The following is a 48,042-nucleotide window of genomic DNA, read 5'->3' on the forward strand; positions in this document are numbered from 1 at the left end:
GCTCCACGCTTCCTCCCCACATTCGGTCGCCCTCGTGCAGTTGCGCTTCGCTTCGTTCGCTGTGATCAACTTACGGCGGGACTTGCACCCGCAAGAGTGCGCTCATGCTGAGCGCACATGAAAAAAGGGCTCCCGAAGGAGCCCTCAAAGGACGAACAGTCCGCTGTCGATCAGAACTGATACTTCAAGGTCACCTGCACGGCCCACTGCGATTCACCCTTGTTCTGCTTGAGCAAGGGGTTCTCGAAGTCGACCACGTTGTAGACGTACTTGCCGTCCTGCATGCCTGCGAAGTTCACGAAGCTGCGCGAGGCACCGCCAACGTTCGACACACCGCCCACAGTACCGGCGTTGAAGCCCGCCTCTTCGATCCGACCCCAGCGCTTGTTCAGCATGTTCCCGACGTTCAGCAGGTCGAAAGTTACCAAGCCCTTGTGCTTGTTCATCAAGCCCGGCAGTTCCTGACTCAGGCGCAGATCGAAGCTGTTGACGAACTTGGCGAAGTTGGCATTGCGGCGCGTGGTGGTTCCGCGCACGCCGTCCAGGGCAGCGGTGGCCGACACGATGGCCCAGAACTTGTCTTCGTTGGCCTTGCGCTCAGCTTCGGTCCTGCCGGCAAACAGGACTTCACCCGAGCCAGGCGCCTTCGGGATGTACATCAGGTCATTGCCCGAGAAGCCGTCGCCGTTCATGTCGTTGCGGTACGTCCAGCTGAACGGACGGCCCGAGCGGCCTTCGTAGAACAAGCCCACGCTGGTCTTGTAGGAGCCCACGAAGGCCTTGGACCAGCTCGCGTTGGCGTTGACCCGGTCGCGAATCAGGTAGGCCGAATTTTCCAGCACATCGACGTTCGGATTCACGATCGCGATGCCGTTCCAGTTGGAAATCGCGCGCGATGAGTTCAGCGAGTTCACTTCCTTCGAGGTCGTGTGCGTGTAGGCGATGCCCCAGTTCACGGCCTTGTTGAACGCCCCCGACAGCGCAACCGTCAGTGCGTTGCCACCACCTTCGCCCGTGCGCTGACCGAGCACGACGTCGCCGAACCTCTCGTTCGACTGGGCACGGCGGGTCGGGCTGACACAGTTGGCGCCAGTCACAAATGCGTCACCACCGTTCCAGCAATTCGCGCTCAGCGCAGCGGCGTTGTAGAACAGCTGGCGACCATCCGGGCCTACCGCGGTCGGAGCACCCAGATTCAGGTGGCGATAGGCGATGCCGTCCTTGGTCTTGGTGTGGATCCATTCAGCGCTGAGCAACAGGCCATGGGGGAGTTGTGCGTCCCAAGCCAGGTTCATCTTCCAGACCGAAGGCTGCTTCAGATTCGAAGAGATCAAGTCCACCCCGGCTGCCGGCGGCACGCCGGTCAACACCGGTTGCTTGGAAGGATCAGGCGAGAACACCAGATTGCCGCAAGTGGCACCGCTGCAGCTGAATTCAGCACTGGTCATGCCGGTGTTCTGGTACGGGTTGGTCAGCCAGACGCTGGCAGCCGCGCCTTGGAACAGACCGAGACCGCCACGCAGCTGTGACTTCAGCTTGGACGCGGGCGCCAAATTCAGATTGAACGCCAGACGGGGCTGCACCAGCACCTGTCCATCGATCGTCACCGTGTTGTCGAGGCCGAAGCCGCCAGTCTGGCGCCCGCGGGTGGCGGCGGTCGCAGCCACCGTCGGCAAGGCGACCGTGGGGTTGGCCGTCGGGCGGTCATCCGTGCTGCTCTGATCCACGCGCAGGCCGCCCGTGACGGTCAGGTTCTTGCTGACGGTCCAGGTGTCCTGTGCGAACAAGCCGAGGCTGTTCAGGGTCCAGTTGGCTGCGCTGTCCTTCAACTCAAAGCCAGTCAGCGGAACACGCACACGGTAGGAAGAAGGCCTGCCCGCGGCGAACAGGGCCACCGGATCAGCGTCGCGGAACTCGTAGACGCCACTGCTGGCGTTCACGAATGCGTTGAAGATCTCATTGCGCTGGACGTCCACGCCAAACTTCAGCTCATGGTCATCCTTGAACAGGGTGCCTGCGAAGTAAGCATCCGTCGTCTTGGTCGCCAGCTGGTTGAAGTGGCGGAACTCCTCGGTGCCGAAGCGCAGGTTGCGGGTCGAACCGGTGGTGCCAGCAGGCGCAGGGCCGGTGAACGTCAGCTGAACCTGTGGCTGGTTGGAAAACAGCGCGGGGATGCTTTCGTAATCGCGCTTGGACACCTTCAGCTCGGTAGAGAAGTTTTCGGTCCAGTCGCCGAACCATTGGCCGACCACAGACTTGATGGTCTTCTCTGGTGTGTACCAGTGCGAATTCAGAGACAGCGCCGTGCCAAAGATGTTCGGGAAGATCGGCTCGGCCTGCTCGGTCTTGGAGAAGCGCACATTGGCACGGTGCGAATCGCTGATGTTCCAGTCGAGCTTGAGCAAGGTGTCCTTGACCATCAGCTCATTACCAGCCGGCACATTGAAGCTGCCGATGTCGATGCCGTACTTGTCCTTGGCAACCTTGATGGCGGCGTCGATCTGCGCCTGGGTGATGCCCACATTGGTCTGCGAGCTGCCCACAGGTCCAAAAGCGGGCGCATCACGAGAGCTGCGTGTGTCCTCGGCACTGACGAAGAAGAACAGCTTGTCCTTGATGATCGGGCCGCCCAGCGTGACGCCCTTGGTGTTCTCGGTAAAGGGCGCCGGCTTGAAGTAGGCACCTGTCGTCTGGTTGAAGCGATCGCCAACGAGCTTGTCGTCGCGAAACACGTAGTACAGGCTGCCCTTGAGCGAATTGGTGCCTGACTTGGTCACCGCATTGATGTTCGCGCCGGTGTAGCCCTGCTGGGTGACGTCGTAGTTCGAGATATTGACCTGAACCGACTCGATCGCGTCGATGGAAATCGGCTGCTTGGCCGTTGGCAGACCATTGCCCTCAAGGCCGAAGGTGTCGTTGATCCGCACGCCGTCAACGGTGATGGAGTTGTAGCGTGCGTTTTGACCCAGCGCTGCAATCTCGCCGCGATCCTTGTCCGTCTGGGACAGTCGCGGGTCCTGGCGGGCGTAGTCAGACAGGCTGCGCGCGATGGATGCATAGGAGTCCAGCTCAGCACGGCCGAGGCTGGTGCCGGCGCCGGTACCACCGGCATTGAAACGACCCAGAGTCGCGCTGGAGCCGGTCACCGTCACGGTCGCCAGCTGCGAAGCGCCGAGCGTCACATCCAGAGCCAGGCTCTCAGCCAGCGCCAGGAAGATGCCGTCACGCGTTTCCTTGTCAGCACCCTTGCTGACGGTGATCGTGTAGGGGCCGCCGACGCGCAGGCCGCGTGCCGAGTAGCGCCCTTCGCCATCGGTCACGAGGTTGGTCACCGAGCCCGACTCGCGATGCAGGATCACGACCGCTGCACCCGCGACGGGCTTGCCATCGTTCGCAACGATGCGCCCGCCGACGGCGGCGGTCGTGTTCTGTGCCATGACCGGCGCTGCGGCCACGATGGCGACGGCAGCGCTCAGCGCTGTCCGTGTGAAGTTCCAACGATTGCTATTCATCCTGATGACTCCTGAAAGAGAAGGCGCATAACGCCCTGCCGAGGCTTGACTGTAAAAAATGTAGCATCAGCACCATTCGCAAACGTTTGGGATCGCAGTTTCCCCACACCGAGAAACCCCCCTCTTGCATCTCCCGAGCTCTTGTGAATGAGAAGCCAATGGCCAAAACACAGGAGTCAGTCAGAACGTTTGCGCACACCAAAGGTGCCAAGCGGCGCGCGCTCCGGATTGAGCAAGGATGGTGCCACCCTGACTCTGCTGAACAGCCGCACGCCCGCCCACTGTCGACGCGAGAGTCTCGCGGATCAATGTTTAGCGCAGATGACAAGCGGCTCTCGGCCAGCAAAGAAATTGCACGATCACCGATCAACCAGGCCCGCCAGACTGCTGCAGCCGCACGTCCTTGCGTGGGGCTCCCCGCACCATGGCGGTGCCACTGGCGCGAGCAAAGGGTTCGGTGCATAGTTGCTGACGCCAAACTGACGATCGTGAGGTGCAGCGTGACCTTGATCCAACTGACTCAGGTCAAGCAATGGATGCGGCAGCATGGGCAGCGGCATGTGGTGGAGTTGCAGATCTGGGACCTGGTCCTGTGCTGCTGGTTACTGGGCTGGGCCGCCCTGCCTGGACTGATCCTCTTGCAAGACTGGTTGATGTTGCCCGTGCTGCTGATGGGTACCCTGCTGCCGACCGCCTATGTACGCTGGCGGTGCCGCATGCACCGGGCAGGCCGCCTGCGTTGCGATTGGCTGTGCGCATTGCAGTAATCGGCTGGCTGCGCAACCCTGCATAGAAAACGCAAAAAGCCCCGGCTTGCGGGGCTTTGCTCATTGGCGGCGTCGGGTCAATGGATCAGGCCGATCCACTCACCGGCCTGCTGGTATCGATTGAACAGTTGCATGGCCAGTTGCTGCAGCGCCGGATTGGCGCTGGCATGGGCTGCGGCCAGACGCTCGAACGCGTAAAGCCGGTCGTAAAGCATGCGGGTCGGTTGCAGTCCCTGCCCTTCAGCCTGAAGCAAGCGCTGGAAATCCTGCAGATCGCTCAGCGCCACGGCGCCGGCCACCGGCATGTCAAGAACGAAGTGCTCTGCGGCAGCCTCAGGCTTCAGGAAGGTGTCTGGCAGCGCCGGAAGCTCGTGAGCAGCGGCAGGCAGGAGGTGCAGCGGGACAATCATCGGAAACCTCGTCACGGATGACTTCGATGACGGGATGATGAGCGCCCAGGCAAAAACTTAAGGCCAAAATAGGGGCGGATTCACCCCCTCATTGCGCTCAAGTCTTGGGCAAGGTGACGCCGCGCTGCCCCTGGTACTTGCCGCCGCGATCCTTGTAACTGGTCTCGCAGACCTCATCGCTCTCGAAGAACAGCACCTGCGCACAGCCTTCGCCCGCATAGATCTTGGCCGGCAGCGGCGTGGTGTTGCTGAACTCCAGCGTCACGTAGCCCTCCCACTCGGGCTCGAAGGGTGTGACGTTGACGATGATGCCGCAGCGCGCATAGGTGCTCTTGCCCAGACAGATGGTCAGCACATTGCGCGGGATGCGGAAGTACTCGACGGTGCGCGCCAGCGCAAAACTGTTGGGCGGAATGATGCAGCACTCACCCTCGAAATCCACAAAGCTCTTTTCGTCGAAGTTCTTTGGATCGACCACGGTGCTGTGCACATTGGTGAAGATCTTGAACTCCGGCGCGCAGCGGATGTCATAGCCATAGCTGCTGGTGCCATAGCTGACGATTCTGCGGCCCTCGGCATCGGCGCGAACCTGGCCCGGCTCGAAGGGTTCGATCATGCCGTGCTGCTCGGCCATGCGGCGGATCCACTTGTCGCTCTTGATGCTCATCGTGATGGAAGGTCTATTGACGCAATGGCGCGATTCTAGGCGCCCACCCTTGCCTGGACGCTGTAGCGCTGGGCTGCGGGCTGTGGGTGCCCAGCCCAAAGCCGGTCAGCCTCCTAGAATCCGCCCATGAAGCTGCAAGAGATGCTGGAGAAATCGGTCTGGGGTCGCAACCTCGGCGCGGCCGAGCTGGCACGCGTGCAGGCTGAGTGCCGCGAGCGCAATGTGCTGGCCGGCCAGGCCATGGTGCGCATGGGCGAGCCTGCTGAGCATTGGATGGGTCTCATCAGCGGTTTCGGCAAGATGAGCATCTACTCGCCTGGCGGTCGCGAGACCACGCTGCTGGGCGTTGCGCCCGGGGGCTGGTTCGGCGAAGGCACGCTGATCAAGCGCGGCTGCTGGCAGTACGACGGCGTGGCCATGCGTGACAGCCAACTGGCCCTGATGCCGCGCGAAACCTTTGAGTGGCTGCGTGCCACCAGCCTGCCCTTCAACCACTATCTGCAAGGTCTGATGAGTGCCCGCATGGGGAGCTTCATCGCCCAGCTGTGTGACGCGCGGCTGCTGGACTCCACCGAGCGTGTAGCCCGGAGCCTGGCCGCCCTGTTCAACCCGGAGCTCTATCCGCAGCCCGGCCCGTTCCTGGACCTGCGTCAATCCGAGGTCGGACAGCTCGCGGGTGTCTCCAGGCAGCGCGCCAATGCCGCCCTGCAGAGACTCGAAGCTGTCGGCCTGATCGCTGTACGCCGGCGTGGCATCGAGGTGCTGGACCTGCAGGGGCTGCGCAGCTTCGCCAGCCCGGCGCAGCGCCCCACGCCGCCAATCACGACACCAGCGCTGGCGTCGTGATTTCGCCCGGAATGCTCTTGCGAGCCAGCAGCGTGTAGACCACCGGCACCACGAAGATGGTCAGCAACGTGCCGACCGTCATGCCGCCGACGATCACCCAGCCGATCTGCTGACGGCTCTCCGCGCCAGCGCCGGTGGCCAGTGCCAGCGGCACGGCACCCAGCACCATGGCCCCGGTCGTCATCAGGATGGGCCGCAAACGCAAGGCCGAGGCCTCGATGACCGCCTCCATGACGTCCTTGCCCTGGATGCGCAGCTGATTGCTGAATTCGACAATCAGAATGCCGTGCTTGGTAATCAAGCCCACCAAGGTGATCAAGCCAATCTGCGAATAGACGTTCAGCGTTCCGCCGCTCCATTGCAAGGCGGCCAGCGCGCCGACCATCGACAGCGGCACCGCCAGCATGATCACGAAGGGATCGATGAAGCTCTCGAACTGCGCCGCCAGCACCAGGAAGATGAACAGCAGCGCCAGCACGAAGACCACGCCCAGCGCCCCGCTGGAGGCCCGGAACTCGCGCGAGACGCCGTTCAGCTCGGTGGTGTAGCCCTCGGGCAGGACTTCGCGTGCGGTCTTGTCCATGAACTGCAGCGCTTCGCCCAGCGCATAGCCCGGCGCCAGGTTGGCGGTGATCGACACCGAGCGACGCTGGTTGAAGTGGTTCAGCTCGCGCGGACTCACCGCCTCGCGCACCTTCACCAGATTCGCCAACGGAATCATGGTCTCGTTGCGCCCGCGCACGAACAACTTCTCGATGTGCTCAGGCGTCGTGCGGCCCGCCGCATCGGTCTGCACCAGCACGTCGTACTGGTCCGCATCGCGCTTGTAGCGCGTCACCGCGCGGCCACCCAACATGGTTTCGACGGTGCGAGCCACCTGATCGACGTTCACCCCGAGGTCAGCCGCGCGCTCGCGATCCACCTCGAGGAAGACCTCGGGCTTGTTCAGGCGCAGATCGTTGTCGGGGGACACGAACCCCGGATTCTTGGCCAGCGCACCCATGAAGTCTTGCGTGACGCGCGCCAGATTGGCATAGCTGTCGCTGGTGACGATCACGAAGTTGATCGGCCGCTCGCGAAAACCCTGGCCGAGGCTGGGCGGTGTGATCGGGAAAACTGTCACACCCGGCAGACCGGCCAGCTGCGGCTGCAGCTTGCGCGCCAATTCCTGGGTGCTGATATTGCGTTCCGACCAGTCCACCGTCCGCAGGATGGCAGTCGCCTGAGACACCTGCCCGCCGCCAAGGAACATGAAGCGGCGGTCGAACTCGGGGTACTGCGCCGTAATGCCGTCGATCGCATCCAGATAGCGGGCGGTGAACTCCAGCGTCGAGCCGTCAGGCGCGTTCACCGGCATGAAGATCACACCCCGGTCCTCCTGCGGCGCCAGCTCGGACTTCGAGGTCGAGAACAGCCACCAGCTGCCGGCGCCAGAGGCCAGCATCACCAGCACGACAAACCAGCGGTGGTGCAGCGCCATGCGTAGCGCGCCGGCGTAGCGATTGCTGATCCACACCAGCACCTTTTCCATGCCGGAATCGAAGCGCGTCGGATTGGCGTTATGGCGCAGCAGCTTGCTGCACAGCATGGGCGTCAGCGTCAGTGCCACAAAGCCCGACACGATCACCGCACCGGCCAGCGTCAGCGCGAACTCGGTGAACAAGCGCCCGGTGCGCCCAGGCGTGAAAGCCAGCGGCGCAAACACGGCCGCCAGCGTCAGCGTCATGGCCACAACCGCGAAGCCGATTTCCTTGGCGCCCTTGAGCGCGGCCTGGAACGGCTCAAGCCCCTCTTCGATGTGACGGAAGATGTTCTCCAGCACGACGATGGCGTCGTCCACCACCAGGCCGATGGCCAGCACCAGGGCCAGCAGCGTCAGCGTGTTGACGGTAAAGCCAGCCGCCGCCATCAGCGCAAAGCTGCCGATCAGGCTGACAGGAATCGTCACCAGCGGGATGAAGGACGCCCGCAGTGTGCGCAGAAAAACGAACACCACAAGCGCCACCAGCACCACGGCTTCAGCGATGGTTCGGTAGACCGACTTGATCGAGCGGTCGATGAAGACCGAGTTGTCGTTGGCCTGGCGCACCTCGATCGAGGCCGGCAGGTCTTCCTGGATGCGCGGCACCATCGCGCGCACGCCGGCGGCCACCTCCAGCGGATTGGCGGTGGCCTGGCGGATAACGCCGGTCGAGACCGAAGGCACGCCATTCAGGCGCACGCGGGAACGCTCGCTGGCAGCGGCCTCCTCAATGCGCGCCACGTCCTTGAGCCGCACGGTAATGCCGCCAGCCTGCTTGAGTGCCACCTCGCCGAACTGCGCCACCGTGTTCAGGTCTGTGCGCGCGGTGACGTTGAATTCGCGCTGCTGGCTCTCGATGCGGCCAGCCGGTACTTCCAGGTTCTGCTTGCGCAGCGCGTCCTCGACATCCTGCACGGTCAGCTTGTAGGCGGCCAGGCGATCGGCATCCAGCCAGATCCGCATCGCGTACTTGCGGTCGCCGCCGATCTGCACATCGGCCACGCCGGGAATGGTCTGCAGCCGCGGCTTGACCACGCGGTTGACCAGATCGGTGATCTCAAGCGGGTTCAGCGTCTCGCTGGTGAAGGCCAGCCAGATGGTCGGCGTAGCATCGGCCTCCACCTTGGACACCACCGGCTCATCCGCGGCGTCGGGCAGGCGACCGCGCACGCGCGAGACGCGATCGCGCACATCGGCGGCGGCGTCGTCGGGGTTCTTCTCAAGCTTGAAGCGTACCGTGATCTGGCTCTGTTCGGAGCGCGAGATCGAGGTCAGGATGTCCACGCCATCAATGCCGGAGATGGAGTCCTCCAGCGGCTTGGTCACCTGCGACTCGATCACCTCGGACGAAGCGCCAGCCAGACGTGTGCTCACGGTCACCACGGGCTCGTCGATGCGCGGATATTCGCGCAGGCTCAGCTTGCCGAAGGACACCAGGCCCACCAGCAGCAGCAGCAAGGACATCACCGTGGCGAAGACCGGACGGCGAATGGAAACTTCCGACATGCGCATGGCGGCGACCTCAGTTCGAAGGCTTGGTCGCCGCGGCCGAAGCCGCAGCCGGCGCGCGCGGCGCACCTGGCTTGTCGACATCCACCAGCTTGACTTGCTGCGGCCCGCCGCGCATCAAGCGCGACTGGCCTGCCGTCACGACCAGATCGCCAGCCGCGACACCCCCGAGCAACTCGACCTTGCCCGGTACGCGCATGCCCAGCTTGGCTTCGACGCGCTCAGACGTCAGGCCCTTGCCGTCCTGGCCGGGCACCAGCTTGACGACATACTGCTTGCCACCCTGCGGCACCAACGCTTCCTCCGGCACAACCAGCGCCTGCTCGCGCACCGAGAACACCACCCGAACGCGGGCGAACAAGCCGCTGCGCAGCGCAGCGGAATCTCCGGCGACGCGCGCCCGCACCAGCATCGAACGACCGTTGGCGTCGAGCTGTGTATCCAGGGCCTCGACCTTGGCCTTGAAGGCGCGACCCGGCAAGGCGTCCAGCGCCACTTCGACTTCCTGCCCCAGCTTCAGCCGGGCTACAAAGCGCTCAGACAGGCGGAAGTCCACCCACATCGAGGAGGAATCCTCGATCGCGATCAGATCGGCGCCATCCTTCACATAGTCACCCAGATTGACGGTGCGGATGCCGGCCACGCCGTCGAACGGCGCGCGCACCTGCATGCGCGCCAGCTGCGCCTTGGACAAGGCCACCTGGGCCTCGGCCACCTTCAGGGTCGCTTCGGCCTGATCGATGACGCTGGCGCTGACAAAGCCTTGCGTCAGCAGTTCGCGGTTGCGCTGCAGTTGCGTGCGCGCAATGGCAGCCTGCGCCTCGGCCTGCTGCAGCTGGGCCGCCTGCAGGCTGTCATCCAGCTGCACCAGCACCTGGCCCTGGCGCACTCGCTGGCCGTCGTTGAAACCCAACTTGACCACGCGACCGCTGACCTCGGGGCGCAGCGTCACCGCTTGACGGGCCCGCAGCGTGCCGACGGCCTGTGCATCGTCAGCCATCGCCATCAGGCTCACCTTGCCCGCCTCAACCGCTACCGGACCGCTCGGGCCTGCGCCACCGCCGCCTGGACGCGCACCCGGCGCCGTCGGTGCGGCTGACGCACCCGCGCCCGCTGGCGGTGCGCGATGCTGCCACCAATACGCCAGCCCGCTCAGCCCTACCAGGGCCACGACGGCCACAACGCCATGCAGTTTCTTGAAGCTCATGCTGTTTTTCTCCGAGCGCGCACTGTAGCGGCGAACCGCGTGGCGCGCTGCCGGGCTAGCCCGGGTTATGGCGACCAAAGAAGGCTTTCGTGCCTCCAACAGCCCAGCTTGCGCGCTCTTCGCACATTAGAGCGAGGCCACGCCCCGATTGGCCAGCGCATCCGCCCGCTCATTTCCCGGATCGCCGGCGTGACCCTTGACCCAATGCCAATCCACTTCGTGCAACTTCCGCAGCGCCTCCAGGCGCTGCCAGAGTTCGGCGTTCTTCACCGGCTTGTTGTCGGCCGTCTTCCAGCCGCGCCGCTGCCAGCCACCGATCCATTCGGTCATGCCCTTGCGGACATACTCGCTGTCGGTATAGACCGCCACCTTGCAGCTGCGCTTGAGCGACGCCAGCGCCTCGATCACGGCAGTGAGCTCCATGCGGTTGTTGGTGGTGTTGCGCTCGCCACCGAACATTTCGCGCTCATGCTCGCCCGAGCGCAGCCAGGCGCCCCAGCCGCCCGGCCCCGGATTACCCTTGCAGGCGCCGTCGGTGTAGACCACCACCTTGGGCTTGGGCATCGCGGGTCGGTCTGTCGTTGTCGTTGCTGATGTTGTCATTCGGTTCCGTATCGGGAAGGGTTGTGGTGGCGATTCAGTGCCACGGCAGCGCGGCTCTGGCGCTTGGCCTTGCCGGTCTTTGCCAGCCCGACCAGGCGCATGCCATGCACTCGCTTGACGGCCACGATGAAGTACAGCGCGCCGAGCACCGGCCACCAATAGCGGCCGATCGGCTCGATCCAGCGCCAGCGCTGCAACCAGGCGGCGCTGTGCCAGGGCGGCGCGTAGGCGCCAAAATCGGCAGCTTCTACCTCGAAGCTGAGCAGCCGCAGCCAGTCTCGCAGCCGCCAGTAGCCGATGAACTCGCCGCTGCTGGGCAGAAAGCGCGGGCCGGTGCTGCCAGGCAGATGCCCCACCAGCCGGCCGAGATTTTGCCGCAAGCCCCAGGCGCTGGCGGGATTGAGACCACAGACGATCAGCCGCCCTTCAGGCCGCAACACCCGCTCGACCTCGCGCAGCGTGCGGTGCGGGTCTGGTGCCAGTTCCAGGGTATGAGGCAACAGCACCAGATCGAGGCTCGAAGACTCGAACGGCAGCTCGTCGACTTCGCTAAGCAGAGAACCGCTGCCGGACCGCAAGTCCAGCTCCTGAGGGTGCTGAAGCGCCAGCCAGCGGTGCGGCATGCGGTTGGCACGCAAGCCTTGCAAAGCAGGCAAGCCGACTTGCAACGCATGAAAGCCGAACAGGTCGGCCACGGCGACGTCGAAGCGCTGCTGCTCCCAGGCCAGCAGATACTGGCCGGGCGGCGTCTGCAACCAGTCGGCCAACTCTACAATTGATGCTTCATCCTTCATCGGACTGCCCGACCTCGCCGCATGGCTGTTCTGACCCTGGCGCCACTGGCTGCCTTCACTGACAACTACATCTGGATGCTGCACGATGGCAGCCGGGCACTGGTGGTCGACCCCGGTGAAGCCGCTCCCGTGATCGCAGCGCTTGATGCAGCTGACCTGCGCTTGGACGGGATTCTAGTGACCCACCATCATGGGGACCATGTCGGTGGCCTGCGCGAACTGCAGCCCCGCCTGCAGGGCCAGGTCTGGGGTCCAGCCCGCGAAGTCATGCCACTGCCCTTCGTCCCCTGCCAGGCAGGCGACAGTGTCGAGTTGCTCGGCCAGCGTTTTCACGTGATCGACATCCCGGGCCATACCTCCGGCCATATCGCCTTTTATCTGGCCGAGCCAAGCGACTGCAGCTCGCCGGTGCTGTTCTGCGGCGACACCCTGTTCTCGGGCGGCTGCGGCCGGATCTTCGAGGGCACACCGGCCCAGATGTGGAGTTCACTGCAAAGCCTGGCCGCGCTGCCCGGCAGCACGCGGGTGTGCTGTGCGCATGAATACACGCTGTCGAATCTTCGCTTTGCCGAGGTCATCGAGCCTGACAATGCTGCACTGCGGGACTACCGCAGCTGGTGCGAGTTTCAAAGGGCCGGCGGCCAGCCCACTCTGCCTTCGTCGATCGCCAATGAACTGGCGATCAACCCCTTTCTGCGCTGCGAGCAGCCCGCCGTTCGGGCCGCGGCAACACAGCATCAAACCCTTGCCGCTGACGCTGACGACGTCTCGGTGTTCGCCACCCTGCGGCAATGGAAGAACGAATTCAGATGAAACCGATGATCCGAAAGCCAGCCTTGCGCCGCTTGGCACTGCCCACCCTGACCGTGCTAGGCGCGCTGCTGAGCGGCTGCGCCAGCACCAGTCTGCCCGCCGTCCAGGAGCCGGGGCTGCCGCCCCTGGAACAGCCACAGGCCCAAGCCCAGACCCAGGTCGAGCCGAAGAGCTTGCCGAAGGTGCAGAAGCCATCGGCCCCAGGCAGCTCGGTGACCGCCTCCCTGCCCCAACTTGAAGACAGCCTGCAGCCCGGCGTCAGGGTCGATCTGAACGACACCAGTGCGCGCGCCGACCTGTGGCAGCGCGTGCGTTCAGGCTTTGCGATGCCGGATCTGGACAACGCCCTGGTCGGCAAGGCCGAGCAGTGGTACTCAAGCCGCCCGGACTATGTGCAGCGCATGACCGAGCGCGGCAGCCGCTACCTTTATCACATCGTGGTCGAGGTTGAAAAACGTGGCATGCCCACCGAGCTGGCCCTACTGCCCTTCATCGAAAGTGCCTTCAATCCGCAGGCCCTGTCCAGCGCCAAGGCATCGGGCATCTGGCAGTTCATGCCCGCCACCGGGCGCGACTTCGACCTGAAGCAGAACATCTTCCGCGATGACCGCCGCAATGTGCTTGCGTCGACGCGCGCCGCGCTCGACTATCTGGGCCAGCTCTACGGCATGTTCGGCGACTGGCATCTGGCACTGGCGGCCTACAACTGGGGCCAGGGCAATGTGCAGCGGGCCATCCGCCGCAATCAGCAGGCCGGCAAGCCGACCGACTATGAGAGCCTGCGCATGCCCGACGAAACGCGCTACTACGTGCCCAAGCTGCAGGCGGTGAAGAACATCGTGCTGAGGCCGGAAGCCTTCTCGCTGGCCCTGGCGCCGGTGGCCAACCACCCCTTCTTCCTGTCCGTCAACATCGACCGCGACATCGACGTCGATCTGGCCGCCCGCCTGGCGGGCATGAGCGAAGCTGAGTTCAAGCAGTTCAACCCGCAGGTCAACAAGCCAGTGCTGCTGGCGGCCACCACGCCGCAACTGCTGCTGCCTTGGGACAATGCCGAAGCATTCAGCCGCGCCCTCGCGGCCCACCAGGGCCCGATGGCGAGCTGGACCGCCTGGGTGGTGCCGCGTACCATGACGCCGGCCGAGGCCGCCGGCAGGGCCGGCATGAGCGAGGCGGCGCTGCGAGAAGTCAACAAGATCCCGCCACGCATGCTGGTCGGCCAGGGATCGACCCTGCTGATTCCCCGCAGCACGCGGCATGAGGCGGATGTTTCCGAGCATCTGGCCGACACCGCCAGCATCAGGTTGAAGCCCGAAGTGCAGTTGCGCCGCATCACGGTCAAGGCTCGCAAGGGTGAGACCCTGGCGGCGCTGGCACAGCGCCAGAAGGTCAGCGTCGAGCAGTTGCTGCAATGGAACAAGCTCGGCGCCAAGGCCAGTCTGAAAGCCGGTCAGACCCTGGTGGTCTTCACACCGGTACAGGCGAAGACACGGGTGGCCTCCGCGAGCCCCGCCAAGCGCAACAGCGCCGCGCGCTCCGCGCCGGCCCGCAAGGTGGCTGCAGCGCGCAGCAGCAGCCAGCAAAAGCCCAGTCGCCGCTGATTGAAGCGAGGGCCGCCGCCATCGGCGGCAGTCCGACGGTCAGGCGAAGAACAGGGCCAGGCTGCAGGCCAGCCCCGCCGTCCAGGCCAGCGTGCGCAGCGCTGCCAGGTCGGCCAGATACAGGCCGATAAAGCTCAAGCGAAACATCAGGAAGGACAAGGCCAGCATGTCCACCCGTTCCTGATTGGCGCCCATCTGCTGCGCCACCAGCACACCGGCGATGAACAGCGGCAGCGCCTCGAAGCTGTTGGCCTGAGCCGCATTGGCCCGCGCCTGCCAGCCGCTCAGGTTCGCGAGCCAGGCCCGCGGGTTGTTGTTGTCGAAACCGCCATCACGGCGCCGCTTGCCAAAGCCCTTGGACTTGGCAATGCCGGCGCAAACGATCGGCATCAAACAGGCCACGATGATGCAGTAGTTGGCCACGGTCATGGCGCGCTCCTTGGCTGGAAAGAAATCGGGGTCAACGGCGGTCAACCAGGGCATGGGCAATCGTGCCCAGGTCCACGTATTCAAGCTCGCTGCCGACCGGCACGCCACGCGCCAGGCGTGTCGAGCGGATGCCGCGTGCCCGCAGCGCCTCGGCCAGCACATGCGCGGTGGCTTCGCCTTCGGCCGTGAAACTCGTGGCGAGAATCACCTCCCGCACCGGCTCCTGCGCGGCGCGTGCGATCAACTGCTCGGCGCCGATCTGGCGCGCACCCACGCCGTCCAGCGGACTGACGCGGCCCTGCAGCACGAAGTAGTAACCTCGGTACGAGGCGGTGCGCTCCAGCGCTGCTAGGTCTGCGGGCGACTCAACCACGCAGAGCAGGCTGGCATCGCGCCGCGTGTCCGCACAGATGTCGCACAGCGCGGCCTCACTAAAGGTGTGGCAGCGCTCGCAGTGGCGCACCTGCTGTGCTGCGGCAGCCAAGGCTTGCGACAAGCGCAGAGCGCCATCGCGGTCGTGCTGCAGCAGGTGGTAGGCCATCCGTTGCGCCGACTTCTGCCCAACACCGGGCAGGCGGCGCAAGGCTTCGATCAGGGCTTCTAGCGCGTTCAAGCGGCGGGCAACATCAGAACGGGAACTTCATGCCCGGCGGCAGCGGCATGCCGGCGGTCAGCTTGCCCATCTTTTCCTGGCTGACAGCCTCGGCACGACGCACCGCATCATTGAAGGCTGCGGCCACCAAGTCTTCCAGCATGTCCTTGTCATCGGCCAGCAGGCTGGGGTCGATGGTGACCCGCTTGACGTCGTGCTTGCAGGTCATGGTCACTTTGACCAGGCCCGCGCCCGACTGCCCTTCGACCTCGACGCTGCCGAGTTCGTCCTGCGCCTTCTTCAGGTTGTCCTGCATCGCCTGGGCCTGCTTCATCAGACCTGCGAGTTGACCCTTCATCATCTTGGTATCTCCTGGAGTATTCAGTGGGGTTTGATGGACCCGGGCACGATGCGTGCCGTCTTGAACTGGCTCAGCAACTGCTGCACCAGCGGGTCCTCGAGAACAATCTGTTCGGCACGGCGCTGGCGTGCCTGGGCTTCGGACTGGTCACGCAGCGCTGGCGAATCCTGGGCCATGCCGGCTTCCAGCTCCAACTGCACGGTCGTGCCGAGCAACTCGGTCATGGCCGCCTGCAGCTTGTCCTGCAGCGCCGGTTGACGCAACGATTCGCGCTCGACACGCAGGCGCCAGCGCTGCGGGCTGGCCTGCTCGTCCAGTGCAATGCATTCGGCCTGCAGCGCCAGTTCGCGCGGCAGCGCCACCAGCTTCAGCTGCTTGACCAGCGCGTACCAGCGTTCGCCGAGCGCGGTCGGACGCAGCGCGATATCCATGCCCGAGGTCGAGGCATAGGCCCCGGTCGGCTCTGGCGCTGCAGTGGCCGATGTCACATCAGCAATGAAGTCCTCCGGCACGACGCTGCCATCCTCATCGGCCGGCGGCGCATCCAGCCAGGGCGGCAGATCGTCATCGGCCGGCGCCGGCGCAGCGGCCAGCGGCCGCGGCTTGAGCCGCGCACTGTGGGCGTCAGCCGGCTTGCTGGCCAAGCTGCGCTGTACTTGGGGTGCAGCAGTCCCGGCCGGCGTCGCCGATGACTGAGCCACCGGTGCCGGTGCCGGTGCCGGTGCCGGTGCGGACGGGGCGGCCGTGCCGGCAGGCGCGGGCGCCGGGGCGGCGACCTGGACGGCGGCTGGCTTGGGTTCCTCGACACGCACAGCCGGCTTGACCGCAAGGCTGGGTGGCGCCGAGCGCAACAAGGGCGCGCTGGCCGCAGCCGGCACGGCGGCCGGCCGGGGACGCTCTGCCCCCTGGCCTGCCGCACCCTTGGGGCGAAAAGCCAGCATGCGCAGCAAGACCATCAGCAGGCCCGCGTACTCGTCCGGCGCCAGCGCCAGCTCCTGGCGCCCGTGCAAGGCCATGCTGTACATCAGCTGAATCTCGTCCGCCTGCAAGTCGCCCGCCAGCCGCAGCGCCTCGGCGCTGTCGGGTTCCTGCGGGTCAAGTGCATTCGGCGCGGCCTGGGCCACCGCCATCTGCTGCAGCAAGGAGGCCAGGTCTTCCAGCGTGCCACCGGCGGACAGGCCCAGATTGCGCAGCCCATCGGCCTGCGCCACGACCGCCTCGCCGCTGCCGGCGATCAGGGCCTCGACGATGGCGACCACATGGCCGCGATCCACCGAACCCAGCATCTGGCGCACGCCCGCTTCCTGAAGCTGGCCGGCGCCGAAGGCAATCGCCTGATCGGTCAAGGAGAGCGCATCGCGCATCGAGCCGCGCGCCGCCCGCGCCAGCAGCCGCAAGGCACCGGCTTCTGCCGGCACGCTCTCCGCAGCCAGCACCTGGGTCAGATGCGACAGCACGTTCTGCGGCGCCATCGGCCGCAGATTGAACTGCAGGCAGCGCGACAGCACAGTGACCGGCACCTTCTGCGGATCGGTGGTCGCCAGCACGAACTTCAGGTAGTCCGGCGGCTCCTCCAGCGTCTTGAGCATCGCGTTGAAGGCGGTGTTCGAGAGCATGTGCACTTCGTCGATCATGTAGACCTTGAAGCGACCGACCACCGGCTTGTAGACCGCCTGGTCGAGCAGCTGCGAGATTTCCTCGACGCCGCGATTCGAGGCCGCGTCGAGCTCCACGTAGTCGACAAAGCGCCCGGCATCGATATCGCGGCAGGCCGGACAGACGCCGCAAGGCGTGGCCGTGATGCCACCATTCCCGTCCGCCCCGGTGCAGTTCAGGCTCTTGGCAAGGATGCGCGAGACTGTGGTCTTGCCCACACCCCGCGTGCCGGTGAACAGGTAGGCGTGATGCAGGCGCTGCTGTGTCAAGGCATTGGCCAGGGCCTGGACCACATGCTCTTGGCCCACCAGTTCCTCGAAACTGTGGGGGCGATACTTGCGGGCGAGGACCTGGTAGCTCATGGGCGCCATTCTATGTAAGGAGCAGGCGCAGTCCTGTCGGCGGGGAAGCTTATATGAATGCCTCGCCGTAGATGCCGACAGCGGGCGCGGCATCGCCCACCCTCACCTGGCCGCGGTACATGCCTTCGGTGTTGAAAGGCAGGCAGACCTCGCCTTTGGCCGAAACCGCGATCAGGCCGCCGCGGCCACCGAGGCGCGGCAGCTTCTCCATCACCACGCGGCGGCAGGCCTCCTGCAGATCCAGGCCCGCATACTCGATCAACGCCGACACATCGTGCGCCGCACAGGCGCGGATGAAGGCCTCGCCTGTGCCAGTGCAGGAAATGGCCACGGTCGCATCATTGGCATAGCAACCGGCACCGACGATGGGCGAATCGCCGACCCGGCCGGGCTGCTTGTTGGTCATCCCACCGGTCGAGGTGGCGGCGGCCAGATGGCCCTGCGCGTCCAGCGCCACCGCGCCGACGGTGCCGAACTTGGTGCCCTCGTCGATCGGGCCGCTGCCATGCCCGGCCTGGGCCTGGGCCTGGCCGTCATGGTCCAGCAACTGGCCCGACTCGGTCTGCTGCGCCATGTGCAGCTGCGCCAGCCGCTCGGGCGTGCCGAACCAGTCGGGCGCCACCATCTCGAGCCCGTGCGCACGCGCCAGTTCGTCCGCCGCTGCGCCCGTGAACATCAGATGCGGGCTGTGCTGCATCACCAGGCGCGCCAGCAGCACCGGGTTGCGGGTGCAGCTCACGCCCGCCACCGCACCGGCCTGCAGGTCATGCCCGTCCATCACGCAGGCATCGAGCTCATGACGGGCCGCTGCAGTGTAGACCGCGCCCTTGCCCGCATTGAAGAGCTCGCACTCCTCCAGCCGGCGCACCGCCTCGACCACCACGTCCAGCGCCGAGTCACCGGCAACCAGCTGGGCCTGGCCATGCCGCAGGATGGTTTCGAGCGCCTGGCGATAGCGCTGTTCCTTATCGGCGCTCATCGCGCCGCGCAGCAGCGTGCCTGCGCCGCCATGGATGGCCAGCACGGGGGTCGGTCGGGCGTTCGCCTTGTCGTTCATGAAGTTCCAGGTCTCAAGTGCGCAGCAATGCGGCGGATTCTTGCACCAGAGGGGGTACCGCTGATCGATGGGACAGGATCGGTGCTGCGCTGGCGGCAGGCGTCGGACCATCGTCGATAATCCGGGCCATGAGCACGCATGCCCCCTCCTCACCCGACACCCTCAGCTATGAACAAGCGGGGGTCAACTACGACCTGATCGATCCATTGAAGATCGCGGCGCAGCGCTCTGCAGCGGCCACTGGTGCCCATCTGGGCGGTCATGGCTTCTCCGAAGTGCTGGCCTCGCGTGGCGAATCAGCCTATGTGGTGGATGTGGGCCCGTTCTACTTGGCCTCCATCGTCGAATGCCTCGGCACCAAGACCCTGGTGGCCGACGAGATGAGCAAGCTCACCGGCAAGAGCTTTTATGCCGGCATCGCGCAGGACACCATCGCGATGGCGATCAATGACCTGATCACCGTCGGCGCCACACCCCTGGTGGTGCAGGCCTACTGGGCCGCTGGTGGCTCCGACTGGTTCGGCGACAAGCTGCGCGCGCAGGCCCTGGTCGAGGGCTGGAAAAAAGCCTGCGACACCTGCCAGGTGGCCTGGGGCGGCGGGGAGACGCCGGCGCTGGCCGGCATCGTCGAAGAAGGTCGCATCGACCTGGCGGCCTCCTGCACTGGCCTGATCAACCCCAAGACGCGCCTGTCGGTGGGCGACCAGCTGGGTGCGGGCGACGCCATCGTGCTGCTGGCCTCCAGCGGCATCCACGCCAACGGCCTGTCGCTGGCGCGCAAGCTGGTCGAGCGCCTGCCGAACGGTTACCTGACCGAGATCGAGCCTGGCCTGACTTACGGCGAGGCGCTGCTGGCGCCCACCGTGCTGTATTCGCCGGTGACCGAGGCCCTGTTCAAGGCCGGCATCCAGCCGCACTACTGCGCCAACATCACCGGCCACGGCTGGCGCAAGCTGCTGCGCCATCCGGGCCAGTTCACCTACCGCATCCACACCGTGCCGCCGGTTACCCCAGTGCTGAAGTTCATGCAGGAGCATGCCAAGCAAGACGACCGCGAGGCCTACTCGACGCTGAACATGGGCGCTGGCTTCGCGATCTTCGTCAAGGCGGAAGACGCCGCTCGCACGGTCGAAGTGGCCAAGTCCTGCGGTATCGAGGCCTGGCAGGCTGGCACGCTGGAAGCCGGCTCCAAGCAGTTGCTGATCGAGCCACTGAACATCCGTTTCAGCGACGATGATCTGCAGCTGCGCTAACGCCACCTCGTTGCGCATCAGCGCCAGGATCAGTTGAGTCAAATCAGCAGAGACGCCTGATGGACTGGTTCTACTCGCAGATGCTGCAGATGCATGCACTGCTGGCCTGGTTCAGCGTGCTGTTCTTTGTTGTGCGTGGCCTGGCCGCGCTCTTCGATGCCGAATGGCACATGGACGGCCGCGTGCTGACGCTGGCATTCGGCGCCTACACGCTGCTTGCCGTCAGCGGTCTGAGCCTGTGGTCACTGCTGCAGCACAACCCGATGCGCGACAGCTGGCTGGCCGCCAAACTCATCGCGCTGGTCGTCTACGGCGTGTGCGCGCACTGGGCCGTTGGCACCGGGCGCTTCCGCGCGGTCGGCTATGCGCTGGGTCTGCTGATGCTGGCTTATGTGATGGGCCTGTCGATGACGCGTCAGGCCCTGCTCGGGCTCTGACACGGGGCGGCGAGCGCCGGCGCTGGGCTACAATCCGTCCTGACGGGCCTCCTCGCATGGAAGCGCGGCCAACCGGGTCAGGTGGGGAACCAAGCAGCCCTAGCCGTTGTGACCAGTGCCGGGGGTAAGGCTCGTCAACCCCCCTCTTCTTTGCGGCTGAACGCTCAGCCGGCTTGTCTGAAGGCCATCACGGCCTGATTGCGCAGGGTGCGCAGCAGGGACAACTCCTTCTCTCCCAGATCGATGCTGCCGGGCTTGGCCTTGTCGGCATAGATCATCGCGAACGGCGTGCCCTTCAGCAGCATCGGCAGGATCAGGAAGCTGGGCGCCTTGGGCGCCCCCATGAACCAAGCCGGCAGACGCTCCGCGATCTTGGGATCCGACGCGTCGGCAATCAAGGTGTCTACCCCCTTCTGGCAAACCGCCGCGAACAGGTCGAGCTGCATGCCGGCCGGCTGCCGCAGCGGCACTCTGAACAACGGCGTCAGGGCTTCGACGCCCTCGCCCAGCCCGAAGCGCCCGGTCAGCATCTCGGTCTTCGGGTCGCGCAGGCAGAACACCACCCGCCGAAAGCCCAGGCCGCGGTATATGGTCTCCAGGATCATGCGCATCACCTCGTTGAGCTTGAAGTCCTCAACCATGGAGTCGGTGATGTCCTGCACGCCCGCCGCCAGGGTCTGGACCGCCTGCTCGCGCGTCGGGGCCGCTTCGCTCAGGCTTTGGGTGCGCTCTGTGGCCAAGGTTGCCTGCAACTCATGCGGCGACAGGCTGTCGCCCGTGCTCGACTGCAAAGGCGCCAAAAGACGCTGCGCACGAGAGTTCTTGGCGATGTGGATATCCATGGCTTGCGCCACGTCGGCCAGTCGCTGGCGCGCCTGATCGGCTGCAGCCTCGAACTGATCGACGGGCACATCGAGCGCCCTGGAGTAGCGCTGCGCCATGGCCTTGAGCCGGGCATGCGCTTCCGACGGTTCGCTCTGCAGGATCACATCGGTCATCTCGTTGGCGGCACGCGCCAGCCAGCGTTGGCGCTCGATGGGACTGCCCAGCATGCGGGTCGGCGGCTCACCGATGGGGCGCCGCATGCTGCTTTGCAGCGCCTCTGGCAGACCCCATTGCTTGGCGACACCCAGACCCAATTGCTCGTAGCTCAGACCCAGCACCTGCACCGAGGCTGCCGGCTCACTCACCGGCGGCCTGGCGCGCTCGACATTGCGCTCGCTGCTCATCAAGCGCCGCACCTGCTGGGCCTCTTCCGGAAAGTAGAACTCGCACAGCAGGCGCCCGAGGCTCTGGAACATCGCCGCCAGGAAGCTCTCTTCGCTCTCGCGCGTGCTTGGGGACAGCTCCCGACCCAAGGCGCCCGCCATCTGCGAACGCAGAAACTCCTCACGCAGCTGCTGCGCATGCGCACGGTTCTCCATGCGCTCCAGCAAGATCAGCGACAAGGCCAGATTGCGAATGCCGGCAAAGCCGATCAGCGCCGCTGCGCGCGACACGGTGCTGATGCCGCCCCCACCCGCATGGCGGTAATGCGCGGTGTTGACCAGGCGCAGCAGCTTGTGGGTGAGCGCCACGTCCTTCAGGATTTCATTGGACAGGCTGTTCAGGCTCTCGGTATCGGACTGGGTCAAGCGCTGGATGCGCGCCACCGCGTCGGACATCGCGGGGAAGTCGCTGCGCAGCCGCATGCGGCGCAGCAGAAACTCCAGTGCCACACCATCCACCCCCTCGGCGCCGGGCTCCAGCTCCGGGTGCAGCCACTCGGCCAGCGCATCGTGAAAGGCCCTGGCGCTGGGCCAGCGCTGCTCAATATCGCGCGCCAGGCCCCGCATCACGATTGCGCGCAGCCGGTCATCAACCTCCGCGTCCAGGCCGGTCGGCAGGGTCAGGTCTCGCTCGGCCGCGCGGCGCACCGCACGCCAGGGGTCGGGGTCGTAATTGAGTCGCTGCCCGGACAGCAACTCGCCCAGCAGCACGGCCGCCGCAAACACATCCATCTGCGGGCAAGGAGTTTCCCCACGCGCTGCCTCAGGCGAGATATAGCCCGGCGTGCCGACGATGCGCCGGGCCGGCTCGCGGTTGCTGCCCGACTCGCTGATGCGGTCCGCAATGCCAAAGTCCATCACATGCGGACGGCCCTTGGCATCGAGCAGGATGTTGGAGGGCTTGAGGTCACGGTGCACCACACCCGCAGCATGGGCTGCTTGCAAGCCGTCCAGCACCCCCAGCATCAGCTCGACTGCGGCCTTGGTAGGCAGCGGCGGGCCGTCGCGCAGGCGCATGGCGAGCGTCGGCCCATCGACATACTCGAACACCATGTAGGCTTGGCCATCCTGCAGATCGGCCTCGAACACCGGCACGATGTTCGGATGCGTGAGCCGGCTCACCGCGCGCGCTTCGTGCAAGCCGGCATCGACGCGGTCTGCGTCAAGGCTGGCATGCAGCACCTTCACGGCAACCTCCCGGTCCAGGCGCGGGTCATGGGCCAACCAGACCGTCGCCTGAGCCCCTTCGCCCAGCTTGCGCAGCAGCAGGAAGCGGCCGAGTTCAGGGGTGGAGCCGGAACCGGTCTGGGAGCCTGCAAGGGTGGACATGCGCTGGCCTGGACGAGAGCGTCAGTTGCCGCGCTCTGGCACCGAACCGTCACCGGCAGCCCGGGCTCGCAGGCGCGACGGGATGGGAACGGCGGGTGCAGGCGCGGGCGCCACGGTTGCCGCAGAGGCGTCTGCCGGCTCTGCAGGGCGCCCGGCTTCAGCTTCGCTCGTTGAGGCGCCGGCTGTCGGGGCCGCTGTCGGGGCAGCGGACGGTGGCTGCAAAGCCAGATAGACCTCGCGCAATCCGATTCCCAAGACACGCGCATAGCGGCGCGTGACAAGTTCGACCCCGGCCTTGCGACGCTCCTCGGGCAAGAGCAGCGCCTCGACCAGTTCGTTGGCCAGACTGCAGCTCAGGCGCAGCAGTTCCGCATCAGTGCCGGCGCTGCGCACCGGTGCATCGCTGCCCTGGCGGCGGATCATGTGCAGCAGTTCTTCACCCAGGCTCCATTGGCGGGCCACTGCCGCACCAATCGACTCCAGGTCGCAGCCCAGTACGGCATAGGCTGCGGCCTGCTCGCTCATGCCGGCGGGATGCGGCGCATCGACTGTGGGCTCGGGCGGCTGCATCAGCTGGCGGATCTGCTGCGCGTCTTCCGGAAAGTGATATTGCAGCAGCAGCCGCCCCAGGTTCTGCAAGGTCGTGATCAGGTAGACCACTTCGGCGTCATAGCCGGCCGGCCGCAGGGCCTGTGCGATTTGGCCGGCGCGATGCACACGCTTCATCAGCGTCTGCATCCAGCCAGCTTGCTGTTCGTTGAGCGTGCCAGGCCAAATCTTCAGTGAACGGGCTGCGGCCTGCACACCGTTGAGCCCCAGCATCGCAATCGCGCGCTGCATATTGAGCACGGCGCCGCCGCCCGACTCCAGCCCTTCCTGCTTCAGGGCATTGTTGACGCGCCGCAGCAGTTCCAGGCTCAGCGCCACATCCTGAAGCACCAGGGTCGACAAAGCGCTGGCGTGCTGATTCTCGAGGCCGGAGGACTGCACGGCGCGCTGCAAGCGGGTCGAGCTAATCGGAAGATGGCCATAGCGTTGCACGCGGTCGAGCAACAGAGCGATGGCACCACCCTGGTCATTGGCCGCACTGCGCCAGCCCTCCAGCGCCCGCAGGAAGCTGCGTGCGCTGTGATAGCGCTGACGGGCCTGCCTATCGGTCGATCGATTGGCAATGGCACGCAGCGGCTCGGCAATCGGATGCGGCGTCTCCCAGCCCAGGCGCACCAGCTCCTGGCCTTTGGGCTGCATCAGTTGGATCACCTGCTGCAGATCGTTCTGCTCCAGCACCGGGCGTGCAGTCAGCCCGCGGTGCAGCAGCAGGCCCATGCGCAGCACATCTTCCTCGGCCGCCTCGCGCACGACACGCCGTGTGGCGGTGTTGAAGTCTTCGCCAGCCAGCGCAGGCTCTTGAGCCACCTCCAGGCCCAGCAGCCGAACATGCCCCGCACCATCGATCAGCAGGCTGGAGAGCTGAATGTCTCGATGCGCATGGCCGGACTCATGGGCGAAGGCCAGACCGTCCAAGGCCTGGCAGATCCAGCCCGACCACTCCATCGGCAGCACCACTCGATCTCGGGCCAGGCGCTCTTCCAGCGTTTCGCCCAAGGCGCGGTCATAGGCGATGAAAGGCCAACGCTCGACCTGGGACACCTCCACCGCATGCGCAAGGTTGGGATGCTGGATGCGCGCGCCCACGCCTGCCCGCCTGATCCAATCGGCAAGGGCTTGCGGGTCGGCCGGGGCCGTGCGGGGCATGCACAAGAGCATGTCCTGCGACGCGCGCGGGTCGAAGGCCAGCCACATCATGCTGCGCGCCGTCTTGCTCAGCAGAGCTTTCAACTCGAAGCGGCCGAAGCGCCGCATGGGCGCGCCGGAGGGTGCCGTCGAGCCGGCACGGGTCTGGCTACTTGATGAGTCTTCGTTCGGCACGTTGGGCGCTGGCAGGGCTAGGGCAAGGTAAGGTCAGTTGTATTGGATACAGATTCTGCGCTGCCCGATGGCTGGAACTGAACCGCTTTCCCGGCTCAGGCGATGGCGTTGCACGGCTCCAGCAGCAAAGCGCAGGTTCAGCCGGCCCGCTTGTATCGCGTGCCGGCCTTCGGCAGCCGACGCGACCCTTCCGGATCGCGTGTGCCGCCTCAGCTTGCAAGCTGCGCCCAGACTTTGTCCAGGCGTTTGACGCTGACGGGCTGTGGCGTGCGCAACTCCTGCGCAAACAGGCTCACGCGCAGCTCTTCCAACTGCCAGCGGAAGTCCGCCAGCCGCGCGTCGGCCGTGCCCTTGAGCTCGGCCACGCGGCGCTGCCAGCGCTGCTCCAGCGGGCGGTATTCGCTCATCAGCTTGGCGTCGCGCGCCGCATCGGCGCGCAGCTTGTCCAAGCGCACGCTGATCGCCTTCAGGTAGCGCGGCAGATGCTGCAGCTGGCTCCACGGTGTGGCCGTGACGAAGGACTTCGGACACAGGCGCTGTAGCTGTGCCGTGATGTCCTCGGCCACATCCTTGGGCGCGCGGGCATCCTTGAGCTTGCGCGTGGCGGCCTGGAGCTCCAGCAGCACGATGCCGGTCTGGCGCGCCACTTCCTGCGCAATCAGGTTCAGGCGCGCGCGGCCTTCCTCGATGCGGGCCTTGAACTTGAACTCGTCGGTGGGCAGCGGATCAGCCAGGAAGGCGCGGTCCAGCGCCACGCCGATGATCTGGTCGCGCAGCTCCTCCGACGTGCCCAGGCTCATGAAGGCCACCGCCATCTTCTGCAGATCGGGGATGTTCTTCTCCAGATACTTCAGCGGCTCCTTGAGCTGCAACGCCACCAGCCTGCGCAGGCCCAGCCGGTGCCGGGTGGCCGCGACCTCGGGCTCGTCGAAGACTTCGATCTCCACATGCGTGCCACGGTCGATCAGCGCCGGGAAGCCGATCAGCGTCTGCGGCCCCTTGTTCACCTCCATCAACTCGGGCAGCTCGCCGAAGCTCCAGGCGGTGTAACGCGCGCTGGCGTCCACGACCGGCTCGGCCTTGGCCTTCTGAACGATCTCGGCGCGCACACCGCCCTTGGCGACTGGCGCCTGCGCAGCAGCCGGCTCCGGCGCCGCCGCGGCCGGCAGCTTCAGCGCCGCCAGGGCCTGGAAGGCCGAACGCGCCTGCGAACCCAGCTCGGCCTTGAGCGCGGCCAAGTTGCGGCCCAGCCCGAGCTGGCGGCCATGCTCGTCGACGATGCGGAAGTTCATGAACAGATGGGCCGGCACCTGTTCGATCTTGAAGTCATTGCGCTGCACCGCCAGCTGGCTGCGCTCGCGCACCGCCTTGAGCAGCACCTCGATCAGGCTGCCGTGGGCAAAAGCATTGAGCTCGCAGAACTCGGCCACGAAATCCGGCAGCGGCACCAGGCGTGCGCGCGGCTTCTGGTGCAGACTCTTCAGCAGCGTGGTGACCTTGGGCGCCAGCATGCCCGGCACCAGCCATTCGCAGCGCTCCTCGCTGACTTGGTTGAGCGCATAGATGGGCACGGTGACGGTCAGGCCGTCGCGGGCATCGCCTGGCTCATGCAGATAGTCCGCCTTGCAATCGACGCCGCCCAGGCGCACGGTCTTGGGAAAGGCATTGCTGGTGACGCCCGCGGCCTCGTGGCGCATCAGCTCGTCTCGGCTGAGCATCAGCAGCTTGGGCTCGCGCTTGCTGGCCTCGCGGTACCACTTCTCCAGCGTCACGCCGGAGCAGACCTCGGCGGGCAGATGCTCGTCGTAATAGGCGTAGATCAGCTCGTCATCAATCAGCACATCCTGGCGGCGCGACTTGTGCTCCAGCTCCTCGACCTTGGCGATCTGCTTCTGGTTGTGGGACAGGAAGGGCAGCTTGCGAAACAGGTCTTCCGGCCACTCGCCGTTGACCAGGCATTCGCGGATGAAGATGTCGCGCGCCGCCACCGGATCCACCCGGCCGAAGTTCACCCGCCTGCCCGCATAGATGACGATGCCGTAGAGGGTGGCGCGCTCCAGCGCGATCACTTCCGCGGCCTTCTTCTCCCAGTGCGGCTCCATCAGCTGGGTCTTGATCAGGTGGCCGGCGATGCCCGGCAACCACTGCGGCTCGATATTCGCGATGCCCCGGCCGAACAGGCGTGTGGTGTCCACCAGCTCGGCCGCAACGATCCAGCGGCCAGGCTTCTTGCTCAGGTGCGCGCCGGGATGGCGCCAGAACTTGATGCCCCGCGCACCCAGGTACCAGTCGTCCTCATCGGCCTTGCATCCGATATTGCCCAGCAGGCCGGCCAGCATCGACAGATGCACCTGCTCGTAGGTGGCGGGTGCGCCGTTCATGCGCCAGCCGTGCTCGGCCACCACGGTGTGCAGCTGCGAATAGATGTCGCGCCACTCGCGCACGCGGCGCGGGCTGACGAAGTTGTCGCGCAGCAACTGCTCCTGCTTGCGATTGGAAAGGCGATGTTCTCCCTCGCCGCCGCGCGACTCGCCAATCCACTTCCACAGCTTCAGATAGCCCATGAACTCCGAGCGCTCGTCGTCGAACTTCTTGTGCTTCTCATCCGCCTGCTGCTGCTGCTCCATCGGGCGGTCGCGCACGTCCTGGCCGGAGAGCGCGCTGGCGATGATCAGCACCTCGGAGAGGGCCTCGCGGTTCTTGGCCTCCAGGATCATGCGGCCCACCCGCGGGTCCAGCGGCAGCTTGGAGAGCTCCTTGCCCATGGACGTGAGCTCGTTCAGCTCGTCAACGGCGCCCAGCTCGGCCAGCAGCTGGTAGCCGTCGGCCACGGCCTTGCGCGGCGGCGGCTCGATGAAGGGGAAGTCCTCAACCTGCCCCAGGTGCAGCGCCTTCATGCGCAGAATCACGCCAGCGAGCGATGAACGCAGGATCTCGGGGTCGGTGAAACGCGGCCGCTCGTTAAAGCTCTTCTCGTCGTACAGGCGGATGCAGATGCCGTTGGCCACGCGACCGCAACGGCCGGCACGCTGGTTGGCAGCGGCCTGGCTGACGGGCTCGATCTGCAGCTGCTCGACCTTGTTGCGATAGCTGTAGCGCTTCACGCGCGCCAGGCCCGGGTCGATCACATAGCGGATGCCGGGCACGGTCAGCGAGGTTTCGGCCACATTGGTGGCCAGCACGATGCGGCGCTGGCCATGCGGCTCGAAGACGCGGTCCTGCTCCTGCTGCGACAGGCGCGCGAACAAGGGCAGCACCTCGACGCCCGGCGGATGGTGCTTGCGCAGCGCCTCGGCTGCCTCGCGGATCTCGCGCTCGCCAGGCAAGAAAACCAGCACATCGCCGCCGCCCTCGCGCCATAGCTCGTCCACCGCGTCGGTGATCGCGTTGTTGAGGTCGTACTCGCGCGATTCTTCAAAAGGCCGGTAGCGCTGCTCCACCGGGAAGGTGCGGCCCGAAACCATCACCACCGGCGCCGGACCCTTGGCTCCGGCAAAGTGCTGCGCGAAACGATCAGCGTCGATGGTGGCCGAGGTGACGATCACCTTCAGGTCCGGCCGCCGCGCGAGGATCTCGCGCAGATAGCCGAGCAGGAAGTCGATGTTGAGGCTGCGCTCATGCGCCTCGTCGATGATCAGCGTGTCGTAAGCCTTGAGCAGCGGATCGGTCTGCGTCTCGGCGAGCAGGATGCCGTCGGTCATCAGCTTGACGCTGGCGCCCGGCTGCAGCCGGTCCTGGAAACGCACCTTGTAGCCGACCACCTCACCCAGCGGCGTGTTCAGCTCCTCGGCGATACGCTTGGCCACGCTGCTGGCGGCGATGCGGCGCGGCTGGGTGTGGCCGATCAGGCCGCCACCGTTGGCGCGGCCGCGCCCCATCGCCAGCGCGATCTTGGGCAGCTGCGTGGTCTTGCCCGAGCCGGTCTCGCCACAGACGATGATGACTTGGTGCTCGGCCAGCAGGCGCGCGATCTCCTCGCGCCGGCCAGAGACCGGCAGCGATTCGGGAAAGTTGATCGGCGGCAGCGGATTGGCCGGCGGCAGCGGACGCTCCTGTCGCGGCGGGCGAGGCGGACGCGGAGCCCCTGCGGACGGGGCCGGCTTGCCGGAAGGTGGGGAAGGCTTGTTCTGATTCACGAGGCGCGGATTATCTGCGCCCCGCAAAACCTCGGCGCCTGCCGCTGTATCAGGCCGGCTTGGGCTCGTAGCAGATGATGTTGATAGCCGCGCCCTGCGGGTCCTGGATACAGGCCATGCGGCCGACGGTGGGCACGTCCATCGCTGGCATCAGCACCGTGCCGCCCAGCGCGCTGCACTTGGCGATAGCTGCATCGACATCCGCCACGGTGACGTAGCAGCCCCAGGCCGGGGGCATCTGCGCAGCGGCGTCCTGACTGGCCATCATGCCGGCGATTGCCGTGTCGCCAATCTTGGCCAGGTGGTACTTGCCTGTGGGCGTGTCCATCGATTCGATGCGCCACCCGAACAGGCTGCCGTAGAACTCCGCGGCGGCAGCGGGGTCGGTGGTCATCAACTCCGACCAGCTGAAAGCACCGGATGTAGTAAAGACGTCCATGGCTTGCTCCTTGTCCATTGCAAACGGAGAACGGTTGCGGAACTTCATGCTCGCGCATCGCACAGCCGCCGGCAAGTGCCTTCCAGCACCCAGGCCGGGCCGGCAGCGCTGCGGCACAATTCCGCCCCATGAGCCTTGTCTTTCCCCACACCTTCGTCCCCTGGTTCCGCTCGGTGGCGCCTTACATCCACGCCTACCGCGGCGAGACCTTCGTGGTCGGCATGCCAGGTGAGCTGGTCGCGGCGGGCAAGCTCAATGCCTTCGTGCAGGATCTCTCCATCCTGCACGCGATGGGCATCAAGATCGTGCTGGTGCATGGCTTTCGTCCGCAGGTGAATGAGCAGCTCGCTGCCAAAGGCCAGCAGCCGCGCTATCACCAGGGCGTGCGCATCACCGACGCGATCGCCCTGGATTGCGCCCAGGAAGCTGCCGGGCAGTTGCGTTTCGAGATTGAGGCGGCCTTCTCGCAAGGCCTGCCCAACACGCCGATGGCCAATGCCACGGTGCGCGTGGTCTCCGGCAACTTCCTGACCGCCCGCCCGGTCGGCATCGTCGATGGCGTCGACTATCAGCACAGCGGACTGGTGCGCAAGGTCGATGCGGCAGCCATTCAGCGTGCCATCGATTCGGGCGCCATCGTGCTGCTCTCGCCCTTCGGCTTCTCGCCCACCGGTGAGGCCTTCAACCTGATGATGGAGGAGGTGGCCACCAATGCCGCCATTGCCCTGCAGGCTGACAAGCTGCTGTTCCTGACCGAGGTGCCCGGTGTGCGCGAGAACCCGGCCGATCTGGACAGCCCGATCGACACCGAACTCGCGCTGGCCGATGCCGAGCGCATGCTGGCCTCGCTGCCGCGCCCCACGCAGCCCACTGACGTGGCGTTCTATCTGCAGCATTGCGTCAAGGCCTGCAAGGCTGGCGTGGAGCGGACCCACATCCTGCCGCTGGCGGTGGACGGCGCGCTGCTGCAGGAGGTCTACACCCACGACGGCATCGGCACCATGGTGGTCGACGAAAAGCTGGAGAGCCTGCGCGAGGCGACCAGCGATGACGTTGGCGGCATCATCGCCCTGATCGAGCCGTTCGAGCGCGATGGCACCTTGGTCAAGCGCGACCGCACCGAGATCGAACGCGATGTGGAGCTCTACACCGTGATCGAGCATGACGGCGTGATCTTCGGCTGCGCCGCGCTCTACCCCTATGTGGAAGCACGCACGGCCGAGATGGCCGCGCTGACAGTCTCGCCCGACGTGCAGGGTCAGGGTGATGGCGACCGCATACTCAAGCGGGTCGAGCAGCGCGCGCGCGCACAGGGTTTGAGCAGCATCTTCGTGCTGACCACCCGCACCATGCATTGGTTCATCAAGCGCGGCTTCCAGCCGGTCGATCCCGAGTGGCTGCCCGAAGAACGCAAGCGCAAGTACAACTGGGACCGGCGCTCGCAGGTGCTGGTCAAGCGACTGGGCTGATTGCACCGAGAAAGCCGGCCTGCACCAGGCCAAGCGGGGCACGCTACAGTGCGCCGCAACTTCATCCACTGTTTGATATCGAGGTAGTTCTATGGCCCGCACCGTGCAATGCGTTTATCTGAAGAAAGAAGGCGAAGGCCTGGACTTCGCCCCCTATCCGGGCGAACTGGGCAAGCGCATCTATGAGGGCGTGTCCAAGGAGGCCTGGGCGGCCTGGATGAAGCACCAGACCATGCTGGTCAACGAGAACCGGCTGAATCTGGCCGACCAGCGCGCCCGCCAATACCTTGCCCGCCAGATGGAGCAGTTCTTCTTTGGTTCTGGCGCCGAGGCAGTGGCCGGCTACGTTCCGCCGAGCGCCTGACGGACAGTCTAGGGACACGCGAGGCGCGCGCGAAGGGCGCGTCTCAGCCCAGCAGGCCCGATGATTTTCGGATTGAACAAGAATAATTCTTGTTTGCACTACAATTCCGCTCATCGTTGACCCCCCCGCTTGGAGCTGACCATGCTGCCCCTTCGTTTCTCTAGCAAACCCATCCAACTTCTGATCTGGACCCTCGGTCTGGTTTCTGCCGCGCAGGCGCAGGAACAAGTGTTGAATATCTATTCGGCACGTCACTACCAGACCGACGAAGCGCTCTATTCGGATTTCACCAAGGCCACGGGAATCCGCATCAATCGTGTCGATACCGATGATGCCGGTCTGCTGGCCCGCCTGAAGAGTGAGGGCGCGAACAGCCCGGCGGATGTGGTGCTGTTGGTCGACGCGGCGCGCCTTTGGAAGGCTGAGACCGAAAATCTGTTCCTGCCGATCAAGTCTGCCGTTCTTGATCAGCGCATCCCGGCGCATCTGCGCGGCAAGGATTCCGGCACCGGCACCGCGTGGTTCGGGTTTTCGACGCGCGCACGCATCGTCGTCTACAACAAGATGTCGGTCAGCAAGGACGATGTCGACACCTATGAAGAACTTGCGGACCCGAAGAACAAGGGGCGCATTTGCCTGCGCAGCGGCTCTCACCCCTATAACCTGTCACTGTTTGGCGCGCTCTACGAGCATCTGGGCGCTGAACGTACTGAACGTTGGTTGAACGGCTTGGTAGCTAACCTGGCGCGCGAACCCAAAGGCGGCGATACCGACCAGATCCGCGCTGCCGCTAGTGGTGAATGCAGCGTTGCGATTACCAACAGCTACTACCTGGCGCGCATGATGCGCTCGAGCAAGCCCGAGGATAGGGCCACGGTTGAAAAGCTCGGCGTGGTTTTCCCCAATCAGCAATCTTGGGGCACGCACATGAATATTGCCGGTGGCGCAGTGGCACGCCACGCGAAGAACCGTGACAACGCCGTCCGCTTCCTGGAGTACCTCAGCTCTCCCGCTGCACAGGTGTATTTCGCCAATGGAAACAACGAATGGCCGGCCGTGCCCGGAATTCGAGCCAGCAACCCTGCGCTGGAAGCGATGGGCAACTTCAAGAGCGAAACCATCCCGATTTCTGCGGTCGGAGCGAATCTCCCCAAGGTTCAGGTCTTGCTCGACAAGGCTGGCTTGAAGTAATTGGCGTTTTTCGGCACCCCCCGGTTTGTGGCGCGCTTGCCATAACCCAGGGGGAATCAGCAAAACCCCGGATTTGAAGGGATTGCGGAATCCGGTCTGCCTGCGCATAATGAATCGCTAGAGAGTATCGAGAGTTTTGGCGCAAACAGCGCTGTCCCGATAGGCTCTTTAAACAAACCTAGCGAGGATTTGCAAATATGTCGTCACTCAAGGAACTATTGGCACAGCGCGCCGCGCTCGACGAGCAAATCGCGCAAACCAAGGATCGCGAACGCGCGGATGCCATCGCCAAAGTGAAGAGCCTGATGTCGGAATATGGCTTGACCCTTGCCGATCTGAGCGTGCGCACCCCCAAGCTGGTAAAGCCCAGCAAAGTGGCCGTCAAATACCGCAATCAGGCAACCGGCGAAACATGGAGTGGCCGAGGCCTTCAGCCCAAATGGCTGAAGGCGGCCATTGCCGCCGGCGCCAAGATCGATGATTTCAGCGTCTGAGGGCGCTGCTCCTTGCTTCTGTCCGTTGAAGCATGTTGTCGAGGCTGCCTTCCGGGCAGCCTTTTTGTTTGGGCCTCTCAAGACGCGGGTACCCACCCATTTGCAGGTCAGTCAGACGGCAGCGCCATTCCTCACTGCTAGCATGGCCATCCCGAGCGCATGCGCTCTGTCCGTTCGCCACATCAAGAAATATGTCCGCCGGACATGAGCCCTCACACAGCGTCACGCCTTCGAGAAACCGCGCCGCCCTGCTCGAGCAGTCGCTGCTGGTCTTCTTCGCTTGCCTGTGTGCAGGCTGGCTTGGCCTGCAACTGAGCCCAGCGCCACCGTCCCCGGCCGTGTTCTGGCCTCCGGCCGCCGTTGCCCTGGCCGCGCTGATTCACTTCGGCTGGCGTGTAGCGCCCGCTGTGTGGTTGGCACTTGCGGCAGTGGCTGTGGCACAGAGCTTCAACCCGCTGCTTGTCCCAGCGATCGCGAGCGCCGGCCTGCTCGGAGCGGGCGCCGCACACGGCATCCTGAAGCGATGGAGACTGAACGCGCGCATGACCCGTCGCCGCGATCTCGCCCTGCTGATACTGGTCGGGGCCGGGATCGGGCCACTGATCAGTGCCTGCGTCAACGTGTCGAGTCAATTCGCGCTGGGTACGATCGATGCAGCACGCACGCTGCCCATGCTGTGGTGTCAGTGGGGCGCCGAGGCAATGGCAGTCCTCTGCATGACGCCACTGCTGCTGGCCCTGCGCTCTGCGTCCGTCAAGGCAGGCACCCTCGGCAGCGCGGCCGGTGCGGGGCTGCTGGCGCTGGCAAGTTTGCTCAGCAGTACCTGGGCCTTCCTGGGCCCACCCCAAACGGTTTTCGGTGGTGGCCCCTGGCTCTTTGTGCCAGCGCTGCTGTTGATGTGGACGGCGCTGAGGGTGGCAAGTTTCGTCGTCAGCGCCGGGCTCGCGCTTGCCCTCGTTCTGCAAGCCTCGCTGTTCACGGTCATGGGGCTGGGGCCATTCAGTCACCCGGCCATGCCGCTGAGCGTCGCCCTGTTGTGGGGCTATGCAGCCAGCCTTGCGCTTATTCCCCTGCTGGCGCAGACACTGCTGAACGAGATGCGCGAGGAGCGCGAGCGCTGGCAAGGCGCGCTGGATGCCACCGGCATCGGAGTCGGTGAATGGGATTTGAGAACCGGCGCGCAAACACTCTCGGCGCAATGGTCCCGCTTGATCGGCCACAGCGGGCCGACCGTGCTGAATGATTGGCTGGCGAAGGCGCACCCAGTCGATCGCAGCCGTGCTTTGGAATTGCTCACCAGGCTGTTGAGGCAAGGCGGCGATACGCGTTGCAGTGAAGCCGTCCGCCTGCCGACCGAGAACGGACGCGAATGGCGCTGGCATGAGTTGAGTCTGCAAGTTCTCGAACGAAGTCCTCAAGGCGAACCACTTCGCCTCTTGGCGACACTGGCTGATGTGAACTGGAGGCATGTCGCAGAGGAGCGCCAGCGCATGAGCGCAAGCCTCTTCCAGCACCTGCACGAGGGACTGGTGGTGACCGACACCGGCTTTCATGTGCTGGATGCCAATCCGAGCTATTGCCGCATCGTCGGCGAGCCGCGCGAGGCCTTGAGCGGCGCAGTCGCGCTGGCGCTCAGTACGCCCACGCTGATGCGCAATGGCATTGACCCGCTGCAACTGCAGCAGCAGGTCGCGGATATCGGTCACTGGACGGGCCGGGTGCGCTGCACGGCCGTTGATGGGCGCGCCCTGTGCCTGGAGCTGACGCTTTCCGCCATTCCAGAGCCCCTTGGCCCGCAGCGCTTTTGCGTCGTAACCGTCAATGACTTGACCCTGCAGTTGCAGCAGCAAGCGCTGCTGGAGCGGCAGCACAGCTACGACGAACTGACCGAGTTGCCGAACCTGCGCGAATTCAAGTTGCGCCTGGAAGCCGCATTGCAGGCCAGTGAGGCCGAGGGATTCATGCTGTGCGTGGCTTGCCTCGACATCGACCTGTTCACACGCGTGAACGCGCAGGCGGGCGCAGCCGTAGCGGATCAGCTGCTGGTTCAGGTCGCACAACGGCTCCAGACCGCGCTGCGCAGCGCCGCCCAATGGTCGGATCAGCTTGCGCGCCTGAGTGGTGACGAGTTCGGGCTGATCCTGCGCTGCCGCGATGCTGCCGAGGCACGGCTGGCTGCCGAACGTATGCTCAATGTGCTGCGAACGCCCTTCCCCGTCGCTGGACAGGACAACGCGGTTGAGCTCACCGCGAGCCTGGGCGCAACCCTGTACCCGGCCGATCATTCATCTGGCGAGACCTTGCTCCGCCATGCAGCCCACGCGCTCTACCGGGTCAAACGCTCAGGCCGCAACAGTTACCAGTTCTTCGACACGGAAAAACGCTTGCGCAGCGAGGCGCGTGTTGTCGCGATCGGCCGCATGCAAGAAGCGCTGGACGCAGGAGAGCTGCAGCTCTACTACCAACCCAAGGTCAATCTGCTGGAAGGTCGCGTGATCGGCGTCGAAGCCTTGTTGCGCTGGAACCACCCGGAGCGCGGCGTTCTGGCACCCGCGCTCTTCCTGCCCGAAGTCGAGCACACAGGCTTGGGCGTTCAGATCGGCGACTGGGTCTTGGAAAATGCGCTGAAACAGTCGGCCCAATGGCTTTCGGCTGGACTCGATCTGCTGCTCAGCGTCAATGTCGCGGCCCGCCACCTGCAGGCCGAGGACTTTGGGCAACGCCTGCAGGAGTTGTTGGCACGGCACCCGGACTCGGTGGCCCAGCATCTGGTTCTCGAGGTCCTGGAGTCCGCCGCGCTGGCCGACATCGACGCCACACAAGCACTGATCCGCCAGTGCCGAAACTTGGGCGTACGCTTCGCACTTGACGACTTCGGCACCGGCTATTCGACCCTCACCTACCTGAAACGGCTGACCGTGGAAACGCTCAAGATCGATCGTTCCTTCGTGCAGAACATGCTGATCGACAGCAAGGACCGGGCGCTAGTTGAAGGCGTCATCAACCTGGCCCGCCACTTTGGCTGCCAGGTGGTTGCCGAAGGCGTGGAAAGCGCGCAGCACGCCAGCAGCCTGGTGTCGATGGGTTGCGTACTGGGCCAGGGCAATGGCATTGCGAGCGCGATGCCCGCTGCTGCAGTCGCCGGGTGGATCGAACAGTTCGAGCAAGCCCCCGTGCTGGCCGGCCGGCAGCCCGACACCCTGCCCTTGTAGACTTGCACCGGTGATCCCACCCGGCTTTATCCAGGACCTGCTGGCCCGCGTCGACATCGTCGAGGTGGTGGGGCGCCATGTCGACCTCAAGAAGGCCGGCATCAACCACAAGGGACTGTGCCCCTTCCACGGCGAGAAGTCGCCCAGCTTCATCGTCAGTCCGACTCGCCAGACTTACCACTGCTTTGGCTGCGGCGTGCATGGCAACGCGATCGGTTTCCTGATGGAGCACAGCGGTATCGGCTTCATCGACGCGGTGCAAGATCTGGCTCAGCAAGTCGGCATGCAAGTCCCTGAGGACGAACGCTCCCCCGCCGAACGTGAGCGTGCGGCACAGCAAAAACAACGCCAGGCGACGCTGACCGAAGTCCTGGAGCGAGCGAGCCGGCACTACCGTCACCAGCTTAAGCAGAGCCCGCGCGCCATCGACTATCTCAAGCGCCGCGGCCTGACCGGCCAGATTGCGGCACGCTTCGCACTCGGCTATGCGCCAGAGGGCTGGCGAGCGCTGGCCAGCGCCTTCCCGTCCTATGACGATCCGCTGCTCAGCGAGGCCGGGTTGGTGATCGTCCAAGGCGAGGAAGGCACCGAACAGAAGCGGTATGACCGCTTCCGCGACCGGATAATGTTTCCGATCAGAAACGTGCAGGGTGAGACCATTGGTTTCGGCGGCCGCGTGCTGGACAAGGGCGAGCCGAAGTACCTGAACTCGCCGGAAACCCCGGTGTTCAGCAAGGGTCGCGAGCTCTACGGCCTGTTCGAGGGCCGGCAAGGGCTGCGCAGCCGCGGCTATGCACTGGTGGTCGAGGGCTATATGGATGTGGTGGCCTTGGCCCAAAGCGGCTTCGACAACGCCGTGGCCACGCTGGGCACCGCCTGCACGGCCGAGCATGTGCACAAGCTCTTCCGTTTCACCGACTCGGTGATTTTCAGCTTTGATGGCGACGCCGCCGGTCGGCGCGCCGCCGGCCGTGCCTTGGAAGCTGCACTGCCGCATGCCAGCGATACACGGACAATCAAGTTCCTGTTCCTGCCGGCCGAGCATGATCCAGATTCCTATGTTCGGGAATTCGGCGCAGCCGCCTTTGAGCGCTGTGTCGAGGACGCGGTCCCCTTGTCTCGCCAGATCCTGGAAAGCGCTGCCGAAGGCTGCGATCTGTCCAGCGCAGAGGGACGCGCGCGCTTGCTCGCCAATGCCCGCCCGCTGTGGGCCGCCTTGCCCGCAGGCCTGCTCCAGCGCCAACTGCTCGGCGATCTGGCACGCCGGGCCCAGTTGCCAGATCAGGAACTCATCAGCCTGTGGCAAGGCAGCGCCAAGTCCATGCCCGAGACCCGCCAGGACTCCGAAACTCAGCCGCAGACGGCTGGCGAGCAGCCGCGATCATCGAAGGACACGGCTCCGCGGGCCTGGAAGAAGGACTGGAAGCCAGGCTCATGGAAGCGTCGTGGCGAGCCGATCGATGAAACGCAAGGACTGCCGCGGCGCCAGCCGCCCGGCCCTGCCGACCATGCACTGCGCCTGCTGCTGCTTGGCAACCAATGGTGGGAACAGTTGAGTGCCGATGACCAGCACCTGCTTCATGAATTGCCCGGCAGCCACGGCGAGATGGTTCGTTGGCTGGAACGCTTTCTCGTCCACCATGGGCCATGCCCCTGGTCGGCTCTGGAGCCAGTGCTGGAGGCCGACGGCATGCTGGACCAAGCGAGGCGGCTCACCTCTGGTTTGCACGCAGAGCAGGAACCACTGCTCGAAGATCTGCAACACATGCTCAGGAAGCTGCGAATCGAACACATCAACGAGCAGGTTCGCCAACTGATAGGCAGCAATCCGCAAGGAGAAGATCTGCAGCGCATCGCCCAGATGCGCGCCGAGATCGAATCGCTGCGTCAGGCCGGCCTTGCCAGCGCAGGCTGAACAGGCTGGCGTACAATTGCGAGGTTTTCGCGCGCCGTCAAGAGTGACGGCAGCTCATTGCCGGACCCGGCCACCCAGCGAAACTGGGCACCCATCGAGGTATACAGGCCACCGTTATCCGCCAGGGCTGCAATTACAAACGTTCACGCAAGCTTGCACGCGCCACGCCGGACATTTGCCCTCGAATGAACGAGGGCGTTGACCGGCGCATGAAAGCCGCCTGGGCCACGCTTCGCTGGATTGCGATGTACGGGGCCCCGGGCGGCTGCTGCATTGCCCGCCCAACATCCACGCAAGGATCTGCATGACTGCCAAGAAGACCGCGCCCAAGGCCAGCGCCGCTGCCGAAGTCGAAGAAATCAAGAAGCCAGCCGCCAAGGCCGGCAAGGCTGCTGCAGCCAAGACTGCGGGCAAGACGAGCAAGGTCGCTGCGGAGCCGAGCGGCACGGAAGACAAGCCAAAGCGCGGCCGCAAGCCCAAGGCAGAAACCACCAGCAAGAAGGCCGGCAAGGCCGAAGTCGAAGAAGAGGACTTCAGCGACCTGGAGGCCGAAATCGAAGGCGAGACTGAGGTGGAGGCCGAGGCCGAAGTCGAAGAAGTGGCCGACGACAAGCCCAAGGCCAAGCCGCTGCGCATGAAGGTCAGCCGAGCCAAGGAGCGCGCGCTGATGCGCGAGTTCGGCCTGGACGAGACCGCGCTGACCGAAGAAGAAGTCGCCAAGCGTCGTCAGGAACTCAAGACCCTGATCAAGATGGGCAAGACGCGTGGTTTCCTGACCCATCAGGAAATCAACGACCACCTGCCCGAGAAGCTGGTCAGCGAGGAAATCCTCGAGGCCATCATCTCCATGCTCAACGACATGGGCATTGCGGTCTATGAGCAGGCACCGGATGCCGCCACGCTGCTGATCCAGGGCAACAACACCAGCACCGCCACCGAGGAAGAAGCCGAGGAAGCGGCTGAGGCCGCGCTGTCCACTGTGGACTCAGAGTTCGGCCGCACGACCGACCCTGTGCGCATGTACATGCGCGAGATGGGCACGGTTGAGTTGCTGACGCGCGAAGGCGAAATCGAGATTGCCAAGCGAATCGAAGGTGGCCTGCAGGCGATGATGCTGGCAATCTCCGCCTCGCCGACGACGATTGCCGAGATCCTGTCGACAGCCGCCAAGATTCGCGCTGGCGAAATGCAAATCTCCGAAGCCGTCGATGGTTTTGTCTCCAACGACGAAGCCGACGACTACGTGGCCGAAGAAGACTTCGACGAGTTCGATGAAGAGGATGACGACGACGGCAACGGTGGATCCAAGGCGCTGACAAAGAAGCTGGAAGAGCTGAAGAACGCTGCACTGGTGAAGCTGGACTCGCTCTCGACCAACTTCGACAAGATGCGCAAGGCCTTCGAGAAGGATGGCTACAAGTCCGCCTCCTACAACAAGGCCCAGCAGGCGATCAGCGCAGAGCTGATGACCATCCGTTTCACCGTCAAGACCATCGAGCGGCTGTGCGACATCCTGCGCTCCCAGGTCGATGATGTGCGTCGCTACGAGCGCGAACTGCGCAAGATCGTGGTCGACAAGTGCGGCATGCCGCAAGAGCATTTCATCAAGACCTTCCCGCCCAACACCTTGAATCTGCAGTGGGCCGAGAAGGAAATCGCCGCCAACAAGCCCTACAGCGCCGTGCTGAGCCGCAACTTGCCTGCCGTGCAGGAACTGCAGCAGAAGCTGATGGACATCCAGGCCAAGGCGGTCGTTCCGATTGATGACCTCAAGGACATCAACAAGAAGATGAACGAGGGCGAAAAGGCCTCGCGCGACGCCAAGAAGGAAATGATCGAGGCCAACTTGCGCCTCGTGATCTCCATCGCCAAGAAGTACACCAACCGCGGCCTGCAATTCCTGGACCTGATCCAGGAAGGCAATATCGGTTTGATGAAGGCGGTGGACAAGTTCGAATACCGTCGCGGCTACAAGTTCTCGACTTACGCGACATGGTGGATCCGTCAGGCCATCACCCGTTCGATCGCCGATCAAGCCCGCACCATCCGTATCCCGGTGCACATGATCGAAACGATCAACAAGATGAACCGCATCTCGCGCCAGCATTTGCAGGAATTCGGCTTTGAGCCGGATGCGCCGACTCTGGCCGAGAAGATGGAGATCCCTGAGGACAAGATCCGCAAGATCATGAAGATCGCCAAAGAGCCGATCTCCATGGAAACGCCGATCGGTGACGATGACGACAGCCACCTGGGCGACTTCATCGAGGACACCAACAACACCGCGCCGATCGAAGCAGCGATGCAAGCCGGCCTGCGCGATGTGGTGAAGGACATCCTCGACAGCCTGACCCCGCGCGAAGCCAAGGTGCTGCGCATGCGCTTCGGTATCGAAATGAGCACGGACCACACGCTGGAAGAAGTGGGCAAGCAGTTCGACGTGACCCGCGAGCGCATCCGCCAGATCGAGGCCAAGGCCATCCGCAAGCTCAAGCACCCGAGCCGCAGTGACAAGCTGCGCACGTATCTGGACAACCTGTAAGGTTGCCGAGAGGCGTAGGGCCCGCTATGGCGGGTTGTCGAGCGGCGGCATCACAATTTGCGCCGCGGGCACAAGCTGCGCCGCTGCTTGATCAATCTCTGATTGATCAAGTAGGTGCAGCAAAGCGGCGCGGATGATGAAGGGCTGGCTCTGCCAGCCCTTTTCTATTGAGGTAGCCCAGCGCTGTAATCAGGCACCAATCGGGCGCATCTGCGCGTTTACTCGGCCGGCAACTGTCATTCACCGCAGCTACACTGAGAACTCTGTCACGTTCAGCCCACTCCTGCCCATGACCCACATCCGGGAACGCACCGTTCTGTTTGCCGATTTACGCGGCAGCACGGCGCTTTTCGAGACTCTGGGCAACGCCGAAGCCACATCGGTGGTCACGCAAACGGTGGGGCAGATTGGCAAAGCCGTCAGTGACTGCAGTGGCAAGCTGATCAAGACGCTGGGTGACGGGCTGATGGCGGTCTTCGATTCGCCACGCGATGGCGTGAAGTCAGCCATTCGCATGCACGAGATCCTTGAGCGTATGGTTGCCAAGGGCCGCCAGCATGGCGCTTCACCCGGCCTCCGGGCCTTGCGGATGCAGGTCGCCCTCGCGCGTGGCGAAGTGGTCGAGATGAGCGGCGACTGCTTCGGCGACGCCGTCAATGTGGCAGCGCGTCTGCTGGACCATGCCGGCGACAACGAAACCCTGGTCACGGCCGAAGTCCTCGCCGGTCTGCCAAGTACTCAGAAGCTGCGCTTTCGCAACCTGGACCGCATCACGGTTCGTGGCCGCGTCGAACCGGTCCATGTGCATGTCCTGGACAAGCCCAATCAGGGTGACCCCATCGCCACGCAGTTCGGTGAAGTCCGGCAGGACAGCGTCGATCCCGATGGCATCCGTCTGATCTGGCTGGACCTCGATCGCGTGTTCGATATCGCAAGCATGCCCATCGTGCTGGGCCGCAGCGTGCAGGCCACGTATTGCATTACCGACGGCCGCGTGTCGCGATCGCATGCGCGCATTGACTGGCACGGCGGCTCCTTCTCGCTGACCGACCTCAGCTACAACGGCACCTATGTGCGTTTTGGCGGGGCCGGCGACATCATCAGCCTGCGCCGCGGCAGCTGCACGCTGCACGGCAGCGGCATCATCGGCCTGGGCGGCTCACCCATCGGCGGCGGCTCGCCCACCGTCAGCTTCGAGGTGCTGCATTTCGCCGACACCGAGCCCCTGCTCTCCGGAGCCAGCCGCGGCGCCCTCTGAGTTCCTCTTCTCTCTGCTCCCCCTGCCCATGCCCCGTTTCCAGCCTGAGCCGCACTATTCCCACGGCAGCGCAGCCAAGACTGCGGTGCTGCTGTGCAACCTCGGCACGCCCGATGCGCCGACGGCACCAGCGCTGCGCCGCTACCTGGGCCAGTTCCTCAGCGATCCTCGCGTGGTCGAAATCCCCAAGCTGGTCTGGCAGCTGATTCTTCACGGCATCATCCTGCGCGTGCGCCCGGCCAAATCAGCGGCCAAGTACGCAACGGTCTGGATGCCAGAGGGCTCGCCGCTGCGGGTCTTGACTGAGCGCCAGGCCAAGCTGCTACAAGGCTTTCTGGGCGAGCGCGGCCACCACCTGCTGGTGAAGCCAGCCATGCGCTACGGCAAGCCCGCCATTGCCGACACGCTGAACCAACTCCGTGCCGCGGGCGTGACGCGTGTGCTCGTGCTGCCCGCCTACCCGCAGTACTCAGGGGCCACGACAGCCAGCGTCATCGACGATGTGTCCCGCTGGGCACTTCAGACCCGGCACCTGCCCGAGCTGCGCTTCATCAACCGCTATCACGATGACACCGGCTATATCGCCGCGCTGGCGGATAGCGTGCGGGCACACTGGCGGCGCAACGGCCAGCCGGAGTTGCTGGTAATGAGCTTCCACGGCATGCCCGAGCGCACCCTGCACCTAGGCGACCCCTACCACTGCGAGTGCCTGAAGACTGGCCGGCTGCTGGCAGAGGCCCTGGGGCTGAGCCGCGATCAGTACCTGGTCACCTTCCAGAGCCGCTTCGGCAAGGCCAAGTGGCTGCAACCCTATACCGAACCCACGCTGCGTGAACGTGCCGCAGCCGGGCTGAAGAAGGTCGATCTGATCTGCCCAGGTTTCGCTGCCGACTGCCTGGAGACGCTGGAAGAAATCGCCCAGGAAGCCCGCGAGGCCTTCCTTGAATCGGGCGGCAAAGAGTTCGCCTACATCCCCTGCCTGAATGACAGCGACGCCGGCATGCGCATGCTGGCCGACCTGGCAGAGCGCCACCTGCAAGGCTGGCCGACACGCCAGACGCCAGATGCACAGGCGCTTGAGCAACAGCGTCAGCGCGCCTTGGCCATCGGCGCCAAGGACTGATCGAGAGACGGAGCCAGCGCTCCGTCACCCCGATCCAGCCAGGTTCAGGCGCGGCGATGCCAGCGCAGGAGGCGCGGCGTGATCAGCACCAGCGCCACCACGATCAGCAGTCCGAGCGACATCGGACGCTCCAGGAACACGCTCCAGCGCCCGTCACCAATGGCGATCGCATTGCGCATCTGCGCCTCGGCCAGCGGCCCCAGGATCATGCCCACCACCACCGGCGCGGTCGGGAAGTCGAAGCGCCGCATCACCACGCCCAGCAGGCCGATCGCCAGCATCAGGTAGAGATCGAATGCACTCTGGCGCATGCCGTACACGCCCACCGTCGCGAAGATCAGGATGCCAGCGTAGAGCTGTGCCTTTGGGATCTTTAACAACTTGACCCACAAGCCCACCATCGGCAGGTTCAACACCAGCAGCATCACATTGCCGATGTAGAGCGAGGCAATCAAGGCCCACACCAGGGTCGATGAGGTCTGGAACAGCTGAGGCCCGGCCTGGATGCCGTAGTTCTGCAGCGCGGACAACAGGATGGCTGCCGTCACCGAGGTGGGGATGCCCAGCGTCAGCAGCGGCACCAGCGTGGCAGTCACGGCCGAGTTGTTGGCGGCTTCCGGCCCGGCCACGCCTTCGATCGCGCCGACAGTGCCGAACTCTTCCTTGTGCTTCGAGAGCTTGCGCTCGGCGGCATAACTCAGGAAGGTCGGAATCTCCGAGCCGCCAGCCGGGATGGTGCCGAAGGGGAAGCCGATGAAGGTGCCGCGCAGCCAGGCCGGCACCGAGCGCCGCCACTCGCTGCGCGTCATGTGCACGCGGCTCATCTTGTTGAGGCTCTGCACACTGCGGCCTTCATACAGCGCGTTGTAGAGCGTCTCGCCAACCGCAAACAGGCCCACCGCCACCAGCACCACCTCGATGCCGTCCATGAACTCAGGAATTCCCGCGGTGTAGCGCACCTGGGCCGTGATCTGGTCCAAGCCCACCAGACCCATGGCAAGGCCAATGAAGAGCGAGGTCAGGCCGCGCAAGGTGCTCTGCCCCAGCACCGCGCTGACGGTGGTGAAGGCCAGCAGCATCAGGCAGAAGTACTCAGGCGGGCCCAAGGTGACGGCGAACTCCGCCAGCACCGGCGCGAAAAGCGTCACCAGCACGGTGGCGATGGTGCCGGCCACGAAAGAGCCAATGGCCGCCGTCGCCAACGCCGCACCAGCACGCCCGCTCTTGGCCATCTTGAAGCCTTCCAGCGCCGTCACCATGGTGCCGGTCTCGCCGGGCGTATTCAGCAGGATGGAGGTGGTGGAGCCGCCATACATGGCACCGTAGTAGATGCCGGCGAAGAAGATCATCGACGCGGTCGGGTCGACCTGCGAGGTGATAGGCAGCAGCATGGCCACCGTCACGGCCGGGCCGAGACCGGGCAGCACGCCAATGGCCGTACCCAAGGCGCAGCCGACGAAGGCCCACAGTAGATTGATCGGTGTGCCGGCCGTTGCAAAGCCGCCCAGGAGTTGCGTCCAGAGATCGCCCATTGCCAAGCCCTCCTCAGATCCAGCCGCCAGGCGCGAGGCCCGGCAGGTTGATGGCCAACAGTTTGGTGAAAAGCCAGAACACCGGCGCCGCGATCAACATGCCGGTGACGGCATCAAGTGCCAGCTGACGCCCGCCGCCGCCGGCCTTGCCTTCAGCCAGGCGCAGCCCGCGCACGGCCAGCACAAAACACAGCGTGCAGGACAGCACAAAGCCGATGTGCGTGATCAAGCTGGCATTGCCCACCACCGCAGCCACCACCCACGCCGCCGACTTCCAATCGGCCCTTTCCGCGCCCGAAGGCGTCTCCATCTGCCGGAAGCCGCCGCTGAGCGACTCGCGGATCAGCCACAGGCCGCACACGATCAGGGCCGCTGACACCAGCCAGGGCAAGGCATTCGGCCCGACGCCGGAGTAGCCCGCCTCGGAGGGGATGGACATCGCGCCGATGGCCATGACGAAACCAATCAGCAGGGCTCCTACCCCCACCAGGGTCTGGTAGGGATGGGACGAACGCGGGGCAGACTCGCTCATGGGCGTCTCCACAGTTCAAAGTTCAGGGGGCAAGAAGCAAAGAGGCCGGCAGTTTCAGCCGGCCTCTCGGGGGAGCGCAGCTGTCGCTCAGATCATTCCGGACTTCACCATCACGGCCCGCAGCATCGCGAACTCCTGATCGACGAAGTCGTGGAAGGCCTTGCCCGTCATCAGCGCCGGCGTCCAGCCGTTCTTCTCCAGCGACTCGATCCAGCTCTTGTTTCGGAACACGCTGCTGATCATGTCGGTCAGCACCTTCTGCTGTGCGGGGCTGATGCCAGGCGCCGCATAGACACCGCGCCAGTTGCCGATCTCGACGTTGTAGCCCAGCTCCTTGAGTGTCGGGATGTTCAGGCCCTTCAGGCGGGTCGGCGAAGTCACGGCGATAGCGCGCATCTTGCCGCTCTCGATGTACTGCTGGAACTCGCTGTAGCCGCTACCGCCCACCGTTACGTTGCCGCCAAGGATGGCGGCCGTGGCCTCGCCGCCACCACGAAAGGGCACGTAATTGATCTTGGCAGCATCGACACCTGCCTCGCGCGCCAGCATGGCCGCCGCAATGTGCTCGGTCGAGCCACGCGAGCCGCCGCCCCACTTGACGCTGGCCGGGTCTTTCTTCAGTTGCTCGATCACGTCCTTCATGGTCTTCAGCGGCGAAGAAGCCGGCAGCACGAACACGTTGTACTCGCTGGTCAGGCGCGCAATCGGCGTGGCCTGGCTCAGCGTCACCGGTGGCTTGCCGGTGATGATGCCGCCCAGCATCACAGCGCCCATCACCATCAAGGCATTCGGATCGCCCTTGCTGGCGTTGACGAACTGCGACAGGCCGATGGCGCCTGCAGCACCGCCCTTGTTCTCATAGGTCACCGAAGAAGCCAGGCCGGCATCCTGAAGCGCCTTGCCCAGCGCACGGCCGGTCGTGTCCCAGCCACCGCCCGGGTTGGCCGGAATCATCATCTTCACATTCGCCGCTGCCTGAGCAGACAGGGGCAGAGTCGTTGCGGCCGCAGCCGCCAGCAGTGTCTTGAGAAACTCATCACGACGCATGGCGCTTGTCTCCTTGTTGTGGATTGAACGGCTGGATCCTCGCCGTCCACGCTGTCAGTCGGCTGTCCGGCACCCTAGGGGAAATGCTAGGTCCGCTGCACGCCTAGACTCGCAGCCATGAAACTGCTTTTGGTTGAAGACGACTCGGCGATGCGGTTGAGCCTGACGCGCAGCTTCGAGCGCCGCGGCCTGCAGGTGCTCGCCGTCGACAGCGGCAGCGCAGCGCTGGAGCGTTGGCCGCAGTGGAAGCCGGACGTCGTGGTGCTCGATCTCAGCTTGCCTGACATCGACGGCCTGGACGTGCTGGCCCGCGCGCGCGACCAGGGCTTGAAGAGCCCGGTCCTGATCCTCACCGCGCGCGGCACGGTGGGCGACCGCATCCTGGGCCTCAATGTCGGCGCCGACGACTATCTGCCCAAGCCCTTCGACCTGGACGAGCTGATGGCCCGCTTGCAGGCCTTGGGCCGGCGCGCCGGCGGCGGCGCCGGCGCGGGCAGTGAGGCCGCGCCGGGCGCCAGCTTCTGCGGCATGCGCGTCGAGAGCGAGAGTGGCGCCATCTACCACGAAGGCGAAGTGCTGGAGCTCACGCCGCGTGAAAGCGCGCTGCTGCGCGCCCTGCTCGCCCGCCCAGGCCACGCCATCGCCAAGGAGCGACTGTTTGAGCTGGTCTTCCCGGGCCAAGCCGAGGTGCAACTGGAGGCCATCGAGGTGGTGGCCTATCGGCTGCGCAAGCGCATTGCACACACCGGAGCCCAGCTCGTGACCCTGCGCGGCCTGGGCTATCTGCTGAAGGCTCAGACATGAACGCGCCCCGCCCCAGTTCCTTGCGTCGCCGCTTGACGCTGGGCATCCTGCTGCCGGTGATCGTGCTGATCGGCTTCAACACCTGGAGCCTTTACCAGCAGGCCCTGAGCGCGGCCGATACGGCCTACGACAGGACATTGCTGGCCTCAGCCAAATCGATCGGCGAATTGCTGGAGGTCAGCGACGACGGCCAAAAGGCGCGGCTGCGCGCCACCGTGCTGTATTCAGCGCTCGAGCCTTTCGAAGCCGACAACCGCAGCCGCATCTACTACCGCGTCAGCGGCTTCGACGGCGAGATGGTGTCCGGCTTCCCCGATCTGCCGGCCTGGCGCGGCGAGCTGCCCAGCACCGGCCCGTATGCCGCCCTGGTCAGCTTCTATGACGACAACTACCGCGGCGAACCGGTCCGAGTGGCCGTGCTGCTTCAGCCGGTGGCCGGCGTGGCGGGCCAGGGCATGGCAACCATCCAGGTGGCCGAGACGCTGGAACTGCGCCATACGCTGGCGCGCCAGGTCTTGACTGAAACGCTGTGGCGCCAGGCCTTGCTGGTGCTCGTCATCGTGATCGTGGTGGTGGTGGTTGTGCAGCGAGCCACCGGCCCGGTGCGCCGACTGTCGGCCCAGCTGCGCGAGCGCACCGAAGGCGATCTGTCACCGGTCGATGCGCCAGACGCCCCGCGTGAATGGGTGCCGCTGGTCGACGCCACCAACCAGGTGGTGGAGCGCTTGCGCGAGTTGCTGGAGTATCAGAAGCGCTTCGTGCGCGACGCCTCTCACCAACTGAAGACACCGCTGGCGGTGCTGAAGACCCAGGTGCAGAGCGCGCGCCAGGGCGATGTGGAGCCGATGCAGGCGCTGGCCGAGATCGCTACCACGGTGGACCGTGCCACGCAGGTCGCCAACCAGATGCTGGCGCTGGCCAAGGTGGAGCAGCTGCGCCAGCAGGTCGACGAGATGCCGTTGCAGGACTGGGCCGAGGTCACCCGCGCCGTCGCCTTGGATCTGGCGCCGTTGATTGCCGACGCACAGCTCGACTTCGACCTCGATGTGCAGGCCGCGCC

General features: G+C 65.1%; 36 protein-coding genes and 1 other RNA gene. 18 read left to right on the forward strand and 19 right to left on the reverse strand.

The window, feature by feature from the left end; genetic code table 11:
• Nucleotides 1–170: 170 nt before the first annotated feature.
• A complete protein-coding gene (locus ACIQ67_RS07960) occupies nucleotides 171–3,512 on the reverse strand; it encodes a TonB-dependent receptor domain-containing protein (RefSeq protein WP_397533828.1) in 3,342 nt (1,113 codons plus the stop codon).
• Nucleotides 3,513–4,018: 506 nt separating this feature from the next.
• Between ACIQ67_RS07960 and ACIQ67_RS07965 the strand changes: the two genes are divergently transcribed.
• The gene (locus ACIQ67_RS07965) at nucleotides 4,019–4,279 is read left to right on the forward strand and encodes a hypothetical protein (protein ID WP_397533829.1); all 261 of its coding nucleotides are present in this window, start codon (nucleotides 4,019–4,021) and stop codon (nucleotides 4,277–4,279) included.
• Between the two features lie 77 nt (nucleotides 4,280–4,356).
• Here ACIQ67_RS07965 and ACIQ67_RS07970 read toward each other — a convergent pair whose 3' ends face one another.
• Together ACIQ67_RS07970 and dcd are read right to left on the reverse strand one after the other, a co-directional pair.
• Entirely contained in the window at nucleotides 4,357–4,689 is a 333-nt protein-coding gene (locus ACIQ67_RS07970) for a hypothetical protein (protein ID WP_397533830.1), read from the reverse strand.
• Between the two features lie 97 nt (nucleotides 4,690–4,786).
• Nucleotides 4,787–5,356, reverse strand: a complete 570-nt coding sequence (gene dcd, locus ACIQ67_RS07975) for a dCTP deaminase (protein ID WP_397533831.1) — start codon at nucleotides 5,354–5,356, stop codon at nucleotides 4,787–4,789.
• A 126-nt stretch (nucleotides 5,357–5,482) separates the two neighbouring features.
• Between dcd and ACIQ67_RS07980 the strand changes: the two genes are divergently transcribed.
• Entirely contained in the window at nucleotides 5,483–6,202 is a 720-nt protein-coding gene (locus ACIQ67_RS07980) for a Crp/Fnr family transcriptional regulator (protein WP_397533832.1), read from the forward strand.
• On the opposite strand, the gene ACIQ67_RS07985 is transcribed toward ACIQ67_RS07980, so the two are convergent.
• The 4 genes from ACIQ67_RS07985 to ACIQ67_RS08000 form a co-directional block, all read right to left on the reverse strand.
• Nucleotides 6,177–9,236 (reverse strand): efflux RND transporter permease subunit, encoded by a 3,060-nt coding sequence (locus ACIQ67_RS07985; RefSeq protein ID WP_397533833.1) that lies wholly within the window; start codon nucleotides 9,234–9,236, stop codon nucleotides 6,177–6,179. The genes ACIQ67_RS07980 and ACIQ67_RS07985 overlap by 26 nt on opposite strands.
• A 10-nt stretch (nucleotides 9,237–9,246) precedes the next feature.
• On the reverse strand, nucleotides 9,247–10,440 hold the full coding sequence (locus ACIQ67_RS07990) for an efflux RND transporter periplasmic adaptor subunit (RefSeq protein WP_397533834.1): 1,194 nt from the start codon (nucleotides 10,438–10,440) through the stop codon (nucleotides 9,247–9,249).
• Nucleotides 10,441–10,566: 126 nt separating this feature from the next.
• A complete protein-coding gene (rnhA, locus tag ACIQ67_RS07995; protein ID WP_397533835.1) occupies nucleotides 10,567–11,004 on the reverse strand; it encodes a ribonuclease HI in 438 nt (145 codons plus the stop codon).
• Nucleotides 11,005–11,039: 35 nt separating this feature from the next.
• Complete coding sequence (locus tag ACIQ67_RS08000; protein WP_397533836.1) at nucleotides 11,040–11,810, reverse strand: class I SAM-dependent methyltransferase; 771 nt, start codon at nucleotides 11,808–11,810, stop codon at nucleotides 11,040–11,042.
• 57 nt (nucleotides 11,811–11,867) lie between these two features.
• Between ACIQ67_RS08000 and gloB the strand changes: the two genes are divergently transcribed.
• Nucleotides 11,868–12,650 (forward strand): hydroxyacylglutathione hydrolase, encoded by a 783-nt coding sequence (gene gloB, locus ACIQ67_RS08005; protein ID WP_397533862.1) that lies wholly within the window; start codon nucleotides 11,868–11,870, stop codon nucleotides 12,648–12,650.
• Between the two features lie 5 nt (nucleotides 12,651–12,655).
• Nucleotides 12,656–14,251: a transglycosylase SLT domain-containing protein gene (locus tag ACIQ67_RS08010; RefSeq protein ID WP_397533837.1), complete on the forward strand. Its 1,596-nt coding sequence runs from the start codon at nucleotides 12,656–12,658 to the stop codon at nucleotides 14,249–14,251.
• A 39-nt stretch (nucleotides 14,252–14,290) separates the two neighbouring features.
• On the opposite strand, the gene ACIQ67_RS08015 is transcribed toward ACIQ67_RS08010, so the two are convergent.
• The 5 genes from ACIQ67_RS08015 to ACIQ67_RS08035 are packed head-to-tail and all read right to left on the reverse strand — an operon-like array spanning nucleotide 14,291 to nucleotide 18,708.
• The gene (locus tag ACIQ67_RS08015) at nucleotides 14,291–14,734 is read right to left on the reverse strand and encodes an MAPEG family protein (RefSeq protein WP_397533838.1); all 444 of its coding nucleotides are present in this window, start codon (nucleotides 14,732–14,734) and stop codon (nucleotides 14,291–14,293) included.
• Nucleotides 14,712–15,293 carry a recombination mediator RecR gene (gene recR, locus ACIQ67_RS08020; RefSeq protein WP_397533839.1) on the reverse strand — a complete coding sequence of 194 codons (582 nt, stop codon included), beginning with the start codon at nucleotides 15,291–15,293 and terminating at the stop codon, nucleotides 14,712–14,714. The genes ACIQ67_RS08015 and recR overlap by 23 nt, the downstream gene beginning before the upstream one ends.
• Before the next feature lie 13 nt (nucleotides 15,294–15,306).
• A complete protein-coding gene (locus tag ACIQ67_RS08025) occupies nucleotides 15,307–15,633 on the reverse strand; it encodes a YbaB/EbfC family nucleoid-associated protein (RefSeq protein ID WP_397533840.1) in 327 nt (108 codons plus the stop codon).
• A gap of 20 nt (nucleotides 15,634–15,653) precedes the next feature.
• A complete protein-coding gene (gene dnaX / locus ACIQ67_RS08030) occupies nucleotides 15,654–17,651 on the reverse strand; it encodes a DNA polymerase III subunit gamma/tau (protein WP_397533841.1) in 1,998 nt (665 codons plus the stop codon).
• A gap of 49 nt (nucleotides 17,652–17,700) precedes the next feature.
• Nucleotides 17,701–18,708, reverse strand: coding sequence for an isoaspartyl peptidase/L-asparaginase family protein (locus ACIQ67_RS08035; RefSeq protein ID WP_397533842.1), 1,008 nt, complete (start codon nucleotides 18,706–18,708; stop codon nucleotides 17,701–17,703).
• A 128-nt stretch (nucleotides 18,709–18,836) separates the two neighbouring features.
• On the opposite strand from ACIQ67_RS08035, the gene ACIQ67_RS08040 reads away from it, so the two are divergent.
• The 3 genes from ACIQ67_RS08040 to ffs all read left to right on the forward strand — a co-directional run bounded on the left by ACIQ67_RS08040 (nucleotide 18,837) and on the right by ffs (nucleotide 20,537).
• On the forward strand, nucleotides 18,837–19,961 hold the full coding sequence (locus ACIQ67_RS08040; protein WP_397533843.1) for an AIR synthase related protein: 1,125 nt from the start codon (nucleotides 18,837–18,839) through the stop codon (nucleotides 19,959–19,961).
• A 59-nt stretch (nucleotides 19,962–20,020) separates the two neighbouring features.
• A complete protein-coding gene (locus ACIQ67_RS08045; protein ID WP_397533844.1) occupies nucleotides 20,021–20,398 on the forward strand; it encodes a SirB2 family protein in 378 nt (125 codons plus the stop codon).
• Nucleotides 20,399–20,439: 41 nt separating this feature from the next.
• Nucleotides 20,440–20,537: signal recognition particle sRNA small type (ffs, locus tag ACIQ67_RS08050), an RNA gene on the forward strand.
• A gap of 25 nt (nucleotides 20,538–20,562) precedes the next feature.
• Here the strand turns inward: ffs and ACIQ67_RS08055 are convergent.
• The 4 genes from ACIQ67_RS08055 to ACIQ67_RS08070 form a co-directional block, all read right to left on the reverse strand.
• Nucleotides 20,563–22,995, reverse strand: coding sequence for an HDOD domain-containing protein (locus ACIQ67_RS08055; protein WP_397533845.1), 2,433 nt, complete (start codon nucleotides 22,993–22,995; stop codon nucleotides 20,563–20,565).
• Between the two features lie 21 nt (nucleotides 22,996–23,016).
• The gene (locus ACIQ67_RS08060; RefSeq protein WP_397533846.1) at nucleotides 23,017–24,924 is read right to left on the reverse strand and encodes an HDOD domain-containing protein; all 1,908 of its coding nucleotides are present in this window, start codon (nucleotides 24,922–24,924) and stop codon (nucleotides 23,017–23,019) included.
• 209 nt (nucleotides 24,925–25,133) lie between these two features.
• Nucleotides 25,134–28,967, reverse strand: a complete 3,834-nt coding sequence (hrpA, locus tag ACIQ67_RS08065) for an ATP-dependent RNA helicase HrpA (protein WP_397533863.1) — start codon at nucleotides 28,965–28,967, stop codon at nucleotides 25,134–25,136.
• A 142-nt stretch (nucleotides 28,968–29,109) separates the two neighbouring features.
• A complete protein-coding gene (locus tag ACIQ67_RS08070) occupies nucleotides 29,110–29,499 on the reverse strand; it encodes a VOC family protein (RefSeq protein ID WP_397533847.1) in 390 nt (129 codons plus the stop codon).
• Nucleotides 29,500–29,627: 128 nt separating this feature from the next.
• Between ACIQ67_RS08070 and argA the strand changes: the two genes are divergently transcribed.
• The 9 genes from argA (at nucleotide 29,628) to hemH (ending at nucleotide 43,067) form a co-directional block, all read left to right on the forward strand.
• The gene (gene argA, locus ACIQ67_RS08075; protein ID WP_397533848.1) at nucleotides 29,628–30,968 is read left to right on the forward strand and encodes an amino-acid N-acetyltransferase; all 1,341 of its coding nucleotides are present in this window, start codon (nucleotides 29,628–29,630) and stop codon (nucleotides 30,966–30,968) included.
• Nucleotides 30,969–31,059: 91 nt separating this feature from the next.
• Complete coding sequence (locus tag ACIQ67_RS08080) at nucleotides 31,060–31,332, forward strand: oxidative damage protection protein (RefSeq protein WP_397533849.1); 273 nt, start codon at nucleotides 31,060–31,062, stop codon at nucleotides 31,330–31,332.
• A gap of 141 nt (nucleotides 31,333–31,473) precedes the next feature.
• On the forward strand, nucleotides 31,474–32,523 hold the full coding sequence (locus tag ACIQ67_RS08085) for an extracellular solute-binding protein (protein WP_397533850.1): 1,050 nt from the start codon (nucleotides 31,474–31,476) through the stop codon (nucleotides 32,521–32,523).
• Nucleotides 32,524–32,720: 197 nt separating this feature from the next.
• A complete protein-coding gene (locus ACIQ67_RS08090) occupies nucleotides 32,721–33,017 on the forward strand; it encodes an H-NS family nucleoid-associated regulatory protein (RefSeq protein ID WP_397533851.1) in 297 nt (98 codons plus the stop codon).
• A gap of 191 nt (nucleotides 33,018–33,208) precedes the next feature.
• Nucleotides 33,209–36,229 carry an EAL domain-containing protein gene (locus ACIQ67_RS08095; RefSeq protein ID WP_397533852.1) on the forward strand — a complete coding sequence of 1,007 codons (3,021 nt, stop codon included), beginning with the start codon at nucleotides 33,209–33,211 and terminating at the stop codon, nucleotides 36,227–36,229.
• A gap of 10 nt (nucleotides 36,230–36,239) precedes the next feature.
• Nucleotides 36,240–38,144, forward strand: coding sequence for a DNA primase (gene dnaG / locus ACIQ67_RS08100; RefSeq protein ID WP_397533853.1), 1,905 nt, complete (start codon nucleotides 36,240–36,242; stop codon nucleotides 38,142–38,144).
• A gap of 304 nt (nucleotides 38,145–38,448) precedes the next feature.
• Nucleotides 38,449–40,686 (forward strand): RNA polymerase sigma factor RpoD, encoded by a 2,238-nt coding sequence (gene rpoD, locus ACIQ67_RS08105; RefSeq protein ID WP_397533854.1) that lies wholly within the window; start codon nucleotides 38,449–38,451, stop codon nucleotides 40,684–40,686.
• Nucleotides 40,687–40,975: 289 nt separating this feature from the next.
• On the forward strand, nucleotides 40,976–41,944 hold the full coding sequence (locus tag ACIQ67_RS08110; protein ID WP_397533855.1) for an adenylate/guanylate cyclase domain-containing protein: 969 nt from the start codon (nucleotides 40,976–40,978) through the stop codon (nucleotides 41,942–41,944).
• A 28-nt stretch (nucleotides 41,945–41,972) separates the two neighbouring features.
• Nucleotides 41,973–43,067, forward strand: a complete 1,095-nt coding sequence (hemH, locus tag ACIQ67_RS08115; RefSeq protein ID WP_397533856.1) for a ferrochelatase — start codon at nucleotides 41,973–41,975, stop codon at nucleotides 43,065–43,067.
• A gap of 44 nt (nucleotides 43,068–43,111) precedes the next feature.
• On the opposite strand, the gene ACIQ67_RS08120 is transcribed toward hemH, so the two are convergent.
• The 3 genes from ACIQ67_RS08120 to ACIQ67_RS08130 form a co-directional block, all read right to left on the reverse strand.
• Nucleotides 43,112–44,599 (reverse strand): tripartite tricarboxylate transporter permease, encoded by a 1,488-nt coding sequence (locus ACIQ67_RS08120; RefSeq protein WP_397533857.1) that lies wholly within the window; start codon nucleotides 44,597–44,599, stop codon nucleotides 43,112–43,114.
• A 13-nt stretch (nucleotides 44,600–44,612) separates the two neighbouring features.
• Complete coding sequence (locus ACIQ67_RS08125; protein WP_397533858.1) at nucleotides 44,613–45,131, reverse strand: tripartite tricarboxylate transporter TctB family protein; 519 nt, start codon at nucleotides 45,129–45,131, stop codon at nucleotides 44,613–44,615.
• An 87-nt stretch (nucleotides 45,132–45,218) separates the two neighbouring features.
• Nucleotides 45,219–46,178 (reverse strand): Bug family tripartite tricarboxylate transporter substrate binding protein, encoded by a 960-nt coding sequence (locus ACIQ67_RS08130; RefSeq protein WP_397533859.1) that lies wholly within the window; start codon nucleotides 46,176–46,178, stop codon nucleotides 45,219–45,221.
• A 117-nt stretch (nucleotides 46,179–46,295) separates the two neighbouring features.
• On the opposite strand from ACIQ67_RS08130, the gene ACIQ67_RS08135 reads away from it, so the two are divergent.
• Nucleotides 46,296–46,982, forward strand: coding sequence for a response regulator transcription factor (locus tag ACIQ67_RS08135; RefSeq protein ID WP_397533860.1), 687 nt, complete (start codon nucleotides 46,296–46,298; stop codon nucleotides 46,980–46,982).
• On the forward strand, nucleotides 46,979–48,042 hold a 1,064-nt coding region (locus ACIQ67_RS08140; protein WP_397533861.1), incomplete at its 3' end, for a sensor histidine kinase N-terminal domain-containing protein. The genes ACIQ67_RS08135 and ACIQ67_RS08140, both read left to right, overlap by 4 nt.

The sequence above is a fragment of the Roseateles sp. genome, from assembly GCF_044373315.1.
In the GTDB taxonomy this organism is placed as follows: domain Bacteria; phylum Pseudomonadota; class Gammaproteobacteria; order Burkholderiales; family Burkholderiaceae_C; genus JACDQM01.

Bases quoted from the DNA above. Each gene is read 5' to 3' on its own strand.
- ACIQ67_RS08045 (WP_397533844.1), top strand. From the start codon at position 20,021: ATGGACTGGTTCTACTCGCAGATGCTGCAGATGCATGCACTGCTGGCC.
- ACIQ67_RS08120 (WP_397533857.1), bottom strand. From the start codon at position 44,599: ATGGGCGATCTCTGGACGCAACTCCTGGGCGGCTTTGCAACGGCCGGC.
- ACIQ67_RS08025 (WP_397533840.1), bottom strand. From the start codon at position 15,633: ATGATGAAGGGTCAACTCGCAGGTCTGATGAAGCAGGCCCAGGCGATG.
- ACIQ67_RS08035 (WP_397533842.1), bottom strand. From the start codon at position 18,708: ATGAACGACAAGGCGAACGCCCGACCGACCCCCGTGCTGGCCATCCAT.
- ACIQ67_RS08010 (WP_397533837.1), top strand. From the start codon at position 12,656: ATGATCCGAAAGCCAGCCTTGCGCCGCTTGGCACTGCCCACCCTGACC.
- argA (WP_397533848.1), top strand. From the start codon at position 29,628: ATGAGCCTTGTCTTTCCCCACACCTTCGTCCCCTGGTTCCGCTCGGTG.
- ACIQ67_RS08070 (WP_397533847.1), bottom strand. From the start codon at position 29,499: ATGGACGTCTTTACTACATCCGGTGCTTTCAGCTGGTCGGAGTTGATG.
- ACIQ67_RS07980 (WP_397533832.1), top strand. From the start codon at position 5,483: ATGAAGCTGCAAGAGATGCTGGAGAAATCGGTCTGGGGTCGCAACCTC.
- ACIQ67_RS08090 (WP_397533851.1), top strand. From the start codon at position 32,721: ATGTCGTCACTCAAGGAACTATTGGCACAGCGCGCCGCGCTCGACGAG.
- ACIQ67_RS08015 (WP_397533838.1), bottom strand. From the start codon at position 14,734: ATGCCCTGGTTGACCGCCGTTGACCCCGATTTCTTTCCAGCCAAGGAG.
- hemH (WP_397533856.1), top strand. From the start codon at position 41,973: ATGCCCCGTTTCCAGCCTGAGCCGCACTATTCCCACGGCAGCGCAGCC.
- ACIQ67_RS07960 (WP_397533828.1), bottom strand. From the start codon at position 3,512: ATGAATAGCAATCGTTGGAACTTCACACGGACAGCGCTGAGCGCTGCC.
- ACIQ67_RS08125 (WP_397533858.1), bottom strand. From the start codon at position 45,131: ATGAGCGAGTCTGCCCCGCGTTCGTCCCATCCCTACCAGACCCTGGTG.
- rnhA (WP_397533835.1), bottom strand. From the start codon at position 11,004: ATGCCCAAGCCCAAGGTGGTGGTCTACACCGACGGCGCCTGCAAGGGT.
- ACIQ67_RS07970 (WP_397533830.1), bottom strand. From the start codon at position 4,689: ATGATTGTCCCGCTGCACCTCCTGCCTGCCGCTGCTCACGAGCTTCCG.
- ACIQ67_RS08110 (WP_397533855.1), top strand. From the start codon at position 40,976: ATGACCCACATCCGGGAACGCACCGTTCTGTTTGCCGATTTACGCGGC.
- ACIQ67_RS08095 (WP_397533852.1), top strand. From the start codon at position 33,209: ATGTCCGCCGGACATGAGCCCTCACACAGCGTCACGCCTTCGAGAAAC.
- ACIQ67_RS08080 (WP_397533849.1), top strand. From the start codon at position 31,060: ATGGCCCGCACCGTGCAATGCGTTTATCTGAAGAAAGAAGGCGAAGGC.
- dnaX (WP_397533841.1), bottom strand. From the start codon at position 17,651: ATGAGCTACCAGGTCCTCGCCCGCAAGTATCGCCCCCACAGTTTCGAG.
- ACIQ67_RS08040 (WP_397533843.1), top strand. From the start codon at position 18,837: ATGAGCACGCATGCCCCCTCCTCACCCGACACCCTCAGCTATGAACAA.
- ACIQ67_RS08085 (WP_397533850.1), top strand. From the start codon at position 31,474: ATGCTGCCCCTTCGTTTCTCTAGCAAACCCATCCAACTTCTGATCTGG.
- ACIQ67_RS08135 (WP_397533860.1), top strand. From the start codon at position 46,296: ATGAAACTGCTTTTGGTTGAAGACGACTCGGCGATGCGGTTGAGCCTG.
- rpoD (WP_397533854.1), top strand. From the start codon at position 38,449: ATGACTGCCAAGAAGACCGCGCCCAAGGCCAGCGCCGCTGCCGAAGTC.
- ACIQ67_RS07990 (WP_397533834.1), bottom strand. From the start codon at position 10,440: ATGAGCTTCAAGAAACTGCATGGCGTTGTGGCCGTCGTGGCCCTGGTA.
- ACIQ67_RS07985 (WP_397533833.1), bottom strand. From the start codon at position 9,236: ATGCGCATGTCGGAAGTTTCCATTCGCCGTCCGGTCTTCGCCACGGTG.
- ACIQ67_RS08055 (WP_397533845.1), bottom strand. From the start codon at position 22,995: ATGTCCACCCTTGCAGGCTCCCAGACCGGTTCCGGCTCCACCCCTGAA.
- dcd (WP_397533831.1), bottom strand. From the start codon at position 5,356: ATGAGCATCAAGAGCGACAAGTGGATCCGCCGCATGGCCGAGCAGCAC.
- ACIQ67_RS08130 (WP_397533859.1), bottom strand. From the start codon at position 46,178: ATGCGTCGTGATGAGTTTCTCAAGACACTGCTGGCGGCTGCGGCCGCA.